This window comes from Rhizobium sp. PvP014 (genome assembly GCF_017876855.1).
Classification (GTDB): domain Bacteria; phylum Pseudomonadota; class Alphaproteobacteria; order Rhizobiales; family Rhizobiaceae; genus Neorhizobium; species Neorhizobium soli.
In genome coordinates this window covers 908,246-963,152 of record NZ_JAGIOT010000002.1, presented here as the reverse complement: position 1 = coordinate 963,152, position 54,907 = coordinate 908,246, and the positions used below count along the sequence as shown (strand labels likewise).

62 protein-coding genes, 1 tRNA gene and 2 riboswitches (2 of these 65 cut by a window edge) are annotated in these 54,907 nt (G+C 59.6%); of the genes, 35 read left to right on the top strand and 28 right to left on the bottom strand.

The annotated features are described in order from the left end of the window. Positions 1-1,806, bottom strand: partial view of an HWE histidine kinase domain-containing protein gene (locus J3A65_RS09385; RefSeq protein WP_209903418.1) — the 5' portion only. 738 nt of this gene lie to the left of the window's left edge; the window shows 1,806 of its 2,544 coding nt (coding positions 1-1,806); it begins with the start codon at positions 1,804-1,806; its stop codon lies beyond the left edge, outside the window. A gap of 292 nt (positions 1,807-2,098) precedes the next feature. On the opposite strand from J3A65_RS09385, the gene J3A65_RS09380 reads away from it, so the two are divergent. Both J3A65_RS09380 and J3A65_RS09375 read left to right on the top strand, forming a co-directional pair. Further along, positions 2,099-3,283 (top strand): AI-2E family transporter, encoded by a 1,185-nt coding sequence (locus tag J3A65_RS09380; protein ID WP_348635227.1) that lies wholly within the window; start codon positions 2,099-2,101, stop codon positions 3,281-3,283. An 84-nt stretch (positions 3,284-3,367) separates the two neighbouring features. Further along, positions 3,368-3,805: a hypothetical protein gene (locus tag J3A65_RS09375; protein WP_209900848.1), complete on the top strand. Its 438-nt coding sequence runs from the start codon at positions 3,368-3,370 to the stop codon at positions 3,803-3,805. Between the two features lie 2 nt (positions 3,806-3,807). Here J3A65_RS09375 and J3A65_RS09370 read toward each other — a convergent pair whose 3' ends face one another. The 3 genes from J3A65_RS09370 to J3A65_RS09360 form a co-directional block, all read right to left on the bottom strand. Beyond that, positions 3,808-4,935, bottom strand: a complete 1,128-nt coding sequence (locus J3A65_RS09370; protein ID WP_209900846.1) for a DUF2336 domain-containing protein — start codon at positions 4,933-4,935, stop codon at positions 3,808-3,810. A 149-nt stretch (positions 4,936-5,084) separates the two neighbouring features. Then, complete coding sequence (locus tag J3A65_RS09365) at positions 5,085-5,687, bottom strand: flavin reductase family protein (protein WP_062456946.1); 603 nt, start codon at positions 5,685-5,687, stop codon at positions 5,085-5,087. Positions 5,688-5,691: 4 nt separating this feature from the next. Then, a complete protein-coding gene (locus tag J3A65_RS09360) occupies positions 5,692-6,267 on the bottom strand; it encodes a nitroreductase (RefSeq protein ID WP_209900844.1) in 576 nt (191 codons plus the stop codon). Positions 6,268-6,375: 108 nt separating this feature from the next. Here J3A65_RS09360 and J3A65_RS09355 point away from each other — a divergent pair, with 108 nt between their 5' ends. Next, a complete protein-coding gene (locus J3A65_RS09355) occupies positions 6,376-7,365 on the top strand; it encodes a hypothetical protein (RefSeq protein WP_174196665.1) in 990 nt (329 codons plus the stop codon). A gap of 15 nt (positions 7,366-7,380) precedes the next feature. On the opposite strand, the gene J3A65_RS09350 is transcribed toward J3A65_RS09355, so the two are convergent. The 4 genes from J3A65_RS09350 to J3A65_RS09335 all read right to left on the bottom strand — a co-directional run bounded on the left by J3A65_RS09350 (position 7,381) and on the right by J3A65_RS09335 (position 11,346). Further along, positions 7,381-8,223, bottom strand: coding sequence for a lysophospholipid acyltransferase family protein (locus tag J3A65_RS09350; protein ID WP_062580687.1), 843 nt, complete (start codon positions 8,221-8,223; stop codon positions 7,381-7,383). Between the two features lie 106 nt (positions 8,224-8,329). Further along, on the bottom strand, positions 8,330-10,330 hold the full coding sequence (thrS, locus tag J3A65_RS09345) for a threonine--tRNA ligase (RefSeq protein WP_209900842.1): 2,001 nt from the start codon (positions 10,328-10,330) through the stop codon (positions 8,330-8,332). Between the two features lie 210 nt (positions 10,331-10,540). Next, positions 10,541-10,897: a membrane protein insertion efficiency factor YidD gene (gene yidD, locus J3A65_RS09340; protein ID WP_209900840.1), complete on the bottom strand. Its 357-nt coding sequence runs from the start codon at positions 10,895-10,897 to the stop codon at positions 10,541-10,543. Beyond that, positions 10,897-11,346, bottom strand: coding sequence for an iron-sulfur cluster assembly scaffold protein (locus J3A65_RS09335; protein WP_062456964.1), 450 nt, complete (start codon positions 11,344-11,346; stop codon positions 10,897-10,899). The genes yidD and J3A65_RS09335 overlap by 1 nt, the downstream gene beginning before the upstream one ends. A gap of 289 nt (positions 11,347-11,635) precedes the next feature. Here J3A65_RS09335 and folE point away from each other — a divergent pair, with 289 nt between their 5' ends. The 3 genes from folE to J3A65_RS09320 all read left to right on the top strand — a co-directional run bounded on the left by folE (position 11,636) and on the right by J3A65_RS09320 (position 13,796). Next, positions 11,636-12,250 carry a GTP cyclohydrolase I FolE gene (gene folE / locus J3A65_RS09330; protein ID WP_113110831.1) on the top strand — a complete coding sequence of 205 codons (615 nt, stop codon included), beginning with the start codon at positions 11,636-11,638 and terminating at the stop codon, positions 12,248-12,250. An 8-nt stretch (positions 12,251-12,258) separates the two neighbouring features. Then, on the top strand, positions 12,259-12,729 hold the full coding sequence (gene hisI, locus J3A65_RS09325) for a phosphoribosyl-AMP cyclohydrolase (protein ID WP_209900838.1): 471 nt from the start codon (positions 12,259-12,261) through the stop codon (positions 12,727-12,729). 104 nt (positions 12,730-12,833) lie between these two features. After that, positions 12,834-13,796 (top strand): patatin-like phospholipase family protein, encoded by a 963-nt coding sequence (locus J3A65_RS09320; RefSeq protein ID WP_062458055.1) that lies wholly within the window; start codon positions 12,834-12,836, stop codon positions 13,794-13,796. A gap of 33 nt (positions 13,797-13,829) precedes the next feature. Here J3A65_RS09320 and J3A65_RS09315 read toward each other — a convergent pair whose 3' ends face one another. Both J3A65_RS09315 and J3A65_RS09310 read right to left on the bottom strand, forming a co-directional pair. Continuing rightward, positions 13,830-14,264, bottom strand: coding sequence for a CBS domain-containing protein (locus J3A65_RS09315; protein WP_062456971.1), 435 nt, complete (start codon positions 14,262-14,264; stop codon positions 13,830-13,832). A gap of 100 nt (positions 14,265-14,364) precedes the next feature. After that, entirely contained in the window at positions 14,365-15,138 is a 774-nt protein-coding gene (locus J3A65_RS09310) for a rhomboid family intramembrane serine protease (protein WP_209900836.1), read from the bottom strand. Positions 15,139-15,364: 226 nt separating this feature from the next. On the opposite strand from J3A65_RS09310, the gene J3A65_RS09305 reads away from it, so the two are divergent. The 6 genes from J3A65_RS09305 (at position 15,365) to J3A65_RS09280 (ending at position 20,784) form a co-directional block, all read left to right on the top strand. Beyond that, on the top strand, positions 15,365-15,952 hold the full coding sequence (locus J3A65_RS09305; RefSeq protein WP_209900834.1) for a PAS domain-containing protein: 588 nt from the start codon (positions 15,365-15,367) through the stop codon (positions 15,950-15,952). A gap of 73 nt (positions 15,953-16,025) precedes the next feature. Further along, positions 16,026-16,637, top strand: coding sequence for a PilZ domain-containing protein (locus tag J3A65_RS09300; RefSeq protein ID WP_062456977.1), 612 nt, complete (start codon positions 16,026-16,028; stop codon positions 16,635-16,637). Positions 16,638-17,211: 574 nt separating this feature from the next. Further along, positions 17,212-17,778: a transglutaminase-like cysteine peptidase gene (locus J3A65_RS09295; RefSeq protein WP_092662577.1), complete on the top strand. Its 567-nt coding sequence runs from the start codon at positions 17,212-17,214 to the stop codon at positions 17,776-17,778. 227 nt (positions 17,779-18,005) lie between these two features. After that, entirely contained in the window at positions 18,006-18,761 is a 756-nt protein-coding gene (locus J3A65_RS09290; RefSeq protein ID WP_209900832.1) for a hypothetical protein, read from the top strand. A gap of 118 nt (positions 18,762-18,879) precedes the next feature. Continuing rightward, positions 18,880-20,397, top strand: a complete 1,518-nt coding sequence (locus J3A65_RS09285) for a D-alanyl-D-alanine carboxypeptidase (RefSeq protein ID WP_113167411.1) — start codon at positions 18,880-18,882, stop codon at positions 20,395-20,397. Positions 20,398-20,499: 102 nt separating this feature from the next. After that, the gene (locus J3A65_RS09280) at positions 20,500-20,784 is read left to right on the top strand and encodes a hypothetical protein (protein ID WP_209900830.1); all 285 of its coding nucleotides are present in this window, start codon (positions 20,500-20,502) and stop codon (positions 20,782-20,784) included. A gap of 19 nt (positions 20,785-20,803) precedes the next feature. On the opposite strand, the gene J3A65_RS09275 is transcribed toward J3A65_RS09280, so the two are convergent. Together J3A65_RS09275 and J3A65_RS09270 are read right to left on the bottom strand one after the other, a co-directional pair. Continuing rightward, positions 20,804-21,241 carry a DUF1489 family protein gene (locus tag J3A65_RS09275; protein ID WP_192086574.1) on the bottom strand — a complete coding sequence of 146 codons (438 nt, stop codon included), beginning with the start codon at positions 21,239-21,241 and terminating at the stop codon, positions 20,804-20,806. 75 nt (positions 21,242-21,316) lie between these two features. Further along, positions 21,317-22,717, bottom strand: coding sequence for an L-serine ammonia-lyase (locus J3A65_RS09270; protein ID WP_209900828.1), 1,401 nt, complete (start codon positions 22,715-22,717; stop codon positions 21,317-21,319). Between the two features lie 218 nt (positions 22,718-22,935). Between J3A65_RS09270 and J3A65_RS09265 the strand changes: the two genes are divergently transcribed. Both J3A65_RS09265 and J3A65_RS09260 read left to right on the top strand, forming a co-directional pair. Then, the gene (locus J3A65_RS09265; protein WP_062457000.1) at positions 22,936-23,667 is read left to right on the top strand and encodes a DUF599 family protein; all 732 of its coding nucleotides are present in this window, start codon (positions 22,936-22,938) and stop codon (positions 23,665-23,667) included. Beyond that, complete coding sequence (locus tag J3A65_RS09260) at positions 23,664-24,653, top strand: DUF1624 domain-containing protein (protein WP_209900826.1); 990 nt, start codon at positions 23,664-23,666, stop codon at positions 24,651-24,653. The genes J3A65_RS09265 and J3A65_RS09260 overlap by 4 nt, the downstream gene beginning before the upstream one ends. Positions 24,654-24,657: 4 nt before the next feature. Here the strand turns inward: J3A65_RS09260 and J3A65_RS09255 are convergent, their stop codons facing one another. Further along, entirely contained in the window at positions 24,658-25,044 is a 387-nt protein-coding gene (locus J3A65_RS09255) for a MerR family DNA-binding transcriptional regulator (RefSeq protein ID WP_092662576.1), read from the bottom strand. Positions 25,045-25,121: 77 nt separating this feature from the next. After that, the gene (mgtE, locus tag J3A65_RS09250) at positions 25,122-26,540 is read right to left on the bottom strand and encodes a magnesium transporter (protein ID WP_092662312.1); all 1,419 of its coding nucleotides are present in this window, start codon (positions 26,538-26,540) and stop codon (positions 25,122-25,124) included. 214 nt (positions 26,541-26,754) lie between these two features. Here mgtE and J3A65_RS09245 point away from each other — a divergent pair, with 214 nt between their 5' ends. Then, complete coding sequence (locus tag J3A65_RS09245; protein ID WP_192076887.1) at positions 26,755-27,246, top strand: peptide deformylase; 492 nt, start codon at positions 26,755-26,757, stop codon at positions 27,244-27,246. Positions 27,247-27,320: 74 nt separating this feature from the next. Next, positions 27,321-27,818, top strand: coding sequence for a BON domain-containing protein (locus J3A65_RS09240; RefSeq protein WP_113167415.1), 498 nt, complete (start codon positions 27,321-27,323; stop codon positions 27,816-27,818). Between the two features lie 56 nt (positions 27,819-27,874). Here the strand turns inward: J3A65_RS09240 and lipB are convergent, their stop codons facing one another. Then, a complete protein-coding gene (gene lipB / locus J3A65_RS09235; RefSeq protein WP_192076886.1) occupies positions 27,875-28,612 on the bottom strand; it encodes a lipoyl(octanoyl) transferase LipB in 738 nt (245 codons plus the stop codon). A gap of 176 nt (positions 28,613-28,788) precedes the next feature. Between lipB and J3A65_RS09230 the strand changes: the two genes are divergently transcribed. From J3A65_RS09230 to fghA, 9 genes are all read left to right on the top strand, one after another. After that, positions 28,789-28,873: transfer RNA gene (locus J3A65_RS09230), tRNA-Leu, on the top strand. A gap of 146 nt (positions 28,874-29,019) precedes the next feature. Next, complete coding sequence (locus J3A65_RS09225) at positions 29,020-29,256, top strand: hypothetical protein (RefSeq protein WP_062580664.1); 237 nt, start codon at positions 29,020-29,022, stop codon at positions 29,254-29,256. 141 nt (positions 29,257-29,397) lie between these two features. After that, complete coding sequence (locus tag J3A65_RS09220; RefSeq protein ID WP_209900824.1) at positions 29,398-30,318, top strand: DMT family transporter; 921 nt, start codon at positions 29,398-29,400, stop codon at positions 30,316-30,318. A gap of 41 nt (positions 30,319-30,359) precedes the next feature. Continuing rightward, positions 30,360-30,989 carry a GNAT family N-acetyltransferase gene (locus tag J3A65_RS09215; RefSeq protein WP_245341504.1) on the top strand — a complete coding sequence of 210 codons (630 nt, stop codon included), beginning with the start codon at positions 30,360-30,362 and terminating at the stop codon, positions 30,987-30,989. 105 nt (positions 30,990-31,094) lie between these two features. Further along, the gene (locus J3A65_RS09210; protein ID WP_062580660.1) at positions 31,095-32,222 is read left to right on the top strand and encodes an S-(hydroxymethyl)glutathione dehydrogenase/class III alcohol dehydrogenase; all 1,128 of its coding nucleotides are present in this window, start codon (positions 31,095-31,097) and stop codon (positions 32,220-32,222) included. After that, positions 32,219-32,680, top strand: a complete 462-nt coding sequence (locus J3A65_RS09205; protein ID WP_245341503.1) for a GNAT family N-acetyltransferase — start codon at positions 32,219-32,221, stop codon at positions 32,678-32,680. Before J3A65_RS09210 ends, J3A65_RS09205 begins: the two co-directional genes overlap by 4 nt. Further along, positions 32,677-33,123 carry a YaiI/YqxD family protein gene (locus J3A65_RS09200; RefSeq protein WP_062457036.1) on the top strand — a complete coding sequence of 149 codons (447 nt, stop codon included), beginning with the start codon at positions 32,677-32,679 and terminating at the stop codon, positions 33,121-33,123. Before J3A65_RS09205 ends, J3A65_RS09200 begins: the two co-directional genes overlap by 4 nt. A gap of 31 nt (positions 33,124-33,154) precedes the next feature. After that, positions 33,155-33,826, top strand: a complete 672-nt coding sequence (locus tag J3A65_RS09195) for a DUF1345 domain-containing protein (RefSeq protein WP_062580655.1) — start codon at positions 33,155-33,157, stop codon at positions 33,824-33,826. Positions 33,827-33,852: 26 nt separating this feature from the next. Next, on the top strand, positions 33,853-34,686 hold the full coding sequence (gene fghA / locus J3A65_RS09190) for an S-formylglutathione hydrolase (protein WP_209900822.1): 834 nt from the start codon (positions 33,853-33,855) through the stop codon (positions 34,684-34,686). Positions 34,687-34,740: 54 nt separating this feature from the next. Here fghA and J3A65_RS09185 read toward each other — a convergent pair whose 3' ends face one another. The 6 genes from J3A65_RS09185 to crcB all read right to left on the bottom strand — a co-directional run bounded on the left by J3A65_RS09185 (position 34,741) and on the right by crcB (position 38,625). After that, the gene (locus J3A65_RS09185) at positions 34,741-35,124 is read right to left on the bottom strand and encodes a DoxX family protein (RefSeq protein ID WP_062457045.1); all 384 of its coding nucleotides are present in this window, start codon (positions 35,122-35,124) and stop codon (positions 34,741-34,743) included. A gap of 93 nt (positions 35,125-35,217) precedes the next feature. Next, positions 35,218-35,709: a hypothetical protein gene (locus J3A65_RS09180; RefSeq protein ID WP_062457054.1), complete on the bottom strand. Its 492-nt coding sequence runs from the start codon at positions 35,707-35,709 to the stop codon at positions 35,218-35,220. 56 nt (positions 35,710-35,765) lie between these two features. Continuing rightward, the gene (locus tag J3A65_RS09175) at positions 35,766-36,557 is read right to left on the bottom strand and encodes an ATP12 family chaperone protein (protein ID WP_062457056.1); all 792 of its coding nucleotides are present in this window, start codon (positions 36,555-36,557) and stop codon (positions 35,766-35,768) included. A 9-nt stretch (positions 36,558-36,566) separates the two neighbouring features. Beyond that, complete coding sequence (locus J3A65_RS09170; RefSeq protein WP_062457059.1) at positions 36,567-37,220, bottom strand: HAD-IA family hydrolase; 654 nt, start codon at positions 37,218-37,220, stop codon at positions 36,567-36,569. Continuing rightward, positions 37,217-38,209 (bottom strand): RluA family pseudouridine synthase, encoded by a 993-nt coding sequence (locus J3A65_RS09165; protein WP_209900820.1) that lies wholly within the window; start codon positions 38,207-38,209, stop codon positions 37,217-37,219. The genes J3A65_RS09170 and J3A65_RS09165 overlap by 4 nt, the downstream gene beginning before the upstream one ends. Before the next feature lie 38 nt (positions 38,210-38,247). Next, positions 38,248-38,625: a fluoride efflux transporter CrcB gene (crcB, locus tag J3A65_RS09160; RefSeq protein ID WP_062457064.1), complete on the bottom strand. Its 378-nt coding sequence runs from the start codon at positions 38,623-38,625 to the stop codon at positions 38,248-38,250. Positions 38,626-38,742: 117 nt separating this feature from the next. On the opposite strand from crcB, the gene J3A65_RS09155 reads away from it, so the two are divergent. Then, positions 38,743-39,024: a hypothetical protein gene (locus tag J3A65_RS09155; protein ID WP_062457067.1), complete on the top strand. Its 282-nt coding sequence runs from the start codon at positions 38,743-38,745 to the stop codon at positions 39,022-39,024. Positions 39,025-39,027: 3 nt separating this feature from the next. On the opposite strand, the gene J3A65_RS23330 is transcribed toward J3A65_RS09155, so the two are convergent. Together J3A65_RS23330 and J3A65_RS09145 are read right to left on the bottom strand one after the other, a co-directional pair. Next, positions 39,028-40,215, bottom strand: a complete 1,188-nt coding sequence (locus tag J3A65_RS23330; protein ID WP_209900818.1) for a GNAT family N-acetyltransferase — start codon at positions 40,213-40,215, stop codon at positions 39,028-39,030. Positions 40,216-40,302: 87 nt separating this feature from the next. Next, positions 40,303-40,848, bottom strand: a complete 546-nt coding sequence (locus J3A65_RS09145) for a copper chaperone PCu(A)C (protein ID WP_209900816.1) — start codon at positions 40,846-40,848, stop codon at positions 40,303-40,305. A gap of 173 nt (positions 40,849-41,021) precedes the next feature. Further along, a riboswitch (glycine riboswitch) is annotated at positions 41,022-41,108 on the top strand. Further along, positions 41,109-41,193, top strand: a riboswitch (glycine riboswitch). An 84-nt stretch (positions 41,194-41,277) separates the two neighbouring features. Here J3A65_RS09145 and gcvT point away from each other — a divergent pair. From gcvT to J3A65_RS09110, 7 genes are all read left to right on the top strand, one after another. Further along, a complete protein-coding gene (gene gcvT, locus J3A65_RS09140; protein ID WP_209900814.1) occupies positions 41,278-42,414 on the top strand; it encodes a glycine cleavage system aminomethyltransferase GcvT in 1,137 nt (378 codons plus the stop codon). An 81-nt stretch (positions 42,415-42,495) separates the two neighbouring features. Then, complete coding sequence (gene gcvH, locus J3A65_RS09135) at positions 42,496-42,858, top strand: glycine cleavage system protein GcvH (RefSeq protein WP_062580646.1); 363 nt, start codon at positions 42,496-42,498, stop codon at positions 42,856-42,858. Next, positions 42,855-45,728, top strand: coding sequence for an aminomethyl-transferring glycine dehydrogenase (gene gcvP / locus J3A65_RS09130; RefSeq protein WP_209900812.1), 2,874 nt, complete (start codon positions 42,855-42,857; stop codon positions 45,726-45,728). The genes gcvH and gcvP overlap by 4 nt, the downstream gene beginning before the upstream one ends. Positions 45,729-45,955: 227 nt before the next feature. Further along, a complete protein-coding gene (locus tag J3A65_RS09125; protein WP_062457081.1) occupies positions 45,956-46,165 on the top strand; it encodes a cold-shock protein in 210 nt (69 codons plus the stop codon). 233 nt (positions 46,166-46,398) lie between these two features. Next, positions 46,399-46,644, top strand: coding sequence for a 30S ribosomal protein S21 (rpsU, locus tag J3A65_RS09120; RefSeq protein ID WP_062457083.1), 246 nt, complete (start codon positions 46,399-46,401; stop codon positions 46,642-46,644). Positions 46,645-46,761: 117 nt separating this feature from the next. After that, on the top strand, positions 46,762-46,986 hold the full coding sequence (locus tag J3A65_RS09115; protein ID WP_062458069.1) for a hypothetical protein: 225 nt from the start codon (positions 46,762-46,764) through the stop codon (positions 46,984-46,986). Positions 46,987-47,182: 196 nt separating this feature from the next. Next, complete coding sequence (locus J3A65_RS09110; protein WP_062457086.1) at positions 47,183-47,440, top strand: hypothetical protein; 258 nt, start codon at positions 47,183-47,185, stop codon at positions 47,438-47,440. Between the two features lie 41 nt (positions 47,441-47,481). Here J3A65_RS09110 and J3A65_RS09105 read toward each other — a convergent pair whose 3' ends face one another. After that, positions 47,482-47,871: a RidA family protein gene (locus J3A65_RS09105; protein ID WP_209900809.1), complete on the bottom strand. Its 390-nt coding sequence runs from the start codon at positions 47,869-47,871 to the stop codon at positions 47,482-47,484. A gap of 148 nt (positions 47,872-48,019) precedes the next feature. On the opposite strand from J3A65_RS09105, the gene J3A65_RS09100 reads away from it, so the two are divergent. After that, positions 48,020-48,622, top strand: a complete 603-nt coding sequence (locus tag J3A65_RS09100; RefSeq protein WP_209900807.1) for a TetR/AcrR family transcriptional regulator — start codon at positions 48,020-48,022, stop codon at positions 48,620-48,622. A gap of 9 nt (positions 48,623-48,631) precedes the next feature. On the opposite strand, the gene J3A65_RS09095 is transcribed toward J3A65_RS09100, so the two are convergent. The 4 genes from J3A65_RS09095 to J3A65_RS09080 all read right to left on the bottom strand — a co-directional run bounded on the left by J3A65_RS09095 (position 48,632) and on the right by J3A65_RS09080 (position 53,616). Further along, positions 48,632-50,989, bottom strand: coding sequence for an EAL domain-containing protein (locus J3A65_RS09095; protein ID WP_209900805.1), 2,358 nt, complete (start codon positions 50,987-50,989; stop codon positions 48,632-48,634). A 150-nt stretch (positions 50,990-51,139) separates the two neighbouring features. Continuing rightward, positions 51,140-52,153: a tRNA dihydrouridine(20/20a) synthase DusA gene (dusA, locus tag J3A65_RS09090; protein ID WP_245341502.1), complete on the bottom strand. Its 1,014-nt coding sequence runs from the start codon at positions 52,151-52,153 to the stop codon at positions 51,140-51,142. 283 nt (positions 52,154-52,436) lie between these two features. After that, positions 52,437-53,054 (bottom strand): hypothetical protein, encoded by a 618-nt coding sequence (locus J3A65_RS09085; protein WP_209900803.1) that lies wholly within the window; start codon positions 53,052-53,054, stop codon positions 52,437-52,439. Between the two features lie 43 nt (positions 53,055-53,097). Then, positions 53,098-53,616 (bottom strand): transcriptional regulator, encoded by a 519-nt coding sequence (locus J3A65_RS09080; RefSeq protein ID WP_209900801.1) that lies wholly within the window; start codon positions 53,614-53,616, stop codon positions 53,098-53,100. A 518-nt stretch (positions 53,617-54,134) separates the two neighbouring features. Here J3A65_RS09080 and J3A65_RS09075 point away from each other — a divergent pair. Further along, positions 54,135-54,907: the 5' portion of an AraC family transcriptional regulator gene (locus J3A65_RS09075; RefSeq protein WP_245341501.1), read on the top strand. It continues 43 nt past the right edge of the window; only the first 773 of its 816 coding nucleotides appear in the window; it begins with the start codon at positions 54,135-54,137; its stop codon lies beyond the right edge, outside the window.

The window sequence follows — 54,907 nt, the reverse complement described above, 5'->3', positions numbered from 1 at the left end:
CCAGAATCGCGGTCCGCTCATCGTCACGATGCGGCCGCTTCCCTTATAGGGCTGCAGTTCGGCTTCGAGAAGGTCGGCCAGATGTCCGCCATCGCCGCTGCGGACGACCTGATCATGCGCATAGGCCAATGCCTGAATGCGTCCCTTCAGCGAGCCGACGTAATCGGACAGCGGTCTTGAGTCATCCACAGGATGCCCCACGAGCGCCTTGATCACAGACAGGATGTTCTTGACGCGGTGGTTGAGCTCCTCGTTGAGCATGCGCTGGCGCACGTCCGCCTTACCGCGCTCGTCCGCAAGCAGTTCGTTATGATGCAGTACGGTTTCGACAAGAACTGCCCTGATGGCGTCGGCAATCTCGAGATCCGTATCGGTCCAAGGTTGAGCCTTGAGGCGTACCTGTTCTTTCCAGATGGCGAAGCTCGACCTCGGCGTCAGTCGCTCCCCATGCGGTCCGCTGGTATACTGCTTGTCGGGATTGCCTGCCCAATCGAGGGTCTGCACGACTTCCTTGCGGAAGAAAAACAGATAGTCGCGAGGGCGCTGGGACAACGAAATGGCAAGAACGCCGCTCACGTCGTCCGGCGAGATCATCGACAACGGTAGCGACCGAGACAATTCGGCCGTCGACCAAATCCGTCCGCCTGCGACGCCGCCGACCAGTTCCGCCAGTTCGGCAACGAGATGCTCCTGTGGCACGAGGCCCTGCCCCGTCCAGATCCCGTCAAGCCAAAGCCCGACCCCATCGCAGGGTAGCATGCCGCCGAAATCATCCAGCGAACTTCTCAACAGCCCGCTGATATCGTTGTGGTTGGAAGCGATCTGAAGGAATCGGTCAAGCGAACGTCTGGCAAGATTTGCCGTTTCGACCAGTTGCTTTTGTTTCAGCGCGCTCAAATGCAGGGAGAAGAACTCGCCGAACGTTTCTGCCGCAACGCGCTGGGGCATCGACAAGGTCTTTGGCGAATAGTGGTGGCAGGCCATCAGCCCCCACAACTCCCCATCAACGATGATGGACACCGACATCGAGGCAGAGACGCCCATGTTGCGAAGATACTCGCAGTGGATCGGCGAAACACTCCTCAGATGCGCGAAGGACATATCAAGCGGCAGGCCGTCTTCGCCCAACTCAGGGACGATGGCCACACGCTCGTTGTCAGCGTTGGAGATGACGCGGATGGTGTTCTTGATGTAGAGAATGCGTGCCTGTTTCGGGATATCCGCTGCAGGAAAATACTGGCCCTTGAAGCTCTCGAGGTCGCGGCGTTTGTATTCGCTGACGACCTTGCCGGACCCTTCCTCCTCGAAACGATAGACCATCACGCGGTCATATCCGAGCATGGCGAACATCAGCCTTGCAGCGTTCTCGATAAGCCTGTCGATGCTCTTCATGTTGCGAATGCGGCTGATCAACATGCGCGCAACTTCGAGCGGCTGATCGGCATCGTTGGAAGCCGGCTCGAACTCGATGATCACCTTGGAATCGAAACGATGCAACGAGATGTCGAAAGCTTTGCCTGACGGGAGTCGCAAGGCATGGCGTAGCGCCGGGCGTGCTGGATCATCAGAGGTCGCGAGCGCGTTGCGAAGCGAATGGGCCGCTTCGCCACCGACGACGTCCTCGAGCCTCCGGCCGTTGATGTCACCTTCAACACCGAGCATCTCTCCGACATTCGCAGAGTGGTGAAGAATCTCAGCGCCAGTTAAGTCGCAGGCAAGAATGCAACCATGCGGTTGAATGCTCCCTGGGATGTGAATTGGCTCGCGGTCGCAATTTGTGAGGTCGACCGCCTCCGCATTGAGCATCATTAAAGTCCTTGGATCTCGTCTCTTATAAAACACGCGTACGTTACGGTTATCTATTGTTCTGCTCTACCGAAACAAGGGGCGCTGACAAAGACGGTTTAGCCATCGCGATGCCCTAGACGAAGTTATGGTTCGGTGTTTTCACATTTGTATCGTATCTGAAGGATAGGCAGACGATGAAGGGCTCGGTTAAGAGGTCCACGGTAGGCTTGCAGCGTAATGGCCGAGACACCATATCGGCGACAGCAATCGGGAGTGGCAGTATATCGTGAGCGCGCAAGATGATCGGAACATCCCTATAGAACCGCGTTGGCTGGGACCGGTCTCTCCCAATCGCATTGCTCTGATACCGGCGATATCGGCAGCTCGATGGCTTCTGGTCCTGATTGTTGCTGCGTCGATTTATTTCTTCTACGGCTTCCTTGTGCCGGTTCTGGCCGCCTTGGTCATTGGATTTGCGAGCTGGCCACTTTATCGCAAGCTCTTGGTCCGCGTTGGCGGAAACACGACAATCGCCGCGACGCTTGCCATTCTGTTCATCCTCGCCTTTCTGATTGTGCCGATCGGCGTCGCGATCAGCTACACCACGGGTGAACTGCGCCAGTGGTTCAGCTGGGCGGTCGAAGTGAACAGGTTCGGGGCACCGCCTCCAGCCTGGATCATCGGCCTTCCCTGGGCCGGTGATTGGCTCGGGTTGCAGTGGACAAAGCATGTTGGGTCACCTGGCGCCATCGGCGAGCTTGTACAGATCGTTAGCGGAGCCAATATCGGCAATATCTACCGCGCCGTGATTGCTGCCGGAGATGGCGTCTTCCATCTCGTTCTGACCATGCTGTTCATGATGATCGCGCTGTTTTTCGTTTATCGTGACGGCGCATCGTTTTCACGCCAGATTGATCTCGTTGGTGAGCGCATCCTGCCGTCGCGGTGGGAGCGGATTTCGCGTGTCGTACCGGCGACAATTAGTTCGACGGTGACCGGGATGACGTTGATTGCGATCGGCGAAGGCATCGTGCTTGGCGTGGCCTACTGGATTGCTGGCGTCCCCTCGCCTGTGACACTTGGGGTCATCACTGGTGTAATGGCGCTTATTCCGGGCGGCGCGCCGCTTTCGTTCACGCTGGTATCTGCCTATCTCGTTGCCAACGGCTCGTTCGTCGCAGGGATCGGGCTGTTCACGTGGGGTGCGGTGGAATTGTTTATCGTCGACAAGACGGTTCGTCCGCGCCTGGTTGGCGGCCCGATCAAACTGCCATTCCTTCCCACATTCTTCGGCCTTGTTGGTGGTGTGAAAACCATGGGCTTTCTCGGACTGTTTATCGGTCCGGTTCTGATGGCGCTGATTGTGTCGATATGGCGGGAATGGATTCGCGAGGTCCGGATGGCAGAGACGACCGAAGTGCAATCGGCCGACCTTGCGGTGTCGCCCACCGAAGCGGCGGAGCGGGCCTATAAGCGAAAGGCGCAAACGCCTTAAGCGTTCAGCCCCGCTGCCGTGACGCCTCGCTGGCGCCATCATTGAGCAATCTAACCCCCAACAACCGCCATTGGGGAAAACAGCATGAATTCCGCGCTCATCGTCATGAGTATTTTGGGCTGCAACGATTCGGCCACGGACTGCCGCTACATCTCGACGGTCGACCAGAGATGGCCAACGGTCGCCATGTGCGATGCCGTTTCCGAAGAAAGGCTACCGTCCTATGCCAATCAGCATTATCCTGTAATCATCGCCGTCTGCCAAAATCCGGACGATGCGATCGAGACAGCAACACAGTCGCAAACCCCTCCCGTGCGGGATCAAGCGTCCGAGCCGATAGCGGCGGCTCCGGAGCCAGACAGCGACGTAAGCGAGAAGCAGAAGGAAGGTCTGGCCAGCCGTGCGATCCAGCGGGTTCGCAACGTTTTGCCAACGACCGAAGGCGTCAAGACGCTCGTGACGACGCCCGTAAGGCTTGTCGAAGGCGGTTATTCGTGGGTTGCCAAGCGTTTCGACCGCTAAGCTCAGGCAGCAAGCGCTAACTCGCTCGCATAGGCCCGTGCGGCGAACCGCATCTCCAGACGATGCCGTCTCTCGATCATCTGGATCATATCCGAGACTGCCGGATGCTGCCCTGCAGCCCCTGAAAACCTCTCGATCAAACGACCGCAGACATCAGCGGTGGAACGACCCGCCGACGCGTCGCGCCAGAGCAGGACAGCCTCGACGAAGACGGCGGCAATCTCTCTTGTCAGACCACAGGCTTCAAAAAGGGCGCGAACGGCATGAAGGCGGCCTGTCGCCAGGATAGGCCTCACGCGACGCTCTCCGAGCCCGGAAAGGGTCGATACCGCCTCTGCAACGAGGTCCGCTTTGCCAAGGCAAAGGGCGTGGATCAGGAAAGACGGTGTGAGGCGTCCCGATGCCCGGAGATGCTCGACGAGTGCCGGCACTTCCTGCTGGGACGTCGTTCCTGCAATTGCGACGGTTGCCGCTTCGTCGGCCTCGCGGCCCACATATTCGATACGGCCGCGAGCAAGCGTCGAGCGGACCAGACCGCAGTTGAGAAGCGTGTCCGCGATATGGCTAACGAGCATGTGGCGCGCTTCTGAAGGAAGGTCTTCGCGCTCGAGCAGAAGGTTGCGAATGTCGTGGCGCTGTCCATGCCGCTCGGCGATCCGGCGCAGGGATATGCCTGTGATCAACGCAGTGCCACTTTCGAGCAGAATTAGAATTTCCGGCTCGTCGCCGATTTCTGCAAGTGCTGCACAGGCGCCGCGGGAAAGATTGGGCCGCGAGGCGATCAGACGCCGGATCATTCCATCGCCTCGGCCGATCAGGTCGACAAGATCCGAGTCGCTTATGACGGGCGAGCGGGCAATCACCGTACAGGCGATCTCGACCTGATCTTCCGCAAGCGCGAGGATGATCGCACGAGGAGCCTGGGGCGAATCGGCGATCGATTCTGCCAATGCGAGACGTACGCGCGGCGAAGGGTCATCGAGAAGGTAAGTGATCGCCAATCCGGCAGCCTTGCGCTCTTCCGCCCCCATCGCCGCGTGGAGATATGCCCGACCAAGGGCATCCGCTGCGCGGGAACGGTCCCCAGCCCTTGCCGTCTCAGCCCAACGAAGAAATGCCTGTACGATCACGACCTGCCCCGGAAACACAACGCTGCTGCTCCGTCTGGAACAGCCTGGTGCCACGGTAGAGACAAAAAGTTTAAGATTGGTTCACCATGTTCCACACCCGGCGCGGCGCACCTCACGCGTAGCCTGAACCAGGCCGAGAGTATGAAATCTCACGTCGGACGGATCAGTTCGAACACGCCCTCGCCGGCATCGGAATAGTCACGGTAGCCCATGCGGCCGACCGGTCGGGCAAGCTGCATGTCGATTCGGCCATCCCGGATGATGTCTTCGGAGATATGGATTCCGACCACCTCGCCAAACACCATGTAGGCGTCGGTGAGCTCGCCCTTGAGATCCTTCGGCTGGATCACTTCGGTAAGACGGCATTCCAGCGCGGTATAGGCCTCCGCAACGTAGGGCGCGTCGACGACCTCTCCCATTCTGGCGGTGAGGCCAGCCAGGTCGAACTCATTCACCCCGTAATCTACCGGAGCCGAGGAAGCGTTGACCTGTTCGGAAACATGGCGGCTGGCCATGCTTGCCGTGAAAAAACCCGTGTCCGACGCATTCTTCAGACTGTGCTTGCGTCCCGACGAGGAGAACATCACGATCTTGGGGTTATCGGACACGATGTTGAAGAAAGAATAGGGCGACAGGTTCAGCGAACCGTCGCGGCCTTTGGTACCGATCCAGCCGATCGGCCGCGGCGCTACGATCGCCTTGAAGGGATCATGGCGCATGCCGTGGGCGTTTGTGTCGGTGCGATAAAACATGCGTTCAACCTGCGTAGGTGACAATGTCGGCAAGAGCCGGCCGCGGCCGGTCCGGCGTCGCGAAATCGCTCGAGCCGATATGAATGAAACCCGCGACCTTTTCGCCCGGGCTTATGCCAAGAGCGTCGAGGGCTCGCTCGTCGTAGCACACCCACTCGGTGCGCCAGTTGGCAACATAGCCATGTGCATTTGCAGCCATCAGCATGTTGAGGCAGACAGCGCCAGCCGACAGGACCTGCTCCCATTCAGGGATTTTGACGTGGGGCTGCGCGGTGCTGACAACGGCAACGACAAGCGGTGCACGTGTGAAACGCGTCAGTTCAGCCTGTTTGGCCGGTTCATTCATCTCCGGGTTACCGGCGAGCGCGAGTTCAAGGAAGGCTTCGCCGAGCTTCGTGCAAACGTCACCCCGATAGACGACAAGGCGCCAAGGCGCGATTTTGCCATGATCGGGAACGCGGACCGACATGCTCAAGATCGATTCGAGCTCTTCTTGCGATGGGCCCGGGCCTGTGATCTGGGCAACGGGCGTCGAGTGGCGCTCTTGCAGGTAATCGCTGAGCTTCAGGTTGTTTTCCATGTCGAAAGCTTCCGATCGATACGTGATATAGAGGTAGGCCTTGAAAATGCCCGGACGTTCGTCTTCAAGTGGCTTCTCGCAAAACAAGAGTCAACGGGTCATATCCTGATGCCAGGCCTATCGTTCGTTACCCGTATCGCTGCTGCAGGCCTGCTGCTGTTGACCGCTGCCGACCTGGGTTTCGCGCAAAGCGATGCGTTCGGAAGCTTCCGCCAGCTCGACAGCACGGGGAAGATGCCCAAGCTGAACGCCTTCTCGGCCACACCGGGCGAAAGCGCCGGCTCGATCGCGAAGGATGTGCGGTTTGATGCCAGGCTGACGGCTGACAGCGACGTGATGCAGGAAGGTCTTGCCTGGCGCGTGTTCAGCCCGATTGCCGGTGTGGACGGCAAGCTTCCGCTTGTTGCAAGCTCCGACGGCGGATCCGCCGCCTTCCAGCTGGCGCCGGGTGATTATTTCGTGAATGTCGCGTTCGGCCGCGCCGGCGTCACGAAAAAAGTAACTGTACCCTCTGAAGGCGACTTCCAGAAACAGACCCTTGTCCTTGATGCCGGCGGGTTCATCCTGAACGCGGTTGCCGGAGCGGACCAAACTATCCCACCGGCACAGCTGAGCTTCTCCGTCTATGCGGCCGAAGTCCGCGAAAACGGCGATCGGGCCCTGGTGATGTCGGAGGTGAAGCCCAACACGATCGTGCGGCTTGCGACAGGGACCTATCACGTGGTTTCTGAGTACGGTGACATCAACGCCGTCGTGCGTGCCGACATCCAGGTGGAAGCGGGCAAGCTGACGCAGGCTGTCTTGCAGCACAAGGCCGCGGAGGTGTCGCTGAAGCTCGTGTCTCAGCCGGGTGGCGAAGCCATCGCCGACACGGCCTGGTCGGTGCTGACGGCAGCGGGCGACGTGGTCAACGAAAGCGTCAGCGCCCTGCCCTCCATGGTGCTGGCCGAGGGCGACTATCTCGCCGTTGCCCGCAACAAGGACAAGATCTATCAGCGCGAATTCAAGGTGACGGCTGGTAACAACGTGGATGTCGAGGTGTTGATGCGCAATGCCAACCCGTCAGATGCCACGACCGCTGCCGTCGTGCCCGACTGACATCGGCTTTCTGGGTCAACTGGCCTTCTTGAGAAACCGCTGACGTCTGACGGGTCGCATGGAGAAGACGGCACTGTGGAGCAGACCGAGCAACTCCTTGCGGTCTGTGGTCCCAGCCATATCGTCCCAGCTCATCACCCTGCCCACCCGTGCCGTGATCGACGTTCCAGACAGGCGTTTAAACTCGCGGATGAGAAGCGACAGCCTGAATGTCATCGAGATCCGGCTGGCCAGATGAAAGAGCCGACCATTCTGCCCCTCGAAATAGACCGGAACCACGTTGGCCCTGGTAGCCTGAATGAGTTTTGCGGCGAAGATCTTCCACGGCAGGTCGTCGGCAATGCCGAAGCCCTTCTTCGCGGTTGCGACACCGCCGGCTGGAAAGATAATGATGGTCGTGCCGTCTTTCAGCAGCCGTATCGCTTCGTTCCGCGTGTGCATGTTCAGCACCAGCGCCTCCTTCGTCTCCTCGAAGGATACGGGCAGCGAATAGGGTTCCATCTCAGGAACCTTCAGGAGATCGTTGTGGATCAGCACGCGGAAAGGTCGGCCGAGCTGTTCGGCAAGTGCCAGCACGGCAATTCCGTCTCCGATGCCGAACGGATGGTTTGCAACGATGACCAGTGGAGACTGCAGCTGTTCTTCGGGAGGCCATGCGCCTTCGATCTCGAGACCCACGTCGATGATATCGAGCATCTTGCCGAAGACGCGGTCGCTCTTGCCGACGATGTCGGTGCGCCAGATATCATACAGCCGGGCGAAACGATCGCGTCCCGAGAGCCCTTCGATAGACCGGATGAACCAGCGCTTGAAGCGCGGATCCCTGTCATTGGCGTAGGACAGTTCTCTGAACCGCAAATCAGTCTCCCAACGGAAAGGCGCATCCGATGGGAAGGCAATATTACAAAACGATTGCAGTTTTTTGACAGCACCCGCGGACATGGCCCGCGGGCGCTGGTCTTGATCAGGCCGGGCGCTTTCTCAGTGCTGCGCGGCGGCGAAGGTCCGGTGGCGTCGCTTCTTCCGAGAGCGACCGGATCGCCTCTTCAAGCGTCATCGACGTTTGCGCCTGCGACCCCAGACGACGGATGTTGACCGAGTTCTCCTCGGCTTCCTTCTTGCCGCAGACGATGATGACCGGCACCTTGGTCACCGAATGCTCGCGGACCTTGTAGTTGATCTTCTCGTTGCGGAAGTCGGTCTCGACCTGCAGGCCGGCATCGCGCAACTGTTCGGCAACTTCCCGACCGTAGTCGTCTGCGTCCGAAGTGATGGTCGCGACAACGACCTGGGTCGGTGCAAACCACAGCGGCATGTGGCCTGCGAAGTTCTCGATCAGAATGCCGAGGAACCGTTCCATCGAGCCGCAGATGGCACGGTGGATCATCACCGGCTGCTGCTTTTCCGAGTTGGCATCGATGTAGAAGGCGCCGAAGCGCTCCGGCAGGTTGAAGTCGACCTGAGTCGTGCCGCACTGCCATTCGCGACCGATCGCGTCCTTCAGCGTGTATTCGAACTTGGGGCCATAGAAGGCGCCCTCGCCCGGAAGAATGCCGGTCTTGATGCGACCGCCGGACTGTTCTTCAATGGTTTTCAGAACGTCCGTCATGACGCTTTCGGCGCGATCCCAGAGATCATCGGTGCCGACGCGCTTTTCCGGACGCGTGGAGAGCTTCACGACCACTTCCTCGAAGCCGAAATCCTCGTAGACGGAGAGGATGAGATCGTTGATCCGCAGGCACTCGGCCGCCATCTGCTCGTCTGTGCAGAACACGTGCGCGTCGTCCTGCGTGAAGCCGCGCACGCGCATCAGACCATGAAGCGCGCCTGACGCTTCGTAGCGGTGAACGAGACCGAATTCGGCAAGCCTGATCGGCAGTTCGCGATAGGACTTCAGACCGTGCTTGAAGATCTGGACGTGGCCGGGGCAGTTCATCGGCTTCAATGCGAAGACGCGATTGTCCGCTCCCTCGTCCTTCGGATGCGTGAACGCGTAAGCGGATTTCACCGCGAACATGTTTTCCTGATACCAGCCCCAGTGACCTGACGTTTCCCAGAGAGACGCGTCGAGAACCTGCGGTGCGTTGACCTCTTCGTAGGTGCCGGCCAGGCGGCGGCGCATGTAGGACGTCAGGGTCTGGAACATGCGCCAGCCCTTGCCGTGCCAGAAGACGACGCCGGGGCCCTCTTCCTGGAAATGGAACAGGTCCATTTCACGCCCGAGCTTGCGATGGTCACGCTTTTCGGCTTCGGCCAGGATATGCAGGTAGTTGTCGAGCTGCTCCTGCTCCGCAAAGGCTGTGCCGTAGATGCGCGTCAGCATGACATTGTTGCTGTCGCCGCGCCAATAGGCGCCAGCCACCTTCATCAGCTTGAAAGCCGTGCCGATCTGGCCCGTGGACGCCATATGCGGCCCGCGGCACAGGTCGAACCAGTCGCCCTGATAATAGATCTTCAGATCCTGGTCTTCGGGAATGGCATCGACCAGCTCGACCTTGTAGGCCTCGCCCTTGGCTGCAAAAACCTCGCGCGCCTTGTTGCGCGGCCAGACTTCCTTGGTGAAGGGCTTGTTGCGCTGGATGATTTCCTTCATCCGCTTTTCGATCTTCGGCAGGTCGTCCGGGGTGAAGGGCTCGGCCTTGGCAAAGTCGTAATAGAAGCCGTTCTCGATGACGGGACCGATGGTCACCTGCGTGCCGGGCCAGAGCTCCTGGACGGCTTCTGCCATCACGTGCGCTGCATCGTGGCGGATCAGTTCGAGTGCCCTGGGGTCCGTACGGGTAACGATCTCGATCTGACCGTCGACGACGGGGTCGGAGAGATCGCGCACGGTGCCGTCGATCGCGATCGCGACAGACTTTTTGGCAAGCGACTTGGAAATGGATTCGGCAACTTCACGGCCGGTCGTGCCGGCATCATACGTGCGGACGGAGCCATCGGGAAATGTAAGGGAAACCTGGGACATGTTCTATCTCCTGTCCAGTCCCGCCAACGAATGCGGGTGGTGGTAAAATGGCCAGATCGACCGGCCGGCAACGGGCGCGGTGATAGTGTGTTTCGGGCCGTTAGTAAAGGTTTGGAACCCGCGAACGGATGGTCGGAAAGCCTATAGCTTCCGAGCTCTGGCGAGCTGCAAGGACTAACGTCATTTGAGATAGTTGGGCTGGTGTCACGCTTATCCATGACGCCAGTATCGCCAGGGCATCCACCAGACCTGGCGTTGCCTCTGCAGGTCCGGAACCGGGTCCAGTCCGCCGGAGCCACCCGGACCGCAGCGCGCGACTCGGTACAGTGTCATCCAGAGACCGGGCCAGAGCCCGTGTCGGGCGATCGCCTCGTAGCCATACTCGGAACAGGTCGGAATATGGCGGCAGCCGTTTCCGACAAAGCCGGAAAGAGTGAGCTGATAGAACCGGATCAGTCCCATACCGGCGAGGCGTCCGGGCGTCTTTTTGAACAGGCCTTGCCAGTTTCGCGATCGATAGGGCCCGCCGCGTTTTGTGTTGTGGTCACAATCCGGCGAACCGCACATCAGGCGGTCGCTTTGTCGGCCCGGTCGCGGACGTCGATCTGATCGAGCGCGTCAACGACCGCATCGAACGTCAGCATGGTAGACGGATGCCGGGCCTTGTAATCCTTCACAGGCTTCAGGTAGCGCATGTCTTCGAAGCGGCCGACCGGGCCTTCGCCGCCCTCTTTCAGCATCGACAGCATGTCGACCCTCGCCTGGCGCAGTTCGTCGACCGGCGCGCCGACGATATGCCGTGCCATGATCGACGACGACGCCTGACCAAGGGCGCAGGCCCTCACCTCGTGAGAGAAGTCGCTCACCACGCCGTCACTGACTTTCAGGTAAACACGAACTTTTGAACCACAGAGCTTGGAGTGCTTTTCGGACGTCGCATCCGCATCGTCCATTGCACCCGCGCGGCCAATGTTCCCCGCAAACTCAAGAATTTTCTGGTTATAGATCTCGTCCATGTCGCTCGCTCACGTCATCGTCCTCGACATCCGCTCGACCGATCGAACGCACCGTCTACCGGGATGACCTACCACAATCTGGATTAGGCCCCTATATGTTGTCCGCGACGGGAATTATCAAGGAAACACGTTTTCGAGAAACGCTTGAAAACGGCGATGGTATGCCTTGAAAATTCGGGACGCGCAGACGAAAAGTCAGGAAACTGGTATTCCGGCGTGATCCATGGCGATCAGCTTTTTTACCATAGTGAGATCGGATGTGGCCCTGGCCCGCATCGAGGGACACAAGATGGATGCTATTTTGAAGAATTTTCCGGCCTCCAGCCAGAAACAGCCTCGTCCGACCCAGCAGGAAGCTGAGGACGCCGTGCGCGTCTTGCTCCAGTGGTCTGGTGACGATCCAGAGCGCGAAGGTTTGCTCGATACGCCGAAGCGCGTTGCAAAAGCCTATCGCGAGCTCTTTTCGGGCTATGATCTGTCCGCCGAAGAGGTTCTCGGCCGGACCTTCGAGGAGGTCTCTGGTTATGACGATATGGTTCTCGTTCGCGATATTCCATTCTTCTCCCATTGCGAGCACCACATGCTGCCGATCAAAGGCAAGGCCACCGTTGCCTATCTTCCGCAGGGCCGGGTCCTAGGGCTGTCCAAGATCGCGCGTGTGATCGAGATCTACGGTCGTCGCCTCCAGACACAGGAAAATCTGACAGCACAGATCGCCAGCGCGATCGACACGACATTGAAGCCGCGCGGTGTGGCCGTCCTGATCGAGGCGGAACACATGTGCATGGAAATGCGCGGTGTGGAGAAGCAGGGATCTCAGACGCTGACGACCCGGTTTACCGGTGAGTTCAAGACCGACGCGGCCGAGCAGGCGCGTTTCTTTACCATGGCCCGCAACCGCTGAGCGCCGAAATGACAATAACTTTTCAAGCGCCGTCGTCGGATAAGGCCGAGCTCGAGGGTGACGGCGCCTTTACGCCGCGTTTCGATACCGACGGTCTTGTGACCGCTGTCGTGACCGACATTCGCGATGGCGAATTGCTCATGGTGGCGCATATGAACGCCGAGGCGCTCGCGCTGACGGTCGAGACGGGCGTCGCTCACTACTACAGCCGGTCGAGAGCGAAACTCTGGAAGAAGGGCGAGACCTCCGGCAATCTGCAGACTGTGCATGAGATCAGGACCGATTGCGATCAGGACGCCGTCTGGCTCAAGGTCTCGATGTCCGGCCATGACGCCGCTTGCCACACCGGGCGACGCTCCTGTTTCTATCGTGCGGTAAAGAAAAGTGACGGTGGCGCTGTCCTTGAAATACAGGATCAACAGCGTCACTTTGATCCAGAGCATGTGTATTCTGGTCATGATGAGACGGGAAAGCGGTAGGCGTCTGCACCGCTTTCATACCATCCCCACCTGAATAACGAATTGGCAACCAAACGATGCGTTAATTGGCGTACGTGGCTGTGTTCAGCTGAGAGGTGATGGCGATGATGAATTGGAGTTGGAGTCGCAACGAGCGGCAAGCCGCGCCAGCAGACGCTGTCACAAATCGGCTCCAGACGTCCCCTCCTCCCATTGTCATTGAGCAGCCACGCAAGGCAAAGCTGTCTTTAGCACTTGGTGGCGGCGCGGCCCGCGGATGGGCGCATATCGGCGTGTTGCGCGCGCTTGACGAAGCCGGCATCGAAGTCGGGATGATTGCCGGCACATCAATCGGCGCGCTGGTCGGAGGCTGTTATCTCGCAGGCAAGCTCGACGAACTCGAAAGCTTTGCCCGATCTCTGACCATGCGGCGGATCGCGGCGCTTCTCGACCTCACCATCGGTGGCGGCGGCCTGATCGGTGGCATGCGGTTGACGAAGCGAATGCAGGAACACCTGCAGGGCATCTCCATCGAAGATCTCGACCGCCCCTTCGTCGCAGTCGCGACGGAACTTCATACCGGGCACGAAGTGTGGATTTCGGCCGGCTCTCTGATCCGCGCCCTTCGGGCGTCCTACGCGCTGCCGGGGATTTTCGAACCTGTGAAATGCAGCGGCCGCACGCTGGTCGATGGCGCGCTGGTCAATCCGGTCCCGACCTCCGTCTGTCGCGCCTACGAGCAGCCGCTGGTCGTGGCCGTGAACCTCAACTACGATGTCTTCGGCCGGTCCGCGGTTGTCAAACACACTGCAGCCGATGCGCCGGACGATCACGAGCGTTCGCGCCATCAGGACGACCCCCGCGTCGGTGTCACCGGCACCATGGTGCAGGCGTTCAACATCATCCAGGAGCGCATATCGCGGGCGAGACTGGCCGGCGATCCGCCTGATCTGGCGCTGCATCCGCGCCTCAACGATATCGGTCTGTCCGAATTCCACCGCGCCGGCGAGGCGATCGACCGGGGCTATGAAGCCACCATGTCGCAGATCGTGGCGCTTCAGCGCATGCAGGAAGTTTTCGCCCGCTAAGATGCGGGCGAACGTGCCACATTCGCTGCCAACTTACCCGGCGATATAGGCCTTCATCTGTTCGGCTTCGATCTCCACTTCGCGCAGCCGCGATTTCACGACGTCGCCGATCGAAATGATGCCGGAGAGCTTGCCGTCGGCTTCTACCGGGACATGGCGGAACCGTCCCGCCGTCATCATGCCCATCACCTCGTCTGCCGTCTGATCCTCCCGACAGCGTTGCACGGAGGTTGTCATGACGGCCTTGACCGGCTGCTCCAGCGCATCGACGCCTTTGGTGGCGATGCAGTGGACGAGGTCTCTCTCGGTAAAAATGCCGGCAATACGCCCCTCCATACCGGCAATGATCACGGCACCGATGTTTCGGTCGTTCAAGATGCCCGCGATCTGGCGCAACGTCTCGTCCGGGCTGACGGTCACGACGTTACGGCCCTTCGAATCCAGCATGCTCTTTACGGTCGTCGACATGGCTCGCTCCTCCAAAACCATTCGAACCGAAACGTCTCCCCTCAAAGACGTTTGCGGCACAGTCCCTCGACGCGAAGTTTAAGACGACAGCAACTGGAGATCAAGCGGGCGCCAATGGATGGTCATCGGCGGCAATCCTGTCGAACAGGCCGAAAAACAAGAAGCCGAAGAGAAAGCCACCGATATGAGCATCCCAGGCAATTTCTCCGACATCGGATCCGATCAGCGGCAGGCCGATGGCGACAAGCACGTTTCCGAAGAACCACATCGCCGTGAAAATCACCACTGTCCGGTTCCGGAAAGAGCCGAGTATGGACTGACGTGGATGGAGATGGCCGAAACTGCGGTCGTATCCGCGGCCGTCCGGGAACGCGAACCGGCACGCGGCGCCCATCAAGCCTGAGACGACGCCTGAAGCGCCGACGAGCAGCGTCTGGTCGCCCCAATGCAGGCCGGCGTGGAAGAAAGCTGCCGCCGCTGCCGAGAAAATCCAGAACAGCACGTAGCGGAGAGTTCCGATGCGACGCACGACCGGCGCTCCAAAGGCAACCAGCCAGAGTGCGTTAAAGCCGATATGCTCGATACCGCCATGCAGGAAGGAATAGGTGACAGGCGTCCACAGCCATTCAAAATTCTGCTCCGCAAACGGAACGACGTAGCGTACGGGCGTGAAGGCGAACCACATCAGCACCGAGATCTGCGCCTCCTCGTCGAGCAAGTAAGCATCGACAAGATAGACGACGGCCAGGAACAGGACCGTGATCACCAGACTTCGGGGAAGATTGAAAACTGGCTGCGACGACTGGTCGTCGATGGTGTCCGCATCCCTGTCCGTATCGTTCGTGGCACCCGGCAGGTCTTGCCTGTCGCTCATTACAATTCCTTCCCTGTTGAAGCGTCAGGCTTACAGGACGACCCGCCTGAAGAAAAGCTGCAGATAGCACCGGATACAAGCACTTAGTCGCCGGGTTCGACATTCTTTCGTCTAGGCTCACCGCTCTGGCATGGTTTTCGCAGCGTTAAGGCTGACCCTCGTGTTGTGCCTTAGAAAGCGGTTCAGCACGGGATGAAGCGTCTCGAAATGGATCACGGGAAAGCGAATGCGAAATCCGGCTACGACGGAAATCTTCGAATACTGGACAGGTCTGTGCGACGGGCGGTTGCCTCCCATGCGCAACGAGATCGATCCGGTCGCCCTGCGCAGATTTCTGCCTCATCTCTTCATCGTCGCAAACGAGGCAGACGACCAATTGACGTTTCGGCTTGCGGGAACGCGGTTATGCGAGTTGTTCGGTGGCGAGTTTCGCGGAATGCCGTTCCGCACGATCTGGGATCTCGAAGAAAACGATCGCGCCCAGGAGGTCGTCATTCAGATCCTCGTCCATGAGAAACCCGCGATTGCCGACGTAGTCCTGAACGTAGCCGGCACGTCAATCGAATGCGAAATGCTGATGATGCCGCTTCGCTCTTCCGAAACCGGGAGCGACCGGGTACTCGGAGCACTTCTGCCTGCCGACGGCCCTTTCCCGGTAGCGGCCAGACCGGCAAGTGGGCTGCATCTTCAAGATTGGGGCTTTGTCGAAAGCGATGAAACCGGCAGGTTGTCCGTCTGCGGGCATGACCAGCCGCAGTTGGTCCAGTCAGGACTTCTGCGCCGCTTCCTGCCGGCGAGCTTCTTCCCACAATGACGGCTTCGGGAACCATATATTAACGCCCTGTCGCTAATGTAGGCTAGGACTCTAGCTGAAAAAGCGCTCATCCATGTTTTCCGGCACCTCGTCTCAGGCATCCGTTTCGCAAGCAACTGCAGCGCAGCGCTCATTCCAACGCGTCTCCGTGAACATCGGCGGCCGCTTGATGCTGGCCGACCATGAGGAATATGCCTGCACCGCGATCGAGATGTCCCCCGGGGACGTCAGCTTCCAGTGTGCCGGTCGTCCACGGACCAACGAGCGGGTCATCGCCTATCTCGATCACGTCGGCCGCCTTGAAGGGACAGTTCTCAGTGTTGCCGGCGGCGGCTTCCTGATGATGATCAACGCGACCGACCGCAAGCGCGAAAAACTTGCCGCACAGTTGACCTGGATCGCCAACAAGCATGAACTCGGGCTGCCGGAGGACCGTCGCCACGATCGTCTCACCCCGCGCAACACCCGTTCGGAGATTACTCTCGACGACGGGCGCCGCTATCCGTGCCGGCTGCTTGACCTTTCGCTTTCCGGTGCGGCTGTCGACATCGAGACCCGTCCGTCAATCGGGACCCCGCTTCGCCTCGGAAACATGCGCGGACGCGTGGTGCGTCACTTCATGGAAGGCGTCGCGATCGAGTTTCACTCGGTCCAGTCCCGCGAAGCGCTGACCGAGTTCCTGTAAGCCTCATCATATCCATTTTCTAACCCGCCTGCCCGCAGCTGAGTTGTGCTGTGTCTGCTCCGGCGTGAATTCTTAAGATCACCGCCATCGTCAGCGGCGCTGGACTGCTGGTCCGGCACACCAAAATCCCGAAAAAACACGTCGCCAGAATTATTTTGTGCCTTTTCGGGATTTTTTTCGCGCAGTTTTAGGCGGCGAAACGGGCTTTTTTGGTCGCGATTTCGTCCCGGAACGCGGCGAAGCAAAGCATCAGGCACAGGCAAATCGAAGACTTCGCTCACCTTTCGATGATGTCACGTTTCATCAAAGCGATGCCGTATCAGGGAGATAGGAGCGGATAGGTCAAATTTACCTCGCATTTTATGCAAATTCGCCGAAAAAGCAGTGCGTATTTTATGAAAAAGCACGTCGAATTCGACGCGTATTTTCGCCAAAGTTGATTAGAATAAGCATCTGATTTTACTGCGGTATTTTGCGGTCGATCAAAGGGTCTGAGGCATTGTTTCCCCACAACGGGGAGACAAGAAAAATGAACTGCCGTAAAGCTCTCGCATTCGCAATCGCCGCCGCTGCAATGATCGGCTCCATGACCGTCCAGTCCTTTGCAATGCCATCCGGCGCCATGCGCGTTATCGGCAAGGCAAACCCGCCGATCGGTCATTACGAATTCTGCAAGACCTACACGAGCGAATGCGTGGCATCCTACAAGGACGCCGGCCCCGTGGCACTCACCGAAGACACCTGGCGCACGATCCTCGACGTCAACTACACGGTCAACACCTCGATCACACCGATGACCGACCAGGAAATCTACGGCGTCGAAGAGCGCTGGGCATACCCGCGGACCGTCGGGGACTGCGAGGACTTCGTGCTCCTGAAGCGGAAGATGCTGACGCAGCAGGGCATTTCGCCTTCCAACCTGCTGATCACGGTCGTGCTGCAGCCGAATGGCGAAGGTCATGCAGTCCTGACCGTCCGCACGGATCGCGGCGACTTCGTCCTCGACAACATGCGCAACAAGGTCATGATCTGGACCGATACGGAATACACATACCTGAAGCGCCAGGCGACCGATGATCCGGCGCGTTGGGTCAAGCTCCAGGACGGCCGGGCCACCGCAGTCGGCAGCGTCAGCCAGTAAGACAAGATTACCCCGACGGATGATCGACCATGTCATCATTCAAAACGCCGGCAGGGCCTCCGAGGAGGTATCCTGCCGGCGTTTCCGTTTATGGCGCTCACCGCTGTCGCGCGACTATGACTAACGATCCATTAACCACAAATCCGCAACAATGGCGGTATCGCTGCCGGCGCGGTCGCACCCCTCGTTCGGTCCGCCGGCCACTCCAGTGACGAGAGCCCGGCCGCATGCAACCCGACAGCCTTAGTGAAACGGACAGCCCGCTTCTATCCAGGCGAACCCTGTACAAGATCACCGGCATCGTGGTTGCGCTTGGCATAGTGACCAGCGCCATCAGCGTTGGCGGCCGATGGCTCGGCGAGCGGATGATGCTGGGTGGCCATTCCGAGAGCACCGAGACATTCGACTTGGTGATCGGGCAGGATACGATCCAGCTTTCAGGCAACACGCTCCGTTTCAAAGAGCAGAGACGGAGCGGTCCAACTGAACGGGCGGATCTCTATCTGACCTGGCCGGAAATGACGGGCTACAGCGCCACCAATCGGGCGCGATTCGACACCGTCTCCCAGCCGGCATCTCTGATCTTCGTACAGATGTCGCAGAGCACCATGTCGCGCGACATGTCGGGGCGGCTTCAGCCGATCTACGAGGGACTTTTCGAAGGCCCGGCAGAACCGGCTGAGCATGGGCTGACACTGCATCGCCTCCGGGCGGACAGCGGTTACGGGAACGAGGTGATTCTGACGGGCGCACAGCCCGGTGCCGCCTCCCCCTACGCCGTGCGTTGCCTATTTCCATCGGCGGGAGAGCGCCCTACCAGCGGCGACTGCCAGCGCGATATCCGAGTCGGGCAGGATCTGACCGTGCTTTATCGATTCTCTAGCGCGCTTTTGCGCGACTGGCAGAAGATTGACGCCGGAGTTCGGACATTTGTCCAAACCCGCCTTGTGACCGGGCACCCGGTAACGCAGGTCAATCGGTAAAATGGTCCTCTGCGAAGCAACCAAACGTTCATCATAAACCTCTTGGTAACGCTGTTCCCCTAGATTGCCTGACAACGGGCCCATCGGGGGCGCTGAGCCCGGACGTAATACAACCACCATGCAAGCGATGAGTGCGGCAGTGTCGAAGAGCATGTTTTCCACAATCCTCCCCAAGGGACGCGTGGCAGTGCCGGGAAAATTTCTCGGTTGTCTTTTTACGGTGATCTTGGCCTTTTCGAGCCTCGCCAGTCCGGCGCATGCCGATCCGAAATATGCAGGGATCGTCGTCGACGCCAAGTCTGGAAAGGTTCTTTACGGCGAGGATCCGGATGGTCTTCGCTATCCAGCTTCGCTCACGAAGATGATGACGCTTTACCTGACCTTCGAAGCGCTCGAGGCTGGTCGTATCACGCTTGACACCAGGGTTCCGGTTTCTGCGCATGCTGCGTCCGAGCCGCCTTCGAAACTGGGTGTGCGCCCCGGCGGCGCCATCAATGTCGATCAGGCCATCCGTGCACTCGTTACGCGGTCGGCCAATGATATGGCGACAGCTCTCGGCGAGTTCGTCGGTGGATCCGAAGACCGCTTTGCGCAGATGATGACGAACAAGGCACGTGCCCTCGGCATGACGCGTACGACGTATCGGAACGCACACGGCCTGCCCAACACGGCGCAGATGACGACGGCACGTGATCAGGCGCGTCTCGGCATCGCTCTTCGCCAGCATTTTCCGCAGTATTACGGTTACTTCTCCATCCGCACTTTCAATTTCGGCAAGCAGACGATCGGCAACCACAATCGCCTGGTCGGAACTGTCCGCGGCGTCGACGGTATCAAGACCGGTTATACCCGCGCAGCCGGCAGCAATCTGGCAACGTCGGCACAGCTCGACGGTCGCTCGATCGTTGCAGTCGTGCTCGGTGGCCGCTCCAGCGCTGCTCGTGATGCAACGATGCGCAAGCTTGTAGCGGAATATCTTCCGAAAGCCTCCCGCGGCGGTCAGAGCAACCTGATCTCGCAGGCTCCGTCCGCTCCGGTTCCGACACCATCGCTTCCCGTTGCAAGCCAGCCGCGTGTCGCTGCTGCAGTATCCGATGCCCGTCAGGTTTCGGCTCTCGACCTTCCTAACAGTGGCCCCATGCCCGGCGCTCGCTATGACGAGACGGCAGCACCTGCTGCGACTGCCTATCTCGGCGAACCTTCGCAGAAGCGGACGGCTTCGGCAGCGATGAATTCCGCAATGCTCGGTTCTGGCGCTGTCCCGACCCCTGCCCCGGAATATGTTCCGAAGCGCAGTGGCGCCGGCGAGCGGACCGAAATGGCGGCAATCGATTCGGTCACCACGGCATCCACCCGCGATACGCCCAAAGTGTCTCTCAAGGGTGATGTGTCCGGTTGGGTCATCCAGATTGGCGTCTCGCCCAATCCTTCGATGGCAAACGAACTCCTGCAGGATGCGCAGGATAAAGGCGGCAAGGTATTGCGTTCCGCCAAACCCTTCACAGTCGCCTTCAGCACCAATGGCGGCCAGGTCTATCGCGCTCGTTTTGGGGGCTTCGGCGACCAGAAGTCCGCGATCGATGCCTGCAATATCCTGAAGAAGAAAGGCGTGAACTGCTGGGCGTCGATACAGTAATCGGCCCATCAGACGACCACTGAAAAAAGCTGCGCCAGCCACCGTGTTTTGTATCCGCCGGCGCAGTGAAATCTCGATAGTAATGCGTAAACGGGGTTTCCTATGGGAATGAATGAAAACAGTATCGGCTTCGTCGCCAACCCGACGAAGTCCAAGGCCCGCGGCATTGCGCTCAATCCGCTCCACGAAGCGGCCATGCGGCTTGCGGGAATGGGAATGGCGGGCATGAACCTCTCTTCGCGTTCCCGGGAAAAGACCAAGGATCTCGTCACCCTGCTGCTCAGCCATGGAGCCCGTGCGTGGCGCCAGTCGCAGCAACCGGCTCAGATCCATCTGCATGTCGGGCTGCGTGCCGGACGCGCGTCGGTCCGTTTGAGACTTCGCTGACTGAGACTGGGCTGAATAGCTAGAGAAGACCGAGTTCGGCGAGGTGTCGCCGCAACTCTTCCGGCAGCTGGGTGACATCATCTCCCAGTCCGCCGAGGTCCTTCGGGATCTCGTTATCGAGGAGATAGCGCCAGCCCTGAAATGGCCGCTTCGGCATCGGCGCGGTTTCGATGACTTCGGGACCGAGCACCAGCTGGCAACGGCTGATACCATCCTCACCCTTAACTGTGCGAACCTCCAGAAGCTTCTGGCGAGCAGAGACCTGCCCCTTGATCACCCAGTAGAGCGACCCGCCATCGACGAGCTCTTCCACGCGCTTCGGCATCATTCGCGTCGTGTGGATGCTGTGGGGTTCAAGGCCGGCGGACATGGCGGTCAGAGACCGCTCGGCCACCCAGTCCCTCAGGTCCTGGATGGAGTCGGCGCCGACGCAGAGCTTGATCAGATGTAGAGCCATGTCCGTTCAAAGCCGCAAGGACTGCGCCGGGTCAAGTCGGTTCTTTCAAAACGGACAACGTCCCACAGGAAGCTCTCAGCACTCGACCACGTTCACGGCAAGCCCTCCGGTCGAGGTCTCCTTGTACTTCTCGCTCATGTCCATGCCAGTCTGGCGCATGGTTTCAATACAGGCGTCGAGCGGCACGAAATGGCTTCCGTCACCCTTCAGCGCCAGAGATGCCGCCGTCACGGCCTTTACGGCGCCAAGCGCATTGCGCTCTATACACGGCACCTGGACGAGGCCTGCAATGGGATCGCAGGTCATGCCGAGGTGATGCTCGAGGGCAATCTCCGCAGCATTTTCGATCTGCTCCGGCGAACCGCCCATAACGGCGGCGAGACCTGCAGCGGCCATGGCCGCAGCCGACCCGACTTCACCCTGGCAACCGACTTCGGCACCGGAAATCGAGGCATTGTGTTTGATGATGCCGCCGATCGCTGCCGCGGTCAGAAGAAAGGTACGGATGTCTTCCTGCGTCGCGTCGTCGTGAAAATGCAGATAATAGCGAACCGTGGCTGGAATGACCCCGGCAGCACCGTTGGTCGGCGCGGTCACGACACGGCCGCCACCGGCATTCTCTTCGTTGACCGCCATCGCATAGACCGACAGCCAGTCATTGGCGAGAAGCGGGTTGAGCCGATTGCTGCGCCATTCCTCGTTCAGGCGGTCGTGGATCGCCCGCGCACGGCGCTTCACCTTGAGGCCACCCGGCATGATGCCGTCAACCTTCAGACCGCGATCGATGCAATTCTTCATCGCGTCCCAGATCCTGTCAACACCTTCGTCGAGTTCGACCTCGGTCATCTTTGTCAGCTCGTTGGCGCGTTTCATCTGAGCGATCGTCAGGCCTGAACCGTGCGACATTTCGAGCATCTGTTTGGCGGACGAGAATGGATAGGGCACGCGCACATCGCTTGCCGTCTTCTTGGACGCCCGCATTGCCTCCAGTTCGGTGTCGGTCACGACAAAGCCGCCGCCGATCGAATAGTAGATGCGCTTCAAGAGCAGCCGTCCGTCCCGATCCAGCGCCGAGAAGCTCATGCCGTTGGCATGGCCGGGCAGCGGCTGCTTCTTGTCGAAGATCAGGTCCGTTGCCGGCCTGAACTCGTAGCTGGGGTGGCCCGGCGGGGTGACGCGACCGGTGCGTTCGACGTCTGCAATGATCGCGTCCATCCGATCGGGATCCACGCTGTGCGGCTCTTCGCCGACAAGACCGAGGATAACTGCCCTGCCCGTTCCGTGCCCAATGCCGGTAAAGGCAAGCGACCCGTGGAGGCTGACCTTCAGCGCCGCGACGGCAGCACCCGTCGGGCGTGGCCAGTCATTGGAAAGGAGGAGCTCCAGGAAACGATTGGCTGCCGACATCGGCCCCATCGTGTGCGAGCTGGAAGGACCGATACCGATTTTGAAAACGTCGAAAACTGAAAGAAACATGATTGTTCACGGGACCGTTCGTTTGGGCAGAGGCTACGCCAAACCTGAGTTCGGCTCAGGCGATCACCCGACATCCGCTTGGACACGAGCGACATGCATCACAGAGACACGCTCTACAGATAGGTGTTGCAAAAACCTATACCAAGCACACGCCTCTTGCCCGGACAGCCGAAACAAAGCAAGACGAAACGAGGCATACACGATTTGTGGCGAGACCCATGACGACTGCGGACTATATCGCGCTGGCACTGTTTCTCGCCCTGTGGGCCCTTTATTCCTGGCTCACAGCGGGGTCTGGCAGTCGCTTTTTCCCCCGCTTGAGCCTTAACCGGGCCATGGCGGAGCGGCGTCGGAACTGGATCTACAACTCGCTTCGGCGCGATCTCAAGATGATCGACACGCAAATCCTGGCCGGTCTGCAGAACGGGACGGCCTTTTTCGCCTCGACCTCGATCTTCGCGATTGGTGGCTGCTTTGCGCTGCTTGGCTCGACCGACAAGGTGGAGGACGTGTTCAGCAATCTGCCCTTTGTCTATTACGGCGGGCGGACAGCCTTCGAGCTCAAGGTTGCCGGTCTGACGGTGCTGTTCGGCTATTCCTTCTTCAAATTCGGCTGGGCCTACCGTCTGTTCAACTACTGCACCATCCTGTTCGGCGCCCTGCCGATGATGCACGACACGAATGCTGATCGTGCCAAAGCTGAGATCGCCGCAGACCAAGTCATCCAGATGAACACGATCGCCGCCGGCCACTTCAATGCCGGCCTTCGGGCGCTGTTTCTTTCCATCGGCTACCTGGGCTGGTTCGCCGGGCCCTATATGTTCATGGCGATGACCGCGATCGTGGTCTTCGTTCTGACACGCCGCCAGTATTTCTCCGACGCCCGTCTCGCGCTGATGGACCCGGTGAGCGACACCAAAGACAAACAAGAGCGGGACATGCGAACGTGACATCATCAGAGATCCAACCCAATGCCCCCCGCGTGCCGCGCATTGTCTTGATCGATACGCTGCGCGGCGTGGCACTGATCGCCATGGCGACCTATCATTTCACCTGGGATCTCGAATTCTTCGGCTATCTCGATCCGGGAACAGCGACGCAGGGTTTCTTCAAGATCTATGCGCGACTGATCGCCAGTTCGTTTCTGTTTCTCGCCGGCGTCAGTCTGGTCCTTGCACATACGCCGCAGATCCGCTGGCAGTCCTTTGCGAAACGGCTCGGCATCGTTGTCGGCGCAGCCCTTGCCATCAGCGTCGCGACATTCGTCGCCTTCCCGGGCGAATGGATCTATTTCGGCATTCTGCATAACATCGCCCTGTCGAGCCTTATCGGCCTGGCGTTCCTGCGGCTTCCTCCGGCGCTCACGGCTGCGGTCGCCGCGATGATCGCGGTTCTGATGCTGGTCGATTACGTCGCTATGCCGGGAACTCTCGATTCGGCTCTGTTCGACACGCGCTGGCTCGCCTGGATGGGCTTCGCCGAAGCTCCGCCCCGTTCGAACGATTACGTGCCGTTGTTTCCCTGGGTTGCCGCTCTTCTTGCAGGCGTCGCCGCAACCAAGTTCCTGATGACACGAAACGTGCTGCCGCGCATTGCGAAGGTCCAGACAAGACAGAACCTACTCTCAAAGGCCGGTCAGCACAGCCTGCTGATCTATCTCGTGCATCAGCCGATCCTGATCGGTCTCGTCTATCTCTTTTCGCTGGTCCACCCCGCTCCGCCGCCGGATGTCCGCAAAGGTTACATCTTGAGCTGCGAGAGGGGCTGCATAGAGAATGCCGACGCCAACATCTGCCGCGCGTTCTGCACCTGCACGGCCGATCGGCTGATTGGCCAGAACCTCATGACGCCCATGCAGTCAGGCGTGATCACGCCACAGGACGACCGGATCCAGATGATCGCACAGGAATGCGCCATCGCTTCGCCGCCTCCCTGAGAGTTCAGGTGCCGACGCCGATTTCGGCGAGACGGGTCAGGCAGGCCTCCTCGACGTTATCGAGCTCGAGCAGCGTTTCCTCGATGTCCTTGCGCTTCTGGCGCAGGTCATCGCGCTTCTCGTCAACCTTCTTCATCAGAAGCTTGAGCTGGCCCATTTCGCCCGGAGGCTCCTTGTAGATCTGGACGATCTCGCGGATCTCCGCGATGGAAAAGCCGATGCGACGTCCACGGAGAATTTCCATGATCAGACGGCGGTCTGCAGCCCTGAAAAGACGCGTACGTCCGCGGCGCTCCGGATGGATCAGGCCCTCATCTTCATAGAAGCGCAAGGTGCGCGTGGAGACGCCGAACTCGCGGGTCAACTCGGTGATGCTGTAATATTTGTTCACGGCCACATCCTGACATTTCTGCCTCAAATAATTGACTTTTACGTAACAGTCAATTTTTCGGATGTTTGCTGCTTTCGTTACCCGATCGCAAACCACCAAGTGGCGAGGCCCAGAAAAGAGAAGAACCCGGTCGTGTCGGTGATCGCAGTCACAAATACCGCGGAGGAAACGGCGGGATCCGCCCCTGCCCGGTTGAGGAGAATCGGCACCATCAGACCGGCGCTGGCGGCCGCGACCATGTTGATGAGCATCGCCGTCGCAATTAGTCCGCCGATGTTCGGATCCTGAAACCAGAAGCCCGCCACCAGCCCGACGAGTGTGCCGATCAGACACCCATTGATCAGGCCGACGCAGATTTCACGCCGCGCGACGCGCCAGGCATTGTGGATATCGAGATCGCGGGTCGCGATGGCGCGCACCGTGACCGTCATCGTCTGCGACCCCGCATTGCCGCCCATGCCGGCGACGATCGGCATCAGGATCGCCAGCGCGACCACTTCTTCGATCGTGGCTTCGAACAGCGAGATCACGGAGGCCGCTACAAATGCGGTCAAGAGGTTGACGAGCAGCCAGGGCACGCGAGACCGCGAAATATCGACCACGGTGTCGGACAGTTCTTCATCGCCGACGCCGCCGAGGCGCATGATGTCTTCTTCGGCCTCTTCCTGCATCACGTCGACGATGTCGTCGATCGTCAGGACGCCGACCAGCCTGCCGTTTTCATCGACGACAGCGGCCGAGAGAAGGTCGTATTGCTCGAAGAGCTGTGCTGCCTCTTCCTGGTCCATGTCGGCGGGGATCGGATAGTTGGTCTCCCGCATGATCGTCTCGATCTTCACCTGCCTGTTGGTGCGCAGGATGCGGTCGAGATAGATGACGCCGAGCAGCTTGAAGGTCGGGTCGATGACGAAGACCTGCGTAAAGCTTTCCGGCAGGCCTTCATCTTCGCGCATGTAATCGATCGTCTGGCCGACCGTCCAGAACGGCGGCACGGCCACGAATTCGGTCTGCATGCGGCGTCCGGCCGAGCTTTCCGGATAGTCGAGCGCGCGTCTGAGACGAACGCGCTCCGTAAACGGAAGCTGCGCAAGAATCTCTTCGCGGTCCTCCTTGTCGAGATCTTCGAGAATGTAGACCGCGTCGTCGGAATCGAGACCGCCAATACCCGCAGCGATCTGCGCGTTGGACATATGCTCGACGATCTCCATACGGATCGCCTCGTCCACCTCGGTCAGAGCCGTCAGGTCGAAGTCGGTGCCCAGCAGCCGAACCATCGCCCGGCGCTGGTCGGGCATGATCGATTCGAGAAGGTCGCCTAGTTCGGATTCGTGCAGGCGCGCTACATGCTGGCGCAGATAGAGAACATCGCGATCGGCGATTGCTGCCCCGACCCTCGCGAGGAAATCGGGCCGAACCGCACCTTCTTCGGTATAGATGTCGTGGGCCGGTTCGTTGGCCTTGCTGCGACCGCGGGTCTCTTCGCCGATATCGCTCATTGCCGCCCTCGCTATCCGCATCTCGCAGGTTGAAGATAACGGCAGAAACTGATTTTCAACAACCAGATAACCGTCTTAGATCGAACGCGTTTGCCGCTTCATTCCAGCTAGAGCAAATGGTCGGGATGGTCCAGTGCGCAATGGTCAAACATCTGTGGCGAAACGGTTCTCGCCATGCCAATGGGAACGCTTGAGAGACGAGGAAGGATAACGAATGGCACCCCTGACGATATTGCGATATCCGGATCCCGGCCTGTCAAAGCCGTGTCAGCCGATTACCGTGTTCGACGCAGCACTCGAGACGTTCGCGCAGGATCTGCTCGCCACCATGCGGGCTGCACCGGGCGTCGGAATCACCGCCGCGCATGTCGGGGTTCACATCCGGCTTGTCGTGCTCGAACTGTCGGCGAAAGACGGTCCGCGCTTTTATGCCAACCCGGTAATCCTTTCGTTCGGTGAACAGCCCATGCGCTACACCGAGGGAAGCGTATCCATGCCAGGTGCGACCGAAGAGGTCGAGCGTCCCGCCATGATCCGGTTCCGCTATCAGCGCCTGGACGGGACGCACGCAGAAGAGGACGCCACGGGCTTTTACTCCGTCTGCATGCAACATGAGATCGACCAGCTGGACGGCGTCTTCTGGCTGAAGCGTCTATCGAGGTTGAAACGCGACCGGTTGGTCCGCAAGTGGGAAAAAGGTCGGTAGAGGAACCAAGGCTGTTCCTGACGGTTATCGAGGCAACCCTCTACCGACTGACGAACCTTACGGAAGGAACCACAATGCCCGCCCCCCGCAAGCCCGACGATATTTCCCGCGAAGAAGATTTCCGCGATTACGACGACCGCAACATCGACGAAGGCTGGCCTTATGACGATGCAGCCGGTGCCGGTGCGCGTCCGGTCGGCAACGCCGCCTATGGCGAGCCTGCTGCGAACTTCGAAAGCGATCGTAACGAAGGCTACCAGGTCGAAGGCATCGAGGCCGACGGGCAGCAGGAACGGCTTGTCGACAGCGATACGCCCGCAACGATCGGGGTCGAAGAATCAGACGATCTTGAGGAGCGCATCACGGACGCAATCGAATCGCTCGATATCGCCATGATGGATGCCATCGACGTGCATGTCGATGACGGAGAGGTCACGCTCGAAGGCCTGGTCGACGAGGCATCTGCCGTGCGCATCATCGCTGCCAAGGTAAAGAGCATTGCCGGCGTGAAATCCGTCGTCAACAACTTGCGCGCTGGCGGCGTCGATGGACGTATGCCCGACGAGGACTAAGACTCGCAAGCCGGTCGTTATGACCGTCGCCTCCAACGATCAGACGATTGCACAGGTCACCGTGAGGTGACCTGTTCTCGTTCGTTCACAGTCGGGCCGAAGATCTGCTCGAACGCCTCACGAAGCCGGATATCGACATCCGTCATCATGACCGGCAGGCCGAGATCCATCAGGCTGGTCACACCATATCCAGTTATACCGCAAGGCACGATGCCGGAGAAATGCGACAGGTCGGGCTCGACGTTGAGCGACAGACCGTGAAAGCTCACCCAGCGGCGCAGGCGAATACCCAGTGCGGCGATTTTGTCCTCGGTGACAGACCCATCAAACATGGTGGGCTTGTCCGGCCGCTTCACCCATACGCCAACACGATCCTCGCGCCGCTCGCCGCGAACGTTCATCATGTCGAGCGTCTGAATGACCAGCTCCTCGAGGCCCGCCACATAGGCTCGAACGTCCTGACGCCGGCGCTTCAGGTCCAGCATGACGTAGGCAACGCGCTGGCCCGGGCCATGATAGGTGTATTCTCCGCCGCGACCCGTCGCAAAGACGGGAAACCGATCCGGCTCGATGAGGTCGGCCGACTGGGCGCTGGTACCCGCTGTATAAAGCGGCGGATGCTCCAGCAGCCAGACGAGTTCGTCGGCATGGCCGTCGGCAATGGCTGCAACCTCCGCCTCCATCGTGGCGATCGCCACGTCGTAAGGCACGAGTTCGTCCGAAACCCGCCACCTTACGGGCGGACAGTCGGCTTGCGGCAGCATGGAGAGATTGAGATCGGTGCGTGTCAGCATGGCCAGTCTTCTGTCAAAAGCGAACAAGGGCGGCAAGAGCCTTGTTTTCCGGGACTTTATATAAGGTTATCCCCAACCCGTTTAAATCCTTCAAAAATCTGTCACGACGCACTTGTGCACCCCAAATCCTTTTGCTACATGCTCGCTCGCCGGAGCAATTCGGCTCTACCACGGATGCGGTCGTGGCGGAATTGGTAGACGCGCAGCGTTGAGGTCGCTGTGGGGCAACCCGTGGAAGTTCGAGTCTTCTCGACCGCACCAAAAGAACCCGGCTTCGGCCGGGTTTTTTCGTTTCTGGCGTCAAATGACGTTTCGAGCCTGATCATGATCACCAAATTCACATCTTCAGAAACGAATTGACTTCTTGCTGCTTCTGGAACATAAACAGAACAACACAGGAGCGTAACATGGCAACCGCAGAAAAATTCATCGTTCTCCAATTCAAGAAGAACCGCGGCCACGTCGTCCCCGGCGAAATGCGCCAAGCCTCGAACGCGGCCTCCGCCGAGAAGATCGCGACGGCCATGTCGGTGCGCGTCATCGGAGTCGCTGCCTATTCGGTAATGGTGGACGAAGAGACCGGCGACATGACCTCCCCGCGCCTTCTCATCGAACACGGCGAGACCACGGAACTCGCGGCCTAACATACCGCGACCTCTGTATCTGAGCATCGGATATGTTTTCCGGTGCTTGCAGCACCAAGCGTTGCTGATGTGCCCGCACCTGCGGCTTGCCGACAAGGTCAGCCTGTGTTTGAACTCAGGTTCAATTGAAAGCGCAGGCCAATGCCCCCAAAGACTTCCGAAAACCCGCTCAAGGGCATGGCGATCATGGCCTCGTGTATGGCCATTCTGCCTGTCATGGATGCCATCGCCAAATACATGGCGAATTTCGAGCACATGTCGCCCGGACAGGTCACCTTCTATCGGTTCCTGTTCCAGTTCCTGAGCCTGCTGCCGCTGGCACTGCTTACCGCCCGGTCGCTCATCCATGCGAACCGCCCGTGGATGAACCTGTTGCGCGGCACGTTGCATGCGTCGGCAAGCCTGATGTTTTTTGCCGCCGTCAAATATATGCCGCTTGCCGATGTGTTCGCGATCTACTTCGTTGAACCCTTCATGCTGACGATGATGTCGGCCATTTTTCTCGGAGAGAGGGTCGGCTGGCGGCGCTGGCTTGCTATCGTCGTCGGATTCGGCGGTGCGATGATCGTGATCCAGCCGAGCTATTCGATATTCGGCTGGACGGCGCTTCTGCCGGTCGCCTGCGCCTTTCTCTTCACGCTCTATCTGTTTCTCAACCGCGCCATTGGTGAGAGTGATTCGCCGCTGGTGATGCAAACCATTGCAGGCCTCGGCGGCACCGTCTTCATGGGCCTTGCGATGACAGCGGGAAGCGGTTTCGGCGTGGCGGACTTCGAGCCGTCCCTGCCCGCCTCCGCGCTCGGGTTGCTGCTGCTGGTCGTCCTGGGTTCGATCTCGGGATACATGCACCTCCTCGTGGTGAAGGCGTTCAGGATGGCCCCCCTGTCTCTGCTCGCACCCTTCCAGTATTTCGAGATCATTTCGGCGACCGTCCTTGGCTATGCGCTGTTTGGTGACTTTCCGACGGCATCGAAATGGTTTGGCATCCTCATCATCGTGGCCTCGGGGCTGTTCATCATCTGGCGCGAACACGCCCAGTCGAAACAGCTGGTGCCTGCGTGACCTTCGTTGACAACACCCCTTAAGCATCGTGAAAAGACCCCATGAGCCAAGACCCGATGTCCCCTGACAATCCCATGCTTCTGAGCGGATATTCCAATGTTCCGCCGGGAATGATCGCAACCGTGGTAACCTGCCTGCAGATGCTGGAACGACCGGAGCCGGGTTCGATGCCGGAGGCGGGCTCGCTCACCGTCGAACACTGGCCGTCGCCGTCGATCGAGGATTATCGCGCGCTCTACAGGTCGGTCGGCGAACACTGGATGTGGACCTCGCGCCTCATCATGGATGACAGCGAGCTTGCCGCTATCCTTCAAGACCCATTGGTCGAAGTTCACGCCCTGATGGACGGCGATCGCGCGGTGGGGCTGCTGGAACTCGATTTTCGCAAGGAAGGCGAATGTGAGATCGGCTATTTCGGTCTTGCTGCCGGTACGATCGGCAAGGGGGCCGGCCGGTTCCTGATGAATGCTGCTATCGAAAAGGCGTGGTCGCGCCCGATCTCGCGCTTGTGGGTTCACACCTGCCACCTTGATTCGTCTCAGGCTCTGCCATTTTACCAGCGCTCCGGCTTCAAACCCTTCAAGATGATGGTCGAAGTCGTCGATGATGTGCGGCTGACGGGGTTGGTGCCGCGCAGCGCATCTCCGCAGGCGCCGATCATCGAGCCCTGACCGATCACCCGATTGCGACTATTCATACCGTCTTCCGGCTTGAGCCCGGACCACTTGCCGTGCAAAAGTCCCGGCAGAATCTTATAGATAAAATGGAGTGACACCATGGATGTCCGCGCCGCCGTTGCCGTTCAGGCTGGCAAACCGCTCGAAGTGATGACCGTACAGCTGGAAGGCCCCCGCGCCGGCGAAGTGCTGATCGAGATAAAGGCGACCGGCATCTGCCACACCGACGATTTCACCCTGTCGGGTGCGGATCCGGAAGGCCTCTTCCCTGCCATTCTCGGCCATGAGGGCGCCGGCATCGTCGTCGATGTCGGACCGGGTGTCACCTCGGTCAAGAAGGGCGATCACGTCATTCCGCTCTACACGCCGGAATGCCGCGAATGCTATTCCTGCACGTCGCGCAAGACCAACCTCTGCACCTCGATCCGCACCACGCAGGGCCAGGGCGTTATGCCCGACGGCACCAGCCGGTTCTCGATCGGCAAGGACAAGATCCACCATTACATGGGTTGTTCGACATTCTCGAACTTCACGGTTCTGCCGGAGATCGCGGTTGCCAAGGTCAATCCCGACGCGCCCTTCGACAAGATCTGCTACATCGGCTGCGGCGTCACGACGGGCATCGGCGCCGTCATCAATACGGCCAAGGTTGAAATCGGTTCGACCGCGATCGTCTTCGGTCTAGGCGGCATCGGCCTTAACGTCCTTCAGGGCCTGAGGCTTGCCGGTGCCGACATGATCATCGGCGTCGACATCAATCCCGACCGCAAGGAATGGGGCGAGAAGTTCGGCATGACACATTTCGTCAACCCGAAAGAGGTCGGCGAAGACATCGTGCCCTATCTCGTCAACATGACCAAGCGCAACGGCGATCTGATCGGCGGCGCCGACTACACGTTCGATTGCACCGGCAATACCAAGGTCATGCGCCAGGCGCTCGAATCGTCGCATCGCGGCTGGGGCAAGTCGGTCATCATCGGCGTTGCCGGAGCCGGTCAGGAGATCTCGACCCGTCCGTTCCAGCTGGTCACCGGCCGCAACTGGATGGGCACGGCCTTCGGCGGCGCCCGTGGACGCACCGACGTGCCGAAGATCGTCGACTGGTACATGGAAGGCAAGATCCAGATCGATCCGATGATCACCCACACAATGCCGCTCGAAGACATCAACAAGGGTTTCGAGCTGATGCATTCGGGCGAAAGCATCCGTGGCGTGGTGGTCTATTGACCACCGGGCCGTCCTACACGACCGATGTGCGGAGACTGGAAGAGTTCTCCGCACTCGACCTTTATGCCATGCTGAAAATGCGCGTGGACGTGTTCGTTGTCGAGCAGAATTGCCCCTATCCGGAACTCGACGGCAACGATGCGGCCTGTCTGCATCTGCGTCTTCTCGATGGCAGCGATCTGCTCGCCTGCGCCCGCATCTGGCGGCCAGAGCCCTCAGACAATCCGCGTATCGGGCGCGTTGCCGTCTCGCCGGATCATCGGGGCAAGCGGCTCGGCGAAGCGCTGATGCGCGAAGCGATCACCGTCTGCGAACAGGCCTATCCCGGAGAAACGATCGAGATTTCCGCGCAGGCGCATCTTCAGAAATTCTACGCCTCGTTCGGCTTCTCGCCGATATCAGAGGAATATCTGGAGGACGGTATTCCGCATGTGGACATGCTGAGGGCAAAGCCTTGATCTATGTCGATGCTGATGCCTGCCCCGTGAAGGCGGAAATCCTTAAAGTCGCTGAGCGTCACGCGTTTGAGGTGACGTTTGTTGCCAATTCCGGCTTGCGTCCGTCCCGCGATCCGATGGTGAAGAACGTCATCGTCTCGGCCGGTTTCGACGCCGCCGACGACTGGATTGCCGAGCGCGCCGGCCCTGCCGACATCGTCATTACGGCCGACGTGCCGCTTGCCGTGCGTTGTGTGGCCGCCGGTGCCTTTGTCACGGGACCGACCGGGCGCGTGTTCGACGAGACCAATATCGGCATGGCGAGCGCCATGCGCGATCTTGGCCAGCATCTGCGCGAGACGGGCGAAAGCAAGGGCTATAACGCAGCCTTCTCGCCACGCGACCGATCCAAATTCCTGGAGACGCTGGACAGGCTCTGCCGGCGCGCCAAATCAAACGGCTAGACCGCGCTATCAAGGCGGTACGGGAGGGCGGATGTCGACACAACAGGGCAAGGCATCGCTGTGGCACTGGCGCCGCCGCCGGCATGGGCCCTTTTTCGCATCGGCGATCGTCGCAGTCGTCGCGTTGCCTGTGCTGATCTGGCAGCTGCCGGAGCTTGCCGCAGCGCTGACGGCGATCGTCTTTTTCGTCGTCTATCTTGGATTGATGGCATTCCGAATCCCGCATCTGGACGCCGACCGCTTCGAGAAAAGCGGCCAGAACACCGATGAACCGGCACCGCTTATCTTGGCCGTCACGCTTGCTGCGGCGGCGATTTCGTTGGTGACGCTGTTTGAAGCGATGAACGACAAGCAGACGTCAGGTGCGTTGGATGTGATGGTCGGCTTCGCCGCCGTCATTCTCGGCTGGTTTTCGCTGCACATGATGTTTGCCCTACACTATGCCCACCTCTACTGGCGCCCCGGCGACGACAAGGTCGAGGGCCCGGTTGGCGGTCTCGACTTTCCGGGAACCGATCGCCCGGGCGGCTGGGAGTTTCTCTATTTCGGCTATATCATCGGCATGACCGCCCAGACGTCCGATGTCGCGATCACGGCGACCGACATGCGCAGGATCAATCTCCTCCACTCGGTCGTGTCTTTCTTTTTCAACACGGTGCTGGTAGCCGCTGCGGTCAATGCCGTCGTTTCGCTGGCCGGCTGAAGTCCCAACATCGAGGAACATGACCGATGAAGATCATCTCACAGAACACCGCATTTGGCGGCATGCAGGGCGTCTATTCGCATCCGTCGGATGCCTGCAAATGCGATATGACCTTTGCCGTGTTCGTGCCGCCGCAGGCGGTGTCTGAGCCGTGCCCGGTTCTCTGGTATCTGTCGGGTCTCACCTGCACCCATCAGAACGTGATGGACAAGGGCGAGTATCGCCGGCTGGCTGCAGAGCTCGGTCTCGTCATCGTCTGCCCCGACACAAGCCCGCGCGGAGACGACGTCGCGGATGAGGCGACCAACTGGCAGATGGGCAAGGGTGCCGGATTTTATCTCGATGCGACTCAGCAGCCCTGGGCCGAGAACTACCAGATGTACACCTACATCACGCAGGAACTGCCCGCCCTCATCGGCGAGCAATTCCGCGTCGACATGAGCCGGCAGGGGATTTTCGGCCACTCCATGGGTGGCCATGGCGCCATGACGATTGCTCTCAAAAACCCCGACCGGTTCAAGAGCTGCTCGGCCTTTGCGCCCATCGTCGAGCCGACATCCGCCGACTGGTCTGCGCCGGCACTCGAAAAGTATCTCGGTGCCGATCGGTCAACGTGGCGGCAATACGATGCCTGTGCGCTGGTGAAGGACGGGGCGCATTTTCCGGAATTTCTGATCGATCAAGGCAAGGCCGACAACTTCCTCGATAGCGGCCTGCGGCCATGGCTGTTCGAACAGGCAATCGAGGGCAAGGACATTGCTCTGACGCTCAGGATGCATGAGCGCTACGACCATTCCTACTTCTTCATCTCGAAATTCATGGACGACCATCTGCGCTGGCACGCCGAGCGTCTGGCCTAATCGCCCGTCCGAGGATCAGGACGCCCGCGCGCAATCGCTCGCGGGCGTAAAATCTCAATTCTTGTCGACTGCCCAGGCACCGGGGCCGGAGAAGACGAGATACAGGAAAATGAAGCAGAACAGGATGGCGCCTTCGCCGCCGTTCAGCGCCGGCCAGAAGCCCTTGCTGGCATGCGCCATGAAATAGGCGACGGCCATCTGGCCGGACAGGAGAAACGCGACCGGGCGGGTCATGAAGCCGACAACCAGCAAGGCGCCGCCGACCACTTCAAGCAGCGCTGCGATCAGCAGAAGCGGCGGCAAAGCACCGTCGCCCATCGGTGCCGGAAAACCGAACAACTTCATAGTGCCGTGCTCGATGAAGAGCAGGGCTGCAATGATTCTCAGCACGGCCAGCGCCTGCGGACGGTATTGTCCCAGACTATTGAAAAACTGCATGTCAAATCCCTCTCGTAGCATTGCCGCGGCTGCGCGGCAGCAAACGAGTTAAGCTCGGTTTGCCTGCGGAAATCAAATGCATTTTGTCAAGAATCAGGGCTCGAACAGCGCAGATGTGATGGTTGCGGAATGTCCGCTGCGCAGGCGGAACTCGCTTGCCACCCGGTCGGCGATCTTTCTGGCAAGAGCTGCATCGGCATCCTTGTTGCCGAAAAGGAAGACCGACGTTTCGAAGGAGCCCGTCGCGACCGGTTCACCTGTCGAGACGGAGACGGCCTGAACCGTGACCCTCGCCTCCAGCCGCCGGCCGAAGACGACGGGAACGGGCGCTGCCCGGTCGATCCGGACGGAGATGATGGTTCTCGGCAGCATGCTCGGCCGCATCGTCGAGCGGACAGCCTCATCGATCAGCATGTCGGTGGCAATGACGAGGCCCTGTGGCACGTCGGGCCGTGCCGTCACGAAAGCTCCCCTGACGTCGTAGAGAAGCTTGTCGCGCACACCATCTTCCAACGGCATGCGAAACGCCATCAGCGATGGCGTCAGGGTCAAGATAAGGGCTAGGCGCAGGACACCGGAACGCATGGGGAAACTCGATACGCAGACTGTACCGATCTTCCCCCAACAGGGTTAGAGAAGGATTAAATCCGCCCTGTGGTTGCGTCAAAAACCGCAGCAGCCGCCTGCATCTCTTCGAACCGCTTTGCGCGGCGATGTTCGGCCTCGGCATCGGATCCCCAATGCTCGATTGCCCAGTCTTCCTCCAGATGCGCAAGCCGCCATGTGTCATCGACGGAGAGTTCGCCTTCGGCGAAAGCAATCGCCAGGATTGCGGAGCCCGTCAGCGATGTCACCGTGTGGAGAGACGCAAGCTCGATCGGGGACGCATATTTGCGCAACACCCCGGAAAGGGCGGCGATCGCTTCCTTAGGCTGCTCCTTGGGCATGATACCCTCGATCACCTCGAAGCGAGCGCCGATCGCGTTGGCGGCCCAGTCCAGGACCGGATCCCACTGCTCGGCCTGACGAAGCGTAAGGTTTGCAGGTGTTTCTGCGCGGTAGCACAGCATGTCGCTCGACGAGAAGCGAAGGATGTCCTCGAACACGGCCTGCGGGTCGGCGGCAATGCCGTCGATCGCGGTGTTGACGAGCCGTGTCACCGGCATCGTGCGCGGATCGATCACATCCACCTGCGATGCCCATTCGTCACGGACGAGTTCGGCAACCCGTGTGGTCGGCATTCTCAAGGCGTTCTTGGCGGGTGTCTTCACCGGCCGCCCGTCGAGAAGGATAGCAAAGTCACCCTCGCCCGCCTCAACCGAGACTTCCTTGTAGAAGCGCTTCGGCAGAGGCTTGTGCATCTGGATCTGTGCCCGCCGGGTCGGGTCTTCGTGGCTCAAACCGGCGTTCGGGTCGGATAGTATGTCGCGCATGGAAAACCCTCAGCCGATCAACGGCAGCAATTCGCTTGGATGATGGACGATGTGGTCGGCTCCGGCCTTCTGAAGCTCGCCAACCGAGGCGTATCCCCAGGAAACACCGATTGCCGTTGCACCGGCCGCCTTTGCCATCTGCATGTCGTAGATCGCATCGCCAATGACAAGAGTGTCTTCGGGCGACACGCCCGTCGCGTCGCAGCATTCGGTGACCATCGCCGGATGTGGTTTGGACGGGCAATCATCTGCCGTGCGGCTGACGACGAAATGGTCTGCATAGCCGTGCGTGTTCATGATCATGTCGAGGCCGCGACGGGATTTGCCGGTGACAGCGCCGATCAACAGGTCGTCTCGCGGTCCGATCGTCTCGATCAGGTCCTTTATGCCATCGAACAAAGGCTCGCGGAAATCGAGATCCTGGCGCACCACGGAAAAGAGCGACTTGTAGTAGGCCATCATCTCGACGGCTTCTTCATCGGCATGCGGCTTGCCGTCGATGCGGGCGATCGCGATGTCGAGCGTCAGTCCGATGATCGACTTGGTCTGCGCCAATGTGGGTTCCGCCTTGCCGAAGTGGCGGAAGGTGCGCAGCATTGTCTCGTGGATCAGTTCGGCGCTGTCGACCAGCGTGCCGTCGCAGTCGAACAGGACAAGCTTCATTCCTGGTCCTCCCGCCGACCGTTCTCCATGTCGAAGCCCAGAAGGTTCCAGGACTGCACCATGTGCGGCGGCAGCGGAGCCGTGACCCGCAGACGACCGCCATCCGGATGCGGGATGTCGATGTGGCGCGCGTGCAGATGCAGCTTTTTCTGGATGCCGCCCGGGAACGGCCAGTTGTGATCGTCGTCGAAATATTTCGGATCGCCGATGATCTGGTGACCGAGATGCAGCGCATGGACACGCAGCTGGTGCGTACGGCCGGTATAGGGCTCCATCTCCAGCCACGCCATTGTCTGCGCTGCGGTTTCCAAAACGCGGTAATAAGAGACCGCGTGATCGGCGCCCTCCTCACCATGCCTGGCGATCCGCATGCGGTCGCCGTCGGGCGTCTGTTCCTTGACGAGCCAGTTGGAAATCTTGTCTTCGCGCTTGCGCGGCACGCCCTTGACCAGCGCCCAGTAGGTCTTTTTGGTATCGCGTTCGCGGAATGCCGCGGTCAACTTCTGCGCCGCACCGCGTGTGCGGGCAACCACGAGGACACCTGACGTGTCGCGGTCGATCCGGTGGACGAGACGCGGTTTTTCGCCTCTCTTGTTGGTGAAGGCATCCATCATCTGATCGATATGGCGCGTAACGCCGGATCCGCCCTGCACAGCCAGACCCGCCGGCTTGTTGAGGACGAAGACCTTATCGTCTTCGTGCAGCATCATCCGCTGCAAAAGCTCATAGTCGCCGGCGTGCTTGAGATCCTTGCCGGCAATCGGCCCGCTCTTCTTCGCGTCGGTATCCATCGGGGGAATACGGACCATCTGGCCGGGCTCGACGCGGGTGTCGCTTTTCACGCGCCCACCGTCGATGCGCACCTGTCCGGAGCGCAGTAGTTTCTGTAGAGGGCCGAAGCCAAGACCCGGGAAATGGATCTTGAACCATCGGTCGAGGCGCATGCCTGACTCGTCCGCCTCGACGCGGATATGCTCGATGCCTGCCATCAAAGCTCTTTCATCTTATCTGTGATCAGTCCTGCCCTTTAGAGCATTGCCCGCCCGAGCGCCAGCCCAGCAAAGACCGCACACAGCGACACACCAACGCTTGCGATCACATAACTTGCCCCCGCCACGGTCGCGCCACGCTCGAACAGCGAGATGACATCCAGCGAAAAGGCCGAAAACGTCGTGAAGCCGCCGAGAAATCCAGTCACCAGCAGGAGACGCATCTCAGGCGAGGCGTTGAGGCGCCGGGCAATCACCTCGCTTAGCAAACCGATTGCGAAACAGCCGACGATGTTGACGGTCAGCGTTCCCCAGGGAAAGTTCGGCCCGAACCGGCGCAGCGTCCAGACGCCCACGAGGTAGCGGGCGACGGAACCGAATGCGCCGCCCAGTGCGACAAGTATGATATTGATCATCGAGATATCCAGAAAAGTCCTAAATCGTGCCTACCGTTAAAATGCCGGGATTTCGGTTAAATCGCGGCAAACTCGGCGCATATTACATATGTGCCGAATGGGTTGAAGGCGGTTGCTATGGTTCAGGTGACGACAATTTCGGCAAGCATGGCAGCGCTCGCCATAGAGACGTTAAGAACGCCGCCACAATTGTCCGTCAAAGCGAGAATTGGTGAGGCCAAACGTGTCGCCGAACGCGCTTCTGCGCGTGATCAGAGTGCGACCGATCCGACGGTCACCGGGGCGATGACGCTTGCGACCAGCCTGTCTCTCGATTTCCTCGATGCCGGCCAGCAGCCTCCGCAGCAGCAGGCATCGCTGCAGATGGCCGAAGCCGCCTATCGTGACACGGAAGAGTGACCCTCAGATGCCGAGAACGAGAAGTCCGACGCCCTGAATGCCGCTGACGAAGCGGCGCCAGCTTTCCGGTATCGTGAAATATACCCGCTTGGCGAATGGACGGATGACCGGCAGCCAAGCCTGCGCGTAGAGGCGCCCTTTCCACGAGAATGGCAGGCTATAGCCGTTCAGCACCAGTTTCTGGTTTGCCCAGGATTGTTTGTAGGCGCCATCGCCGCCGAGAAGATCGTAGGTCTTGATCCCGTTGTCGATCAGCCAGCAGACTGTCATTTCCATCTGCACCTTGCCGGCGGAGAGATGCCGCAGGCTCCAGTCGAAGCTGCCAAGATAGGCGTAGTAGTGCCCTGCCCGCACGAAGCCGAGCTCCATCGCCACCGTGACATCGCCGGCCCGCAGGATCGAAAGGCACGCACCCTCTAGCAACGCGGCATCACCCGTCAGGCTCGCCAGGAAATCGTCCAGGCCATCGAAGGAAAAACCGCTGCTGCTTCTCCCGGTCTCGCGGAGCCAGACCCGCTTCATCGCCGCACAGTCGCGAACGTATTCGGCAAACCTTTGATCGGAGGGCCAGATCATCTCGAAGGTGAGTTCTCCGAGCCGCGCCAGGTGGTTGCGCCGACGGTTGCGATTGCGCTTCTTCAATTTGCCGCCGTGCGAGCGGTATGCGTCCGAATCGGCAAACTGCGTGAGATCGAGCACGGCGCTGCTTCCGCCGTAGCCTCGGATCGTCGGCTGTGAGCGAAGCAGGAGACCCAGCGAGGATTGATGCGGAACGGGGTGAAAGACCGCGACATCGCAATCGGGCATCATCTCGATACGGGTCAGCAACTTGCCCATCAGCAATCCGGCAAGATGGGCGTCGTCGCACAGGAGATTGCAGTATTGCGAGTGGGGTGCGCCGAGGTTTTCCAATACCCTTATGCCGCTGACGGTCTGAACCATCAGAGGCCAGACTGCGACGAGACTGCCGTTGCGCCACACGGTCTCGATCCGGAATTCGAACGCGGAGCCATCGCCGGCAAACGCCGCGACCCAGCCGCGGCACCAATCGAAACTCTGAAAATAGGTCAGCCGGTCTTCGCACCGGCTTTCAAGGGCCCGCCAGGCGTCGGCAACCGTGTCGATTTCTGCAAGCGTGCTGAGGCGTCGGTAAATGCCGGCGTCCGGTTCCGGTGCACTGGAAATATCCACGATCTTCGTCCCCACAAAGCCAACCCATCGGTAGAATAGATGGCGGAGCTAAACGAGATATTACGCCTGAGATCACATCCCGCGTGATCAGTTATGCTGGTTGCCAGGACGGAAACCCTGGACCGGGAGCGTGAGATCGAAACTGCCGGACTTCTCGAAGGTCAGCTTCAGGGGCACGCTGTCGCCCTGCTTGAAAGGAGTCGCGACTTTGGTGAACATCAGATGCAGTCCACTGGGCTTCAACTCGACGGTCTGGCCGGCTGGGACCGCAATACCGCCTTCGAGCCGGCGCATCTTCATGATCTGGCCCTGCATCGACATTTCGTGGATCTCCACGGCAGGCGACAGAGGCGATGAGGCAGAGACGAGTCTATCGTCTTCGCTGCCCGTGTTGCGGATCACGAGATAGCCACCGCCGACCGGCTGGCCGGGAAGCATGGCGCGAACATAGCCGCCGGAAATCTCGAGCGTACCGACTTTGACTGTGGCGCCCGATGTGGCCGCCGGATCGGACGATCCGTGCATGTGCATGCCACCATTCCCGGAACCGGCATCTCCCGCCTGGGCATAGGATTGATCTGCCGCCGCACCAAGTGTCGCTGCAAACAGCGCCAGAGTCGCAAGAAATTTCATGACAACGCCTCCCATCGTCTTTCAAGACGACGGGTAGAGCAGATTCCTGAACGTGCGGAAAGCTTGAAGCTCGGCACTCAGTCGCGATGCCTAACTTTATGGTGTGCGACAAAAATCTTGGTCACGACGACATTCTCCCCTTGTCAAACCTGTCGCCTCCTCGATAATGAACCTCATACCCGTTGGGAGAAGCCGCTTCGATGCGGTGCCGAAGGAGCAACCGCCCCGGAAACTCTCAGGCAAAAGGACCACGGGCGACCAACCGGAACTCTGGAGAGTAGCACCCGTCATCGGGGGCTCGCCGAAGGGATAACAATCTCAGGCGAAAAGGACAGAGGGGGCTCGAAACAGGCGCGTAACCGCGCCCTGATCAGAGCCGGCGTGTGAGCTGATTTTACGCAGCGAGCGCCAAAACCTGGAGGCGCCTTTTTGGACGATCACTCAGTTCTCAAGACCACACCGCTCAACGCGCTGCATCTCTCGCTTGGCGCGAAGATGGTGCCGTTCGCGGGCTACGACATGCCGGTGCAATATCCGCTCGGCGTGATGAAGGAGCACCTCCATACGCGCGCCGCCGCAGGCCTGTTCGATGTCTCCCACATGGGTCAGGTCATCGTCAGAGCGAAGTCCGGCGACTATGCAGATGCAGCACTTGCGCTGGAAAAGCTCGTTCCGATCGACATCCTGTCGCTCAAGGAAGGCCGTCAGCGCTACGGCTTCTTTACCGACGACAATGGCTGCATTCTCGACGACCTGATGGTCACCAATCGCGGCGATCATCTGCTCGTGGTCGTCAATGCCGCCTGCAAGGATGCCGACCTCGCGCACATGACGGCGAACCTGACTGACTGTGACGTCACCCTCCTCGACGACCGCGCTCTGGTCGCCCTCCAGGGTCCACGTGCCGAAGCTGTTCTGGCCGAGCTCTGGGCTGGCGTCTCCTCGATGAAGTTCATGGATGTCCGCGAAGTGCCGCTGCACGACGTTCCCTGCATCATCTCGCGCTCCGGTTATTCCGGCGAGGACGGTTTCGAGATCTCGATCCCGCAGGACCATGCCGTCGCCGTTGCCAAGGCATTGCTCGAACACCCGGATTGCGAAGCCATCGGCCTCGGCGCCCGTGACAGCCTGCGGCTTGAAGCCGGTCTGTGTCTTTATGGAAACGACATCGACACTACGACGTCGCCGATCGAGGCATCGCTCGAATGGGCATTGCAGAAGGCCCGCAAGGCCGGCGGTGACCGCGAAGGCGGGTTTCCGGGAGCTGACCGCATCCTTGGCGAACTGGCAGACGGTACCAGCCGCCGCCGCGTCGGCCTGAAGCCGGAAGGCAAGGCGCCGGTGCGTTCGCATGCCAAACTGTTTGCCGATGCGGACGGGCTCAAGGAACTCGGCGAAGTCACCTCTGGTACATTCGGCCCGACGGTCGAAGGTCCGGTTGCCATGGGTTACGTTCCCGTCAGCCATGCAGTTGCAGGTACGCAGGTCTTTGCCGAAGTGCGCGGAAAATACCTGCCGATGACGGTGGCCGCGCTGCCGTTCATCACGCCGACCTACAAGCGATAAACACGCGCGGGCGGCCTGGCCCCATCCCCGGCCTCCCCCCCACGTCATCCCGATTCACGCTTTCCTCAAGAGGACATTCCCATGCTGAAATTCACCGCCGAACACGAATGGCTGAAACTCGAAGACGGCGTTGCCACCGTCGGCATCACCACCCATGCTGCCGAGCAGCTAGGTGATCTCGTGTTTGTTGAACTGCCGGAAGTCGGTGCCGAGCTGGTGAAGGACGGCAATGCCGCAACCGTCGAAAGCGTCAAGGCAGCCTCCGACGTATATTCGCCACTCGATGGCGAAGTCACCGAAGTCAATCAGGCGATCGTCGACGACCCGTCGCTGGTCAATTCCGATCCGCAGGCTGCCGGCTGGTTCTTCAAGCTGAAGCTCAAGAATGTAGCCGACGCCGACGCGCTGATGGACGAAGCTGCCTATAAGGAACTGATCGGATGAGTGACTCGACCGACTTCCACTTCACCGACTACGATCCTTACGATTTCGCCAACCGACGGCATATCGGTCCCTCTCCGACGGAGATGACCGATATGCTTGCCGTGATCGGCTACAAGTCGCTCGACGCGCTGATCGATGCCACGGTTCCCGCCTCCATCCGTCAGCAGAACCCGCTGACCTGGGGTGCGGCGCTGACCGAACGCGAAGCGCTCGACAAGCTGCGCGAGACGGCCAACAAGAACCAGGTGCTGACCACGCTGATCGGACAGGGCTATTACGGCACCGTGACGCCGCCTGTGATCCAGCGCAACATTCTGGAGAACCCAGCCTGGTACACGGCATACACGCCCTACCAGCCGGAAATCTCCCAAGGCCGCCTCGAAGCGCTTCTGAACTTTCAGACGATGATCTGCGACCTGACCGGCCTCGACGTCGCCAATGCTTCGCTGCTCGATGAAGCGACGGCGGCTGCCGAAGCCATGGCGCTTTGCCAGCGTCAGGCGAAATCGAAGGCAACCGCCTTCTTCGTCGACCACGCCTGTCATCCGCAGACGATTGCGCTGATCGAGACACGTGCAGCCCCGCTCGGCTGGAGCGTGATCGTCGGTGATCCGATGACCGATCTCGACCCGGTGGACGTGTTCGGCGCGATCTTCCAGTATCCCGGCACGAACGGCGAAGTGCGTGACTTCTCGGGCCTTATCTCCCGCCTGCACCAGACCGGTGCGGTCGCTGCTATGGCGGCCGATCTTCTGGCGCTGACGCTTCTGAAATCGCCCGGCGAAATGGGTGCGGATATCGCGATCGGCTCGTCGCAGCGGTTTGGCGTGCCTGTCGGTTACGGCGGCCCGCACGCGGCCTACATGTCGGTCAAGGATGCGCACAAGCGCGCCATGCCCGGCCGCCTTGTCGGCGTTTCCGTCGATGCCCGCGGCAATCGTGCCTACCGCCTGTCGCTGCAGACCCGCGAACAGCATATCCGCCGCGAGAAGGCGACGTCGAACATCTGCACGGCGCAGGTTCTGCTCGCCGTCATGGCCTCGATGTACGGCGTCTTCCACGGCCCGGAAGGCCTGAAGGCGATTGCCCAGGCCGTCCACAAGAAAGCCGTGCTGATGGCCAAGGGCCTCGAAAAGCTCGGCTACACGATCGAACCCGATACGTTCTTCGACACGTTCACCGTCGAGGTCGGCCACATGCAGGGTGTGATCATGCGGGCGGCCGTTGCTGAAGGCGTCAACCTGCGCAAGGTCGGTGAAACCAAGATCGGCATGTCGCTCGACGAACGCACCCGCCCGGCAACGCTGGAAGCCGTCTGGCGCGCATTCGGCGGCGACTTCAACGTGTCGGACTTCGCGGTCGAATACCGCCTGCCCAACGCACTTCTCAGAAAATCGGATTACATGACCCATCCGATCTTCCACATGAACCGCGCCGAAAGCGAGATGACCCGCTACATCCGCCGCCTGTCGGACCGCGACCTGGCGCTCGATCGTGCCATGATCCCGCTCGGCTCCTGCACGATGAAGCTGAACGCGACGGCTGAAATGCTGCCGATCACCTGGCCGGAGTTTTCCGACATCCACCCGTTCGTACCCGTCGACCAGGCGCTCGGCTACAAGGAGATGATCGACGATCTCTCGGCAAAGCTCTGCCAGATCACCGGTTACGATGCCTTCTCGATGCAGCCGAATTCCGGTGCGCAGGGCGAGTATGCGGGCCTGCTAACGATCCGCAACTATCACATCGCCAATGGCGATACGCATCGCGACGTCTGCCTCATCCCCACCTCCGCGCACGGCACCAATCCTGCCTCGGCCCAGATGGTCGGCATGAAGGTCGTGGTCGTGAAAGTGCTCGAGAACGGCGATATCGATCTCGAAGACTTCCGTGCCAAGGCACAGCAGCATGCGGCAAATCTGTCCTGCTGCATGATCACCTATCCTTCGACACACGGCGTGTTCGAGGAGACGGTGAAGGAGATCTGCGAGATCACCCATGCCAATGGCGGCCAGGTCTATCTCGACGGTGCCAATATGAACGCCATGGTCGGATTGTCCCGCCCCGGTGACATTGGCTCCGACGTTTCGCATCTCAATCTGCACAAGACGTTCTGCATTCCGCATGGCGGCGGCGGTCCCGGCATGGGGCCGATCGGCGTCAAGGCGCACCTGGCAAGCCACCTGCCCGGTCACCCGCAATGGGCCGGAGAACTTGGCAGCGAAGGTGCGGTTTCGGCGGCGCCGTTCGGCTCTCCCTCGATCCTGCCGATCTCCTGGTCCTACTGCCTGATGATGGGCGGCGAAGGGCTCACGCAGGCGACGAAGGTTGCGATCCTCAACGCCAACTATATCGCAGCCCGGCTCAAGGGCGCCTACGATGTGCTCTACAAGTCCGCAAGCGGACGCGTCGCGCATGAGTGCATCATCGACACCCGCCCGCTCAACGCCTCGGCCGGCGTCTCTGTCGACGACGTTGCAAAACGCCTGATCGACTGCGGCTTCCACGCCCCGACCATGAGCTGGCCGGTTGCCGGTACGCTGATGATCGAACCGACGGAATCGGAAACGAAGGCCGAGATCGACCGGTTCTGCGATGCGATGCTGGCAGTCCGCGAAGAGGCTCGTGCGATCGAAGACGGTCGCATGGACAGGGTCAACAACCCGCTGAGGAACGCCCCGCACACGGTGGAAGACCTGGTCGGCGAATGGGATCGTCCTTATAGCCGCGAACAGGCCTGCTACCCGCCGGGCGCTTTCCGTGTCGACAAATACTGGTCGCCGGTCAACCGCGTCGACAATGTCTATGGCGACCGCAATCTGCTCTGCACCTGCCCGCCGCTTGAGGACTACGCGGAGGCCGCGGAGTAACACGAATACCGGAGAGGCCCGGGCTTTGGGCCTCTCCGGTATATATTTTCGCGCAGCCCTTGTTTAAATGCAATTATTCTCTATTTTGAGTTTCATCGAACTTTGCTAGCGACTCGTCCGCAGCTCCCGGAAAACTTGGAGCTCTTTCTGATTTCCTCTCAACGTCGATCTACCCCCGACCCCGTATTTCAGGGTTGGCAACTTACTACGATTGAAAGGAAATCGTTATGGATACCGGCACTGTAAAGTGGTTTAACAGCACCAAGGGTTTTGGTTTCATTCAGCCTGACAACGGCAGCCAGGATGTGTTCGTTCACATTTCCGCTGTTGAGCGCGCTGGCATGAATGGCCTGAACGAAGGTCAGAAGATCAGCTACGAAATCGTCCAGGACAAGCGTTCTGGCAAGAGCTCCGCAGACAACCTGCGCGCTGCTTAAGGTTTTGTCATTGCCCCGCGTGACCACGGATGTACTGGCACGAAGGCGGCGATGATGGTGGAAGGTCGGGGTTCATCTCCCGGCCTTTTGTTTTTTCGTCCATTCTGAGGTTTTACTGTGCTAGACGGTTTAACTTCGAATGGGTGAAAAGAGAGCGGATGTGAGATCGCTTCCCGATCAACCCGCGTCCGACAAATTTCAAGAGATAGCGGTTCGCCGCGTAAGGAGATATTTTGCAGGTACTCGTCAGAGATAACAACGTTGATCAGGCTCTCCGCGTCCTGAAGAAGAAGATGCAGCGCGAAGGTATCTTCCGCGAAATGAAGGCTCGTAGCGCTTACGAAAAGCCTTCCGAAAAGCGTGCACGTGAAAAAGCAGATGCGATCCGTCGCGCGCGCAAGCTTGCTCGCAAGCAGATGCAGCGCGAAGGCCTGCTTCCGGCTCCGAAGAAAAAAGTCATCGTAGCTCGCGCCCGCTAGGCTCCGACATGAGCGTGGTTTTGAGCACAAGCCAGAGCCACGCAACCAATCGCAGGATGGCAGTCTATGCCATTCTCGCGGTCCACGGCAGACATCGGCCGTCTCCAGGAGGAAAGCATGACAGCGACCAAGGACCAGTTCTTCAAGCCCGCGAAAATGTCGGCACAAGCCAAATCGGAGCAGACCAACTCCGTGGTGCGTGACATCCTGGACGCCGAAGTTATTGCTCGTGAAAAGAAGACAGAAAAACTACGTGCTCTGCGGCTCCAGCAGACCGCTGATGCCCCCGCCCCTGTAAAAAAAGCGGCGACGAAGACCAAGCGCGCGGTCAAGACTTCCTAATCTTTCGTTTTACTCCCGACTGCTTTTCCCGAATTGAACCAATTCGTTGGTTCTGCGTTAACTTGCACTGCGGGACGCATGCATACTCCGGGATGCAGCGCTCAGGTGTCGCCTTTTCAAAGACGCCCCGCAGTCTTTTCTGATCATCCGGCTACGCCGATATCAGGAGAGTGCCTGTCAAGGATGCGAGGGTAGAATGTGTCAGGACAACGCCTCATCGGCGATCGTGCTAGGTTCGGATGATCTCGAACTTCTTCAGAGATTCCTGGAAGCCTGGTGCGAAGAAAGACATGTGGACGTGTCGAGCGAGGAGGCTCAGACTGTCGCATCGGGTCTTTTCAACTGGTACCAGTTTGAACTGAATGATCGCAACAACCTCAAGTCCGAACCGCCCGAGCCTCTGCCGGAATCGGTCGAATTGAAGCGATTGCTACGGCAACTCGCCGTAGCCTGATATTGGGCCCTGACCGTGCTGCAATCGAGGCTCGCTCGGGATTACGGGATACGAGCGACCACTTTGATCTCGAAATCGAACCCCGCGAGCCAGTTTACCCCGACCGCTGTCCAATTCGGGTACGGCTTTTCCCCCATTATGCCCAAGCGAACTGCCTGAATCGTCCCGAACTGATTTTCAGGGTCGGTGTGAAACGTGGTGACGTCGATGATGTCGTCGAACCCGCAGCCTGCCGCTGCGAGAACCGCACGCAGATTGTCGAACGCCAGTTGAACCTGTTTTTCAAAATTCGGTTCCGGCGTTCCGTCATCACGGCTGCCAACCTGTCCGGACACAAAGAGAAGATCACCCGACCTTATCGCGGCTGAGTATTTGTTGATCTCGTAAAGGGCCTGTCGGCCTGCGGGGAAAATTGCTTCTCGTTCGATCATCGCTCGTCTCCAATCGGTTGTTGCGTCCTTGGCGTTGCAGGAGCCTTCCCTGCCCACTTCAATCTTGATATACGCTCCGTATGCAACTGCGTATCTCAGATACGTTGCGTATGTCAACTGCTGTAAGAATCCGAGCCGGGGGTGAGCGATGGCGCCGAGCAAGCGTACGACGATGATGGAAGAAACGCGCGGCAAGCTGATCAGCGCGGCGCGCAAGTCCTTCGCCGAGAAAGGCTATGCCAGCTCGTCCATGGACGACTTCACGGCGTCCGCCGGCCTGACGCGGGGTGCGCTCTACCATAATTTCGGAGACAAGAAGGGTCTTTTACAAGCGGTGATCGATCAGATCGATTCCGAGATGCTGCGGCGGATGCGTGCTGCAGCAGACCACGCCGGCGGGACACTTTGGGACGGCTTTCTTGCCGAGGCGGTCGCCTATATCGAGATGTCGCTGGAGCCGGAAATTCAGCGCATCATGTTGCTGGATGGTCCTGCTGTCCTCGGCGACCCATCGCGTTGGCCCAATCAGAACGCCTGTCTGCGCACCACGGCGGACACGATCAGCGCTCTCATCGCCGAAGGGACAGTCAGGAGCATGGATGCGGAAGCCGCCGCACGTCTCATCAACGGTGCGGCACTCAACGCCGCACTGTGGATCGCTGCGGCCGACGATCCGCCGGCCGTGTTGGAAAAAGCCGTCGAAGCGTTCCGTCACCTTGCCAGCGGGTTGCTGACGAAACAGCCCGTATGATCGCCCACCTCAACCTCGACGGCGATAAGTCGGAAGATTGCGAATTCCTGAGAGGATCTCCACTTCGCCCTCGCTCTTCGGCTTGCCGAGGAGAAAACCCTGCAGCTGTTCGCAGCCGTCTTCGACCACCATCCGGTGCTGCCCGAAGGTCTCGATGCCTTCCGCGACGACGGGCAAGTCCAGGCTCTTGCCGAGACCGATGATGGCTTTGACGATGGCACGGGCGCTGTCGCTTTCCTCCATCTCGCTGATAAAACTGCGGTCGATCTTGATCTTGTCAAAGGGGAAGCTGTGCAGGTTGCTGAGCGACGAATAGCCGGTGCCGAAGTCATCCATCACCACATGGACTCCCAGCGCCTTCAACCGGAGCAAGGTCGCGAGCGTCGTGTCGCGATCCTTGAGCAGCGAGGTCTCTGTGATCTCGAGTTCGAGCCGGTGGGGCTCCAGGCCGCTCTCATCCAGTGCCGACGCAATCATGTCGACAAGGTTCGGGAAGCGAAACTGGATGGCCGAAACGTTGACCGCTACCGCCAGGCCGTCATCCCAGGTACTGGCGACCCTGCAGGCTTCGCGCATCGCCCATTCACCGATCGGCACGATGATGCCGGTTTCCTCGGCAACCGGAATGAAGACGCTCGGTGAAACATTGCCCCATTGCGGATGCTTCCACCGCATCAGGGCCTCATAGCCCGAGCAGAGGCCGCTTGTGGCATCAAAGAGTGGCTGGAATACCATGCTGAGTTGCGAGCGCAGTACGGCGTAGCGCAACTCGCTCTCGATCTCGCGCCGCTCGCGCAGCTCTGCGTCCATTGCCGCGGAATAGAATGCTGCCGTACCACGTCCCGAGAACTTCGCATTGTAGAGGGCCATGTCGGCCGCATTGCGCAAGTCATCAGGCGTTTCTCCGTCGTCCGGATAAACCGCGCAGCCGATGCTTACGCCCACGGCGGTGGGATCGAGTGCGACATTCATTTCGGTGCGGAAGGTTTCCAGGATACGCTCGGCGAGCAGGTTTGCGCCCGCCGGCTGCTCGACGCCTGTCTGGAGGATGATGAACTCGTCGCCGCCGATGCGGGACGGCGTATCGGCCGGACCGACACAGCGCCGCAGGATATCGGCGACCCGGATCAGAACACGATCGCCTTCTGCATGGCCGAACACGTCGTTGACGGCCTTGAACCGGTCGAGATCAAGGGCAAGCACCGCCAGCACATCGCCGGAAAGCGCAGCCGTCCTCAAGGCACCGTCGAGCCGATCGTTGAAGAGCGTACGGTTGGGAAGGTCCGTCAAAGCGTCGTGGCGGGCCATGTGTTCGATGCGGCGCTCCGCAATGCGCTTCTCGGTCAGATCGCGGACAGCCAGAACCTGGCAGGAGCGACCGCGATACTCGATCGTATGGACGGCAACCTCGAGAAAGACCTCGCGGTCCGTCACTTTCGGCGTGGCAGCGACTGCGGAATTCCTTTGAGCCGTCAGCGGAAGACCGTCGGCTGCCACCAGCAGATCATCGGGATCGCGGCCGAGAATGTCGCGGTCGCGCAGCAACAGCAATTCGGCAAAGCGAGCATTGGTCTCTATGACGCGGCCATCGCGAACCACCGCGAGGCCTTCAAGCGTCGCGTTGGCGAAGCCACGCAAATCCGTCAGGTACCGGTCGATGAAGCTCGCGGCAACAGTCGTCAGCACGATCACACTCATGACGATCGAAACCGCGCCAATGAGCCAGATCCGCCCGCCACCGTCGAGCGAGGCCTCTGGAAGCGTCGGATCGGGGATCAGCTCGGTCGCCGACATTGCAGTGAAATGCAGGATGCAAATGGCAGCAACACTGGCAGCGACTGCACAGATCAGGCGCAGGGTGCTTCTTCGAAGCGTCGTGGAGGCGAACGCCGCGGTGAAGAGAGAGAAAGAGACAACAGAGCCGATCAGGATGGGCGTCATTTCGTAGCGGGTCGTGGCCGCGGCACGGATCGCTTCGGTGCCGATCAAGTGCATGGCGGCGACCGTGACCGTGGCGACCATGCCGGCTGCGAGCGAAGAAACCGTCTTCGATCGATCGGCAATCTGCAGCGCCAACCAGAAGCCGGCGACGGCAGTCAGAGCCGAGACAAGGGTGAGGACGCGCTCGAATTCGATCGCTATCGTGCCCTGGTAGGCGAGCATTGCCACGAAATGCGTCGACCAGATGGAAAGCCCGCCCGTGGCGCTGGCGACAAGGAGCCAGATCCGCCGCCGACGTTCGTTGCACTCGATCGCCCGTCTATGGATCAGAAAAAATGCGAGCATGCCGACGACGCAGATGCCGGCCGCGAGAAGAACAGTGCTTCGATCATGCTGAACCACGACGCATTCGAGAACTCGAAACATGGATGCCACCACAAGAACGCACGACGAACAATTTCATCGACTTGTCAGCAAAACATTAGGTGTTAATATTTAAGGAAATAATAATATACAGTGGCGGCATGCACGTGTCTAAGAACGCGCCTTGGGTACGGGATATCGATCCCAAAAGGCTTATCCGGCCGCCTTTTCAAGCCCGGAGCTCAAATCCACTGCCGCGAACGCAGCGGTTAGGATTTCGGTCCCAGCGCCAGGCTTCGTCGCCTCTGACGACAGGATTTGGCGGAACCGACGCGCACCGGGATAACCCTGAAACAGACCAACCATGTGACGCGTCACGTGATGCAATCTGCCACCGGAGGCGATAACCTGATCCGCATAGGCAATCATCGCGTCGCGCAGCGCCAGCCAGTCAGGGTCTGGATACTCAAGTCTTCCATCCAGAAGCGCATCGACGCCCGCCAGCAAGCCGGTGTTGTGATAGGCAGCGCGGCCGAGCATGACGCCATCCATCACCTCAAGGTGTTCAGCAGCTTGCTTAAGATCGGCAATACCGCCGTTGATCCCCAGAAACACATCCGGGTTCTCACGCTTCATCCTATGGACGAGATCGTAATCCAGTGGAGGAACCTCGCGGTTTTGTTTCGGCGACAGTCCCTGCAGCCAGGCCTTACGGGCATGGATCCAGATCGCGTCGGCACCGGCACCAATCATTCGCGCGAGAAAGTCCGGCAGGACGTCGGCCGGCTCCTGATCATCAACGCCGATGCGGCATTTGACCGTCACAGGCGCCTGTGAAACCTTTTTCATGGCTGTGACGAGGTCTGCAACATGCGCGGGGTCGCGCATCAGGCAGGCACCGAATGTCCCCGACTGTACCCGGTCCGAGGGGCATCCGACATTGAGGTTGATCTCGTCGTAACCGTAGTCACCGGCGATCCGGATCGCCTCGGACAGCTTTTCCGCATTCGAGCCGCCGAGCTGCAAGGCAACAGGATGTTCTGCCGGCGAATAGGACAAGAGCCGCTCCCGCGGCCCATGGATGATCGCATCGGCGACGACCATCTCCGTATAAAGAAGCGCGCGCGACGACAGCTGCCGGTGCAGGAAACGGCAGTGACGATCGGTCCAGTCGATCATCGGGGCGACAGCGAAGATTTTTTCTCCGTTATGGTATTGATTTTTCATGATATTCCAGAACTGCACCATTTTGCCGGCTAGGTGCTTGGCGGCATTTTGGGCCACTCTTTATCACACGTAACCCTTTGACTCCACTCAAAGCATACGGGCCGTAATTTCCTAGCTGCACCAAGAACTGCACCACGATAGCGGCGATCTGTGCTTGCAAATGCACCGTCACGTTATGCTATCGTCCGTGGAAAGGTTACGCTGACCGGTGTAAGCGCCCGTCCACCTCGTAAGAGGTCCGCACCATAGAGTGGGATAACCAAGAGACTCCGGATTTAACTTCTCACGCCGCCGCCGCACTTTCGTGCATCTTCCATAGAAGCTCGCTGACGTTTCCTGCGTGACAGGAGATGGTGCCTGCTACGCGATGCTCACGTCCACTCTCTTCTTCATCCTCATAACACGCCTCGAACATCTGAAAGGCGTCGGACCACGGTGCGATGTCGATCTCTTTGATTGCCTCATAGGCATCGACTGCAACGTTGAAGATGGCAGGCTCGATGTCAACGATCTGGGCGTACCACCGGAATGCTCCCACCACGTCTCCGGGGATGCGCTTATACTTTTTCGCATGCGCCGCCTCAGCGGCGGCTGCTTGCTCAATAAGTGAACGGTCAACAAGGCAGACACGGCTCAACTCAACGACGACCGGTTGCACGAAATCGGTGACGACACTGATCTTGCTCAGCAGTTCAGCCTCATGATGGAAAAGATTCCGTAGCGCCTTCAGCCCGATGAAGTTCGGAGAGTCGTGCAGACCGCCTTTTCTGTGACGCTTGAGTTTGTCGCTGAAGCTATGCAGCGAGTTCAGGAAGTGAAACAGCGTGTCCTCGTTCGGCGCTTGGCAGTGCCGGCCGTAGTCACGAAACAAGCGATCCGTAGCTGCCTGTAGGTCTTTCATTCACAATCCCTGATTGGAGCGTATGGCAAGAATCTATTCACGGCTAAATCTTCCAATCAACAGCCTGAAGCCGCCTTTGCCCGACATAGTGAGGGCGGTTTGTTAGGTTCAGCACCAGCGCAACCGCTGCGGTAGTGAACTGGCCGCGAGTGTTGACCTTCACGTCCGCGTAGGGCTTCACCGCCATCTGAAGCTGCGCGCACAGAACGACAACCTTCTCTGTCGCAAACGACACTCTGATCTGGTGTGCGAACTCGTTACGCACCTTTCGGATCAGTTCACACTCCCGATACTCGGCTTCCGAAATCAGCCCGAGCCCGAAGGCTGCCGCGATCCGGGCAGAGAACGATCCGAGTGGCGCGTTGAACCCGCTGAGTAGCGCTTGGCTGCCCTTGTTCGGGATGAGGAACGCTTCGATGACTTTGCCGAGCTGATCGTCGAGCATTGCCGCCGCAGCGAGAGCTGCACCACGCTCGGTTTCCTTGTTGAAGTCGTCCAGAAAATCGGAGAAGCCGATCAGGTGCGGGTGGGTTTCGGAGAACGGTCTGCGATTATCTGCCACTCAACAACATCCTTTCATTCGATCCACCATCGGTAGCATTTCCACCAGCCGCTTTGCGTTGGCTGCACCAGAACTGCACCATCGCTATTACAAAAATAAATAATCCAGCAATTTCAACGTCTTATTTCTCACCCGTCCAGTCGATCATAGGTGCGACGGCGAAGACTTTTTTAGGAGGATGCGTTGGCATGGTTTCCGAGCGACTATTCCGGTGCGTGGCTGCACGGATAACAAGATTTCGAGCCTGGCGAAAGACAAACGGCAAAAATGCGTTGTCGTCAGGTTGGTGCGGATTGGAACCGGCCGGAGCGTAGATTGGCTGAGTCTTGGGGTGAAAGCCTCCTCTACGCGGGAAGTCGACGCTGGACCGCCGAGATGCCAGCGAAGGTGCGAGGTCGCCACTCAAAGTGCAGGCCCTACTCTTCAGTAGCAAATTTTGTTTAATCCGAGCAAAATGCGTGCTAGTCAGACATATGAGTTCTTCTCGCGGTCTTGAGATAGATTTTGCAGAGCCGGCCATGGCGCATGTCGCACGGGCGGCGTTCGACTTGAACGGATTTTCGGCCGAGTATGTCGAGCTGAGCGGTGCTGAACCGTATGACTTCAGAAGCCGTGGCGAGAACCACTATCTCGCGTTGCACGACATCACTCTCACTGATGGTGAGCTGCGCGTGGACGGTCTTCCGACGCTCCATAAAAAGGACTTGCGCGACACGATCACCTTCGTGCCCAAAGGCTGCGGCATCGAGGGCTGGTGCCAGCCTCAGCCACGAACCAACCGATTTGTCGCTATGTATTTCGATCCAAAGGCGATCCGCGACGATCTGGCTGGTAGATATTCCGAGCGGGATCCTGCGCCGTTCGCTTACTCCCGCGATCCACAGTTACGCGCCACACTTAAGAAGCTTGAAGCGGTTCTCAGGGCGCCTCATGTGGACGAGCTCCACGCGGAGAGCGTCTGCCTTCTGGCATCGCTTGAGGTTTTCGGGGTCATGGCCGACAGGCAGGGGCGTCTGTCGGACCGACAGATCGCCGCGGTCACGGATTTCGTGGAGGGGCATCTGCAGGCAACAGTCGGCTTGGCCGAGCTGGCCGCTGTTGCCGGGCTCAGCCGTTTTCACTTTTCCCGCGCCTTCAAGGCAACGACCGGGGAAAATCCACACTCGTTTGTTCAACGGCGGCGCATCTCGCGAGCTGTCACGCTCCTTGCTCAGGTTGACCTGCCCATCGACGCGATTGCCGGGGCAGTCGGGTACAAGGGCACACCACAGTTTCGAAGGGCGTTTCATGA

What these genes read in the sequence shown, in the direction of transcription:
- J3A65_RS09310 (WP_209900836.1), bottom strand. Translation starts at nt 15,138, where the DNA reads ATGAGCGACAGGCAAGACCTGCCGGGTGCCACGAACGATACGGACAGG.
- J3A65_RS09225 (WP_062580664.1), top strand. Translation starts at nt 29,020, where the DNA reads ATGGCAACCGCAGAAAAATTCATCGTTCTCCAATTCAAGAAGAACCGC.
- yidD (WP_209900840.1), bottom strand. Translation starts at nt 10,897, where the DNA reads ATGTGCGGTTCGCCGGATTGTGACCACAACACAAAACGCGGCGGGCCC.
- J3A65_RS09295 (WP_092662577.1), top strand. Translation starts at nt 17,212, where the DNA reads ATGATCGGCTCCATGACCGTCCAGTCCTTTGCAATGCCATCCGGCGCC.
- fghA (WP_209900822.1), top strand. Translation starts at nt 33,853, where the DNA reads ATGAAGATCATCTCACAGAACACCGCATTTGGCGGCATGCAGGGCGTC.
- J3A65_RS09245 (WP_192076887.1), top strand. Translation starts at nt 26,755, where the DNA reads ATGGCACCCCTGACGATATTGCGATATCCGGATCCCGGCCTGTCAAAG.
- J3A65_RS09270 (WP_209900828.1), bottom strand. Translation starts at nt 22,717, where the DNA reads ATGTTTCTTTCAGTTTTCGACGTTTTCAAAATCGGTATCGGTCCTTCC.
- J3A65_RS09305 (WP_209900834.1), top strand. Translation starts at nt 15,365, where the DNA reads ATGCGAAATCCGGCTACGACGGAAATCTTCGAATACTGGACAGGTCTG.
- dusA (WP_245341502.1), bottom strand. Translation starts at nt 52,153, where the DNA reads ATGAAAAATCAATACCATAACGGAGAAAAAATCTTCGCTGTCGCCCCG.
- crcB (WP_062457064.1), bottom strand. Translation starts at nt 38,625, where the DNA reads ATGATCAATATCATACTTGTCGCACTGGGCGGCGCATTCGGTTCCGTC.
- J3A65_RS09375 (WP_209900848.1), top strand. Translation starts at nt 3,368, where the DNA reads ATGAATTCCGCGCTCATCGTCATGAGTATTTTGGGCTGCAACGATTCG.
- J3A65_RS09290 (WP_209900832.1), top strand. Translation starts at nt 18,006, where the DNA reads ATGCAACCCGACAGCCTTAGTGAAACGGACAGCCCGCTTCTATCCAGG.
- gcvP (WP_209900812.1), top strand. Translation starts at nt 42,855, where the DNA reads ATGAGTGACTCGACCGACTTCCACTTCACCGACTACGATCCTTACGAT.
- folE (WP_113110831.1), top strand. Translation starts at nt 11,636, where the DNA reads ATGGATGCTATTTTGAAGAATTTTCCGGCCTCCAGCCAGAAACAGCCT.
- J3A65_RS09185 (WP_062457045.1), bottom strand. Translation starts at nt 35,124, where the DNA reads ATGCAGTTTTTCAATAGTCTGGGACAATACCGTCCGCAGGCGCTGGCC.
- J3A65_RS09115 (WP_062458069.1), top strand. Translation starts at nt 46,762, where the DNA reads ATGACAGCGACCAAGGACCAGTTCTTCAAGCCCGCGAAAATGTCGGCA.
- lipB (WP_192076886.1), bottom strand. Translation starts at nt 28,612, where the DNA reads ATGCTGACACGCACCGATCTCAATCTCTCCATGCTGCCGCAAGCCGAC.
- J3A65_RS09210 (WP_062580660.1), top strand. Translation starts at nt 31,095, where the DNA reads ATGGATGTCCGCGCCGCCGTTGCCGTTCAGGCTGGCAAACCGCTCGAA.
- J3A65_RS09265 (WP_062457000.1), top strand. Translation starts at nt 22,936, where the DNA reads ATGACGACTGCGGACTATATCGCGCTGGCACTGTTTCTCGCCCTGTGG.
- J3A65_RS09275 (WP_192086574.1), bottom strand. Translation starts at nt 21,241, where the DNA reads ATGGCTCTACATCTGATCAAGCTCTGCGTCGGCGCCGACTCCATCCAG.
- gcvH (WP_062580646.1), top strand. Translation starts at nt 42,496, where the DNA reads ATGCTGAAATTCACCGCCGAACACGAATGGCTGAAACTCGAAGACGGC.
- J3A65_RS09145 (WP_209900816.1), bottom strand. Translation starts at nt 40,848, where the DNA reads ATGAAATTTCTTGCGACTCTGGCGCTGTTTGCAGCGACACTTGGTGCG.
- J3A65_RS09105 (WP_209900809.1), bottom strand. Translation starts at nt 47,871, where the DNA reads ATGATCGAACGAGAAGCAATTTTCCCCGCAGGCCGACAGGCCCTTTAC.
- J3A65_RS09170 (WP_062457059.1), bottom strand. Translation starts at nt 37,220, where the DNA reads ATGAAGCTTGTCCTGTTCGACTGCGACGGCACGCTGGTCGACAGCGCC.
- J3A65_RS09240 (WP_113167415.1), top strand. Translation starts at nt 27,321, where the DNA reads ATGCCCGCCCCCCGCAAGCCCGACGATATTTCCCGCGAAGAAGATTTC.
- J3A65_RS09165 (WP_209900820.1), bottom strand. Translation starts at nt 38,209, where the DNA reads ATGGCAGGCATCGAGCATATCCGCGTCGAGGCGGACGAGTCAGGCATG.
- J3A65_RS09175 (WP_062457056.1), bottom strand. Translation starts at nt 36,557, where the DNA reads ATGCGCGACATACTATCCGACCCGAACGCCGGTTTGAGCCACGAAGAC.
- mgtE (WP_092662312.1), bottom strand. Translation starts at nt 26,540, where the DNA reads ATGAGCGATATCGGCGAAGAGACCCGCGGTCGCAGCAAGGCCAACGAA.
- J3A65_RS09315 (WP_062456971.1), bottom strand. Translation starts at nt 14,264, where the DNA reads ATGTCGACGACCGTAAAGAGCATGCTGGATTCGAAGGGCCGTAACGTC.
- thrS (WP_209900842.1), bottom strand. Translation starts at nt 10,330, where the DNA reads ATGTCCCAGGTTTCCCTTACATTTCCCGATGGCTCCGTCCGCACGTAT.
- J3A65_RS09100 (WP_209900807.1), top strand. Translation starts at nt 48,020, where the DNA reads ATGGCGCCGAGCAAGCGTACGACGATGATGGAAGAAACGCGCGGCAAG.
- J3A65_RS09220 (WP_209900824.1), top strand. Translation starts at nt 29,398, where the DNA reads ATGCCCCCAAAGACTTCCGAAAACCCGCTCAAGGGCATGGCGATCATG.
- J3A65_RS09280 (WP_209900830.1), top strand. Translation starts at nt 20,500, where the DNA reads ATGGGAATGAATGAAAACAGTATCGGCTTCGTCGCCAACCCGACGAAG.
- J3A65_RS09125 (WP_062457081.1), top strand. Translation starts at nt 45,956, where the DNA reads ATGGATACCGGCACTGTAAAGTGGTTTAACAGCACCAAGGGTTTTGGT.
- J3A65_RS09360 (WP_209900844.1), bottom strand. Translation starts at nt 6,267, where the DNA reads ATGGAAAACAACCTGAAGCTCAGCGATTACCTGCAAGAGCGCCACTCG.
- J3A65_RS09195 (WP_062580655.1), top strand. Translation starts at nt 33,155, where the DNA reads ATGTCGACACAACAGGGCAAGGCATCGCTGTGGCACTGGCGCCGCCGC.
- J3A65_RS09335 (WP_062456964.1), bottom strand. Translation starts at nt 11,346, where the DNA reads ATGGACGAGATCTATAACCAGAAAATTCTTGAGTTTGCGGGGAACATT.
- J3A65_RS09110 (WP_062457086.1), top strand. Translation starts at nt 47,183, where the DNA reads ATGTGTCAGGACAACGCCTCATCGGCGATCGTGCTAGGTTCGGATGAT.
- J3A65_RS09095 (WP_209900805.1), bottom strand. Translation starts at nt 50,989, where the DNA reads ATGTTTCGAGTTCTCGAATGCGTCGTGGTTCAGCATGATCGAAGCACT.
- J3A65_RS09355 (WP_174196665.1), top strand. Translation starts at nt 6,376, where the DNA reads ATGCCAGGCCTATCGTTCGTTACCCGTATCGCTGCTGCAGGCCTGCTG.
- J3A65_RS09320 (WP_062458055.1), top strand. Translation starts at nt 12,834, where the DNA reads ATGATGAATTGGAGTTGGAGTCGCAACGAGCGGCAAGCCGCGCCAGCA.
- J3A65_RS09285 (WP_113167411.1), top strand. Translation starts at nt 18,880, where the DNA reads ATGCAAGCGATGAGTGCGGCAGTGTCGAAGAGCATGTTTTCCACAATC.
- J3A65_RS09300 (WP_062456977.1), top strand. Translation starts at nt 16,026, where the DNA reads ATGTTTTCCGGCACCTCGTCTCAGGCATCCGTTTCGCAAGCAACTGCA.
- J3A65_RS09155 (WP_062457067.1), top strand. Translation starts at nt 38,743, where the DNA reads ATGGTTCAGGTGACGACAATTTCGGCAAGCATGGCAGCGCTCGCCATA.
- J3A65_RS09365 (WP_062456946.1), bottom strand. Translation starts at nt 5,687, where the DNA reads ATGTTTTATCGCACCGACACAAACGCCCACGGCATGCGCCATGATCCC.
- J3A65_RS09180 (WP_062457054.1), bottom strand. Translation starts at nt 35,709, where the DNA reads ATGCGTTCCGGTGTCCTGCGCCTAGCCCTTATCTTGACCCTGACGCCA.
- J3A65_RS09085 (WP_209900803.1), bottom strand. Translation starts at nt 53,054, where the DNA reads ATGAAAGACCTACAGGCAGCTACGGATCGCTTGTTTCGTGACTACGGC.
- hisI (WP_209900838.1), top strand. Translation starts at nt 12,259, where the DNA reads ATGACAATAACTTTTCAAGCGCCGTCGTCGGATAAGGCCGAGCTCGAG.
- J3A65_RS09215 (WP_245341504.1), top strand. Translation starts at nt 30,360, where the DNA reads ATGAGCCAAGACCCGATGTCCCCTGACAATCCCATGCTTCTGAGCGGA.